The organism is Hydrogenophaga pseudoflava NBRC 102511, assembly GCF_001592285.1.
Classification (GTDB): domain Bacteria; phylum Pseudomonadota; class Gammaproteobacteria; order Burkholderiales; family Burkholderiaceae_C; genus Hydrogenophaga; species Hydrogenophaga pseudoflava.
This window is the reverse complement of sequence record NZ_BCWQ01000009.1, coordinates 55,297-110,909: the sequence shown is the minus strand read 5'-3', so window position 1 is coordinate 110,909 and position 55,613 is coordinate 55,297. Positions and strand designations below refer to the sequence as shown.

Below are 55,613 nucleotides of genomic sequence, written 5' to 3'. Positions count from 1 at the left end.
GCAGCAGGTTCTGCGCCAGCGAGAGCGTGGGCACCGCGCCACGGCCCAGGCGTTCTTCGGGCACGAAGTGCAGGCCCAGCGCCCGCCGACGGCCCGGCGGGAGGCGCGAGGCGTCCTGCCCCAGCACGCGGATGCTGCCGGCCGGTGCGCGCCTGTCTTCGCCCGAGAGCGCTTGGAGCAGCTCGCCCTGGCCGTTGCCCGACACGCCCGCGATGCCCACCACCTCACCGGCCCGCACCGTCAGCGCGATCTGGTGCAGGTGGGTGCCGAAGGGGTCGTCGCTGGCCAGCGTGAGGTTCTGCACCTGCAGCACGGCCGCACCCGCGTTGAGCGCACGCGCTTCCAGCTCCGGCGGTTCGGCGCCGATCATCAGGCGAGACAGGGACGCATTGCTCTCGTTCTGCGGGTTGCACACGCCCGTGACCTGGCCGCCGCGCAGCACCGTGCAGGCGGTGCAGAGTTCGCGGATCTCGTGCAGCTTGTGGCTGATGTAGAGGATGGAACAGCCCTCGGACGCCAGCTTCCTGAGCACCACGAACAGCTTTTCCACCGCCTGCGGCGTCAGCACCGAGGTGGGTTCGTCCAGGATCAGCAGCTGCGGGCTGGTCAGCAGGGCGCGGATGATCTCGACCCGCTGCATCTCGCCCACGCTCAGGGTATGCACCGGGCGCTTGGGGTCGATGTCCAGCCCGTATTCGGCGGCCGTGGCGTCGATGCTGGCAGTCACCTCGTTGAGCGTGAGCGACTTGTCCAGGCCGAGCCAGACGTTCTCGGCCACGGTGATGGTGTCGAACAGGCTGAAGTGCTGGAACACCATGCTGATGCCCAGCGCCCGCGCTTCCTGCGGGTTGCGGATGTGCACCGGCTTGCCGTTGAACATCACCGATCCCTCGTCGGGCTTGACCGAGCCGTAGATGATCTTCATCAGCGTGGATTTGCCGGCACCGTTTTCGCCCAGCACGGCGTGCACCTCGCCGGGGGCGACAGAAAGCGACACATTGCTGTTGGCCACCACGCCGGGGTAGCGCTTGGTGATGCCGGTCAGCTGCAGTCGGGGGGTCGTCAAGGCGATCTCCTTCTCGTTTGTGGGTGGGGTCAGGCCGCGGCGGCCTCGGGGTCGGCGCGCCGCAGCGAGGCCGCCACGGTCTTGATCTGCTCGCGCAGCCAGCGGCCCGCGCTGGAGGCGTGGGTGCGCTCGTGCCAGAGCTGGTAATACATCATTCGCGGGAACTCCACCGGGCACGGCAGCACCTGGACCGGCAGCGCGCCAACGTAGCGCTCGGCGTACTGGCGACCGGTGGTCAGCACCAGCAGGGTGCCCGCCACCATGGCCGGGATCAGGCCGAAGTGCGGGCAGCGTGCGGTGACGTTGCGCACCAGGCCCTGGCTGGCCAGGTGTTCGTCGATGAAGCCCCGGGCACCGGGGTGGGTGGGCGTGGGCGCGATGTGTTCGGCCGCCAGCCAGGCCTCGATGTCCCAGCCGCGGCGCACGGCCGGGTGGTGGTTGGCCACCAGGCAGACCACCTCGTCACCGAACAGCCGGCCCAGGTGCAGCTCCTGCGGCGGCTTGGGCCAGTTGCCGATGACCACGTCGTAGTGGCCCTGGGCCAGGTGGGCGCGGTAATCGGCGTCGGCCGACAGCGGGTGGATGTCGATGCCGCAGTTCGGCGCCGTGGTCTTGACCTGCGTCACCAGCTGCGGCAGGAACAGCGGGTCCAGGTAGTCGCTGGCGGCCAGGCTGAAGGTCTGGCGCGCGGTGGCCGGGTCGAAGGCGCGGGCGTCGGAGAACAGCATTTCCGCGCTGCGCAGGATCTCGGCCGCCGGTTCGATCATGCGCAGCCCCGCCACCGTGGGCACCATGCTGGCGCCCGAACGCACCAGAAGCGGATCACCCGCCAGTTCGCGCAGGCGCTTGAGCGAGGCGCTGACCGCCGGCTGGTACATGCCCAGCCGCAGGGCTGCCCGCGACACGCTGCGTTCCGTCAGGACGGTGTGCAGCACGCGGATCAGGTGCAGGTCAATCTTGTCGAACATGGAGACGTATTTCATACCCGGAGCTCATGCGCGCGGATGGAGGTTCCGGCATTCTCGCCATACGCCTGAGCATATGTTGTGCCACGCCCCCCGGCGCTATGCTGAGCCGCATGAATGCAAAAAAACCCGGGCAAACCCTGAGATTCCTGCGCCGCGGCGAAGCCGTGACGGTCCACGATGTGGCGCCCGACCGCACCCTGCTGGACCTGCTGCGCGAAGACCTGCACCTGAGCGCCACCAAAGAAGGCTGTGGCGAGGGCGACTGCGGCGCCTGCACCGTGGTGCTGGGCGAGGCGGTGGACGGCCGGCTGACCTACAAGGCCATCAACAGCTGCATCCGTCTGGCGCACTCGGTGGACGGCATGGCGGTGTACACGGCCGAGGACATCGCATCGCCGTCGGGCGAGCTGCACCCCGCCCAGGAAGCCATGGTGCGCTGCCACGGCAGCCAGTGCGGTTTCTGCACGCCGGGCTTCGTGATGAGCCTGTTCGGCCTGTACCAGAACACCGGCGGCGGCCAGGGCATCACCCGCGAGCAGGCGCAGGCCGACCTCTCGGGCAACCTCTGCCGCTGCACCGGCTACCGGCCCATCCTGGACGCGGCGCAGCAGATGGGCGCCCTGCCCCTGCCCGCCGGCTGCACGGTGGACGAGGCGGCCACAGTGGCCGCTCTGCGTGAACTGAAGAAAAAGAAGCCGGCGGCGGACACGCCCTACCTGCGCCCCACCTCGCTGTCCGACCTGCTGCAGGCCCGCGCCGCGCACCCACAGGCCCAGGTGGTGGCCGGCACCACCGACGTGGGGCTGTGGGTCACCAAGATGCACAAGCGCTTCCCGCAGATCCTGGACGTGACCGCCGCGCGCGAGCTGCAGCGTGTGGAAACCTACCCGCACCACATCGCCATCGGCGCGGCCGTCACCCTGACCGACGCCTTTGCCGCGCTGGTCAAGGAGCGCCCGCACCTGCAGACCTTCAGCCAGCGCTTCGCCGGCCTGCCGGTGCGCAACTCGGGCACCCTGGGCGGCAACGTGGCCAATGGCTCGCCCATCGGCGACTCCATGCCGCTGCTGATCGCGCTCGGTGCCAGCGTGGTGCTGATGCGCTGGAAGAAGACGAAAGCCGGCGGCGAGATCGCCCACCGCGAACTGCGCCTGGAAGACCTCTACACCGGCTACCGGACGAACGTGATGCGCCCGGATGAGCTGCTGTGCTGGATCAAGGTGCCCCGGCCGACCGGGCACGCTCTGGAAAAGGTCTACAAGATCAGCAAGCGCTTCGACGACGACATCTCGGCGGTGTGTCTGGCCATCCAGATGACGGTGAAAGCCGGTGTGGTGCAGCAGGTCTCCATCGGTGCCGGCGGCGTGGCCGCCACGCCCGCCCGCGCGCGCCAGACCGAAGCCGCCCTGCTCGGCCAGGCCTGGAACGAGGACACCGTGATGGCCGCCACCGCCGCCCTGCGCGCCGAGTTCCAGCCCATCAGCGACATGCGCGCCAGCGCCGCCTACCGCCAGACGGTGCTGGGCAACCTGCTGCGCCGCTTCTGGCTGGAAAGCCAGGGGCAGCAGGCCATCAACCTCGAAAGCCTCAAGACCCTGGAGGCCCTGTCATGAACGCACCGGATCTCAAGCTCGTGGTGGACAACACGCCCGCCACCACCGCAGCCGGCGTCTCGCGCTTTCACGAAAGCGCCCGCGCCCAGGTGGCCGGCGCCGCCACCTACATCGACGACATCCCCGAGGTGCGCGGCACCCTGCACGCCGCGCCGGTGTGCTCGCCGGTGGCGCACGGGGTGCTCCGAGGCATCGACGCCTCCGCCGCCCTGGCCGTGCCCGGCGTGCATGCCTTCATCGGTCCCGACGACATCCCGGGGGACCAGATGCTCGCCGCCTTCGCCCACGACGAACCCGTCTTCGCTCAGGGCACGGTGCAGTTCCTGGGTCAGGTCGGCGGCCTGATCGTGGCCGACGACGTGATGACCGCGCGCCGCGCGGCCCGCCTGGTGAAGTGGGACATCGAGGCGCTGGAGCCGGTGCTCACGCCGCAGCAGGCGCATGCCAAGCAAAGTTATGTGCTGCCGCCGGTGCACGTGACACGCGGCGATGCGGCGGCCGCGCTGCAGAAGGCGCCGCACACGCTGGCCGGCGCGTTCGAGGTCGGCGGTCAGGAACACTTCTACCTCGAAGGCCAGATCGCCTACGTGCTGCCGCTGGAGCAGCAGCAGTGGTGGGTCTGGAGCAGCACCCAGCACCCGGGCGAGGTGCAGCACTGGGTCTCGCACGCGCTGGGCCTGTCCAACCACGCGGTCACGGTGGAATGCCGGCGCATGGGCGGTGGTTTCGGCGGCAAGGAGACGCAGGCCGGGCATCTGGCGGTGTGGGCCGCCATCGCCGCGAACAAGCTGCGCCGGCCGGTCAAGCTGCGCCTGGACCGCGACGACGACTTCATGGTCACCGGCAAGCGCCACCCGTTCGCCTACAGCTACCGCGTCGGCTTCGACGACCGCGGCCGCCTCTGCGGGCTGGAGCTGGACATGCTGGCCAACTGCGGCTTCAGCGCCGACCTCTCGGGCCCGGTGGCCGACCGCGCCATCTTCCACGCCGACAACGCCTACTTCCTCGAAGACGTCGCCATCCACTCCTACCGCTGCAAGACCAACACCCAGAGCCACACCGCCTACCGCGGCTTCGGCGGCCCGCAGGGCGTGATCGTCATCGAACGCATCATGGGCGACATCGCGCGCCACTTGGGCATCGACGCGCTGGACGTGCGGCTGGCCAACCTCTACGGCATCACCGAGCGCAACGTCACGCACTACCAGATGACGGTGGAAGACAACATCCTCGAACCGCTCATGACGCAGCTGGCGCTCACCAGCGGCTACCGCGAGCGCGCCGAGCAGATCGCGCAGTGGAACGCGAGCAGCCCGGTCATCAAGCGCGGCATCTCGCTGACGCCGGTCAAGTTCGGCATCAGCTTCACCGCCACGCTGTTCAACCAGGCGGGTGCGCTGGTGCACGTCTACACCGACGGCAGCGTGCAGGTGAACCACGGCGGCACCGAGATGGGCCAGGGCCTGAACACCAAGGTCGCGGCCATCGTGGCCGACGAGCTGGGCGTGCCCTTCGAGCGCGTGCTCAGCACCGCCAGCGACACCAGCAAGGTGCCCAACGCCAGCGCCACCGCCGCCAGCAGCGGCACCGACCTGAACGGCCGTGCGGCCCAGTTCGCCGCGCGCCAGGTGCGCCAGAACCTCGCGGCCTTCGTGGCCGGGCTGGACGGCGTGGGCGCGGGCGCGGTGCGCTTCGAAAACGGGCAGGTCATCACCGAGAAGACCACGCGCAGCTGGGAATCGGTGGTGGGCGCGGCGTATGCCAACCGCATCCAGCTCTGGAGCGACGGCTTCTACCGCACGCCCAAGATCCACTACGACAAGGTCACCATGCTGGGCCGGCCCTTCTACTACTTCGCCTACGGCGCGGCGGTGACCGAGGTCGCCATCGACACGCTGACCGGAGAGAGCCGCGTGCTGGCCGTGGACATCCTGCACGACGTGGGCCGCAGCATCAACCCGGCCATCGACATCGGCCAGATCGAAGGGGGCTTCGTGCAGGGCATGGGCTGGCTGACCACCGAGCAGCTGGTGTGGAATGGCAAGGGCTACCTGCAGACCCACGCACCCAGCACCTACAAGATCCCGGCCACGGGCGACATCCCCGCGCACTTCAAGGTGGACCTCTGGCCCGAACCCAACCGCGAGGACAACGTGCACGGCAGCAAGGCCGTGGGCGAGCCGCCGTTCATGCTGGCGATCAGCGTGTTCGAGGCGCTGCGCGACGCCGTGGCCCAGGCCGGCGGGCGGCCGGAGGCCATGAACGCGCCGGCCACGGCCGAAGAGGTGCTGAACAGCCTGGCCTGATCACCGCGGCCGGGCCTGGTGCCCGGTTCGACACCTGGTCACTGCAGACGGTGTCGCCGCAGCGAGGTGGCCGGCAGTTCGCCGAAGCGCTGGCGGAACAGCCTTGCGAAGTGGCCGAAGTGGGCAAATCCCCAGTCTGCGGCGACCGACCGCACGGTGGCACCGGGCTGGGCCAGCAGCAGCTCGGCCCGCACACCCTGCAGGCGCTGTTCGCGCAGCGCCTCCATGGGCGTGCAGCCCCGGTATTCGCGGAACGCCTGGCTCAGCGACCGCACGCTGACGCCGGCCACCGCCGCCAGTTCACCCAGCGTGGGCGCATGCCGCGCGTGTTCTCGGATGTGCCGCTCCGCGGCCAGCACATGGCGCGGCGCCAGCCGGTACTCGTTCTGCACGACCGGCCGGTCCAGGTGCGCGCGCCACTGCGTGAGCAGGTGCACACCGATCATCTCCTCCAGATGCCGTCCCAGGGGACCGTCCTGCACCGCCTCGGGCATGTGGGTGACGCACTGGCAGACGTAGTTCAGCAGCCCGATCCACGGCGAGCCCGCCCCGCCCAGGCGGAAGCTGCGCCGCCACAGGCGGTCGTCGGCCGGGCCGCCAAACCAGCGCTCGTGCAGGCGGTCCAGGGCGTCGTGTTCGAAGGTCAGGTTCACCTGCAGGTGCCCGGGGTCGAAGTCCACCCAGTAGGGGGTGCGCGAGTTGTCGACCACGAAGGCATCGCCCACCCCCGTGTCGCTGAACGCGCGCGGCGCACTCCAGTGGCGCGCCGCGCCTCTCAGCGTGGTCAGCACCATGCCGGTGCCGGCCTCGGGCGAAAAGTCCTTGATGTTCACCGGGATGCCGTACTTGAAGCGGCTGAGTGTGAAGTGGCCGATCCGGGTCGCATCGAGCACCGAGTCCGGGCGCCGGGCCTTGCCCAGCGGGGTGACGGTGTAGGGCATGTAGACCTGGTCCGACCACCGGCGGATGTCGTCCCACTCGCTGGAGGCCACCAGGCGGTGGCGCGTGCTCGGGCGCCCGTGGGCGTCGTGGACCAGCACATCGCGGATGGCGTCCATGGGGGTGTCTCCTTTGCCGCGGCTTCGCCCCGGATCAGCGGTGATGGTAGACCGCGGTCTCGAACTCCACAAACCCGGGGTAGGAGGCCGTGTCCTGGAACGGCAGGATCTGCGTGCCCCAGTAACCGCCGATGCCGTTCTTCCGGTCGATCCAGTAGTAGCAGTTGGCCAGCCCCGCCCACATCGGTGACCCGGCGGGGCGGCCGCTGGGGGTGGCTTCGCGGTTGAGCATGAAGGTGTGGCCCCAGCCCTTGTCGGTGCCGGGGAAGAACTCGCCCGTGTTGCTGAGCGAGGGAATGGAGCTGGTCCAGCCACCCGCCGACAGGCCCATGGCGGCCAGGCCGTCCTGGCACATGGCGGCCACCGTCTCGGGCCGCAGCACGCGGCCGTGCGGCCCCGCCCCGTCGTTGAGCATCATGCGGATGAACTTCATGTACTCGCCCACCGTCCCGTACAGACCGTGCCCGCCACAGTCCATCACGGCCGGCTGGGGCAGGGCCAGATCGGGCAGCGGCGTGAGCCGGCCGTCCGCCGCACGGTCGTGGATGGTCGCGCGGCGCTGCGCCATCGATTCGTTCATGGTGAAGGCAATGTCCTGCATGCCCAGCGGCTCGAACACGCGCTCGCGCATCACCTCGCCCAGGCGCCGGCCGCGCAAGTTCTCGATCACCAGGCCCGCCCAGTCCATGTTCACGCCGTAGGTCCATGCCGCGCCGGGGTCGTGCAGCAGCACGGTGCGGATCGACGGCAGCGAGCTCGACACCACGGTGGGAATGCCCCGGGCCGTGCGGAACCGCAGGTCGTCGTGGCTGAAGAACTCGTAGCCAAGGCCCGAGGTGTGCAGCATCAGGTCGTTGAGGGTGATGCGCCGCCGGGGCGCGCGCGTCCGGGGCTGGCCGTCGGCGTCGAAACCGTCCAGCACCTGCAGTTCGTCGATCTCCGGCACGTAGTGACCCGCCGGGTCGTCCAGGCGCACCAGGCCCTCCTCCACCAGCTGCATCAGGCACACGCCGGCCAGCGCCTTGGTGGTGGAAAAGAGGGCGAGCACCGTGTCGGTGGTCATGGCCCCGTCCTTGCCCAGCTCGCGCACGCCCGCCGCGCCTTCGTAGAAGTTGCGCTCGCGGCCGGTGGCCATGGCCACCACCCCCGGGGAGCCACCGTGGCGGCCCACGTTCTGCTGCAGCACCGCGTCCAGCGCGGTGTTCATCCTGGTCGTCGTCATGTCTGTCTCCATCGCGCGGCTGTTCGGAACACCCGCACCGGGCCGCAGCTCACCGGATGGCAGGTGCGACCCAGTCTAGGAAGCGGGTGGGTGAAAGCCTGTCCGGGTCCGGCAGGGGGCTGTCCGGATCTGGCGAATTGATGCCGGTGATCTGCCTACGACCTGATTGATCCGCTTTGATTGACCCGTTTTGGGTCTAACTTTGATCTTGTCGGGTCGAATTCGACCACCTAGCATCCTTCCCCAAGTGCCACCCGGCGATGGTGGTGCGTCGAAGGAGACAAGCCAGTGATCTGGAAAGAACTGAAAAGCGGCGAACGCACCGTGCTGGACCACGTGTTCTGGTCCAGCGGGATCTCGCGCGACGCGCTCGCGACGGCGTCCTCGTTCTCCAAGACCCGCGCCAACGCCGCGGTGGCCGAGCTGCTCGAACAGGGCCTGCTGGAACACACCGGTGAACAGGTGGGCACCGGCGGACGGCGCGCCGAGACCCTGCGCCTGAGCCGCAGCCTGGGCGTGCTGATCGGTGTGGCCGTGGGCGCCACCGGGCTGGAGGTGGGCGTGCTCAGCCCCGACCTGACCGTGATGGCCCACCACAGCGAGCCGGCCGACGTGCGCGACGGCCCGGTGCCCATCCTCTCGCGCATCCGTGCGCTGATGCGCGAGCTGCTCACGCAGTGCGGCCTGCAGGCGCGCCAGGTCATCGCCATCGGCATCGGCCTGCCCGGCCCGGTGGACTTCGACAGCGGCCAGCTCGTGAACCCGCCGCTGATGCCGCAGTGGGACACCTATTCCATCCGGGACGACCTGGCCAGCGACTTCACCGCCCCCGTGTTCGTCGACAACGACGTCAACGTGATGGCGCTGGGCGAGCTCTGGCGCATGCAGCGCGGGCTGCAGAACTTCCTGGTGGTGAAGGTGGGCACCGGCATCGGCTGCGGCGTGGTCTGCCACGGCCAGGTCTACCGCGGCGCCAACGGCTCGGCCGGCGACGTGGGGCACATCTGCGTGGTGCCCGATGGCCCGCGCTGCCACTGCGGCAACCTGGGCTGCGTCGAGGCCATGGCCGCCGGCCCGGCCATCGCGCGCATGGCGGCCGAGGCCGCCGAGGCCGGCCAGAGCCCACTGCTCGCGCGCCTGATCGCCGAGCGCGGCGGCCTGCGCCTGCAGGACGTGGCCGAGGCCAGCCGCGGCGGCGACCTGGCCGCCAACCAGGTGATCCAGCGCTCGGGCGCCTATGTGGGGCAGATGCTCGCCTCGGTGGTGAACTTCTTCAATCCGTCGCACGTGTTCATCGGCGGCGGCATCACGCGCGTGGGGCCGCTGTTCCTGGCCGCCGTGCGCCAGAGCGTCTACCACCGCTCGCTGGCGCTCTCCACGCGCCACCTCGAGATCCAGTACACGCCGCTGGGCGAACGCGCCGGCCTGATCGGCGCGGGCGTGCTCGCCATGCAGGAAAGCCTGCGCCGGATGGAGGTGGCCTGATGACCACACCCGACACCGCCGGTGTGCGCGTCGAGCTGCGCGGCATCGTCAAGCGCTTCGGACCGGTGCAGGTGCTGCACGGCGTGGACCTGGCGTTCGAGCCCGGCCGCATCGTCGGCCTGCTGGGCGAGAACGGCGCGGGCAAGTCCACGCTCATGAAGATCCTCGCGGGCTACGAGGCGCCCAGCGAAGGCGGGATCGTGGTCAACGGCCGCGCCGTGGTGTTCGACGGACCTCGCGCGGCCGAGGCCGAAGGCATCGTGCTGATCCACCAGGAGTTCAACCTCGCCGAAGACCTCACGGTGGCGCAGAACATGTTCCTCGGCCACGAGATGCGCCGCGGCTGGTTCGTCGACGACGCGGCGATGCGGGGCATCGCGCGCGGCCTGCTCGACGACGTGGGCCTTGGCCAGGTGGACCCGGACACGCGCGTGCGCGACCTCATCGTGGCCGAGCGGCAGCTGGTCGAAATCGCCAAGGCGCTCTCGCGCAAGGCGCGCGTGCTCATCATGGACGAGCCCACCGCCACGCTGACGCCCGGCGAGACCGGTCGGCTGTTCGAGCTGGTGGCGCGGCTCCAGGCCGACGGTGTGACCATCGTCTTCATCTCGCACAAGCTCGACGAGGTGGAACGCATCACCGAGGAGGTCGTGGTGATGCGCGACGGCCGCCTGGTGGCCCGCCAGCCCACGGCCTCGCTCACGCGGGCACAGATGGCCAGCCTGATGGTGGGCCGCGAGCTGGAGGACCTCTACCCGCCCCGCCGGGCCGTGCCGGCCGACGCGCCGGTGCTGCTGTCGGTGCAGGACCTGAGCGTGCCCGGCTGGGCGCAGGACGTGAGCTTCGAGGTGCGGGCGGGCGAGGTGTTCGGCTTCGCCGGTCTGGTGGGCGCGGGCCGCACCGAGCTGTTCGAGGGCCTGCTGGGCCTGCGCGAGCGCCACGCGCGCGCGGTGTCCGTGGCTGGCAGTACGGTGCTGCCGCGCTCGCCGCGCGCCGCGGCCGAGGCCGGCCTGACCTACCTCAGCGAAGACCGCAAGGGGCGCGGGCTGCATGTGCACTTCGGGCTGCGCCAGAACCTCACGCTGATGGCGCTCGAACACCACGCGAAGCCCTGGCTGGACCCGGCCAGTGAGCGCCAGGCGCTGGAACAGGCGGTGCGCGAGTTCGGCATCCGCTGCGGTTCGCCCGACGTGACCGCGGGCTCGCTCTCGGGCGGCAACCAGCAGAAGCTCGCGCTGGCCAAGGTGCTGCACCCCGGGCCGCGCGTGGTGGTGCTCGACGAACCCACACGCGGCGTGGACATCGGCGCCAAGCGCGAGATCTACGCGCTCATCCGCCGTCTCGCCGACGAGGGCCGGGCCGTGGTGGTGATCTCGTCCGAACTCATGGAACTCATCGGCCTGTGCCACCGCGTCGCGGTGATGCGCGCGGGCCGCCTGCAGGCCACGCTGATGGCCGCCCAACTGAACGAACAGGAGCTGATCGCCCATGCCACCGGAACACACTGACGCCCCCTGGACGACCCCGTCCGCCACCGGGTCCGGCCGCGCGCTGCGCCTGCCTGCGTTCGGCCCGCTGCTGGGCCTGGCGCTGCTGTGCATCGCGGGCACCCTGCTCAACGGCGAGTTCGCCACGCTGGACAACGCCATGAACGTGCTCACCCGCACCGCCTTCATCGGCATCATCGCGGTGGGCATGTGCTTCGTGATCATCTCGGGCGGCATCGACCTCTCCGTGGGCTCCATGGCCGCGCTGATCGCGGGCGTGACCATCCTGCTCATGAACAAGATCGCACCGCTGGGCTGGTCGCCGGTGGCGGTGGTGATGCTGGGCATGGCCACCGCGGTGCTGCTGGGCGCGCTGTTCGGCCTGGCGCACGGCCTGCTCATCACGCGCGGTCGCATCGAGCCCTTCATCGTCACGCTGGGCACGCTGGGCATCTTCCGCGCCTACCTCACCTACTTCGCAGAAGGCGGCGCGCTGGCGCTGGACGACACACTCGCCGACACCTACGGCCCGGTCTACTACGGCAGCCTGCTGGGCGTGCCGATCCCGGTGTGGGTGTTCGCGCTGGTGGCCATCGGCGGCGCGCTGCTGCTCAACCGCACGGCCTACGGCCGCTACGTGCAGGCCATCGGTTCCAACGAACAGGTAGCGCGCTACGCCGCGGTGGACGTGGACCGCACCAAGGTGCTGACCTACACCCTGCTGGGCGTGTGCGTGGGCATCGCCACCCTGCTCTACGTGCCGCGCCTGGGTTCGGCCTCGCCCACCACCGGCCTGCTGTGGGAGCTCGAAGCCATCGCCGCCGTCATCGTGGGCGGCACCGCGCTGCGCGGCGGCGCCGGCAGCATCGGCGGCACCGTGGTGGGCGCCATCCTGCTCTCAGTCATCAGCAACATCCTCAACCTCACCAGCATCATCAGCGTGTACCTCAACGCGGCGGTGCAGGGTTTCGTGATCATCGCCGTCGCATTCATGCAGCGGCGGCGTCCGTGAAGGCACGCCAAGCCTTCGCTTTTCTGTCAGCACCACCCTCAAGGAGACAAGCATGAAGAACCGCATCCGCCTGCACGCACTGGCCGCCGTGGCCGCCGTCGGCCTGGCCAGCCCGCTGCTGGCACAGGCCCAGAACAAGGTGAACCTGGGCGTGGCCATCCCGGCCGCCACCCACAGCTTCGCCGCCGGCCTGGTGTACTGGGCCAACGAGGCCAAGAAGGAGCTTGAAAAGGACCCGAACATCAAGGTCACGATCAAGACCGCCAGCGGCGCGCCCGAGCAGGCCAACCAGCTGCAGGACCTGGTCACCGCGACCAAGATCGATTCCCTGGTGGTCCTGCCCTTCGAATCGGCCGCGCTCACGCGCCCGGTGCAGCAGGTGAAGTCCAAGGGGGTGTACGTCACCGTGGTCGACCGCGGCCTGACCGACACCAGCGCACAGGACGCCTATGTGTCCGGCGACAACACCGCCTTCGGCAAGGTGCCGGCCGAGTACCTGGCCAAGACCCTCAACGGCAAGGGCAACATCGTCGCGCTGCGCGGCATTCCGACCACCATCGACAACGAGCGCATGGACGCGTTCACCGGGGTGATGAAGAACCACCCGGGCATCAAGATCCTGGACGCCAAGCACGGCAACTGGAACCGCGACGACGCCTTCAAGGTGATGCAGGACTTCCTGACCCGCTTCAAGGCGATCGACGCCGTGTGGGCGGCCGACGACGACATGGCCTTCGGCGTGCTGCGCGCGATCGAGCAGGCCAAGCGCACCGACATCAAGATCGTCTTCGGCGGCGCCGGCGCCAAAGCCATGGTCAAGACGCTCATGGACGGCAGCAACCCGCTGATCCAGGCCAACGTGTCGTACTCGCCCAAGTTCCTCTACGAGGCGATCAAGATGACCGCGCTGGCGCGCCAGAAGGGCGAGAAGCTGCCGGCCACGACCATCGTTCCTTCGGTGTTGATCACCAAGCAGAACGCCAAGGACTTCTACTTCCCCGACAGCCCGTTCTGAGGCCGCGCCCGCCAGGAGGACCCCACATGAAAACCATCCAGGGACCCGGGATCTTCCTGGCCCAGTTCATCGGCCCGGCCGCGCCCTTCAACACGCTGGAGGGCCTGGCCGGATGGGCCGCCTCGCTGGGCTACCAGGGGCTGCAGATCCCGACCAGCGACCCGGCCATCTTCGATCTGGAGCGCGCCGCGGACAGCGACGCGTATTGCGACGAGGTAACGGGCCTGCTCGCCGCGCACGGCCTGCAGATCACCGAACTCTCCACCCACCTGCAGGGCCAGCTGCTCTGCGTGCACCCGGCCTACGACCTGCAGTTCGACGCCTTCGCCGCGCCGCAGGTGCGCGGCAACCCGGCCGCCCGCACCGCGTGGGCGCACGAGCAGCTGCTGCTCGCCGCCAAGGCCTCGAAGCGGCTCGGCCTGAAGGCCCATGCCTCGTTCTCGGGCGCACTCGCCTGGCCCTACCTCTACCCCTGGCCGCAGCGCCCGCCCGGCCTGGTCGAGGCGGCGTTCGCCGAGCTCGCCAGGCGCTGGCGCCCGGTGCTCGACGCCTTCGACGACGCGGGCGTGGACGTCTGCTACGAACTGCACCCCGGCGAGGACCTGCACGACGGCGTGACCTTCGAGCGCTTCCTCGACGCCGTAGGCCAGCACCCACGCGCCAACATCCTCTACGACCCCAGCCACTTCGTGCTGCAGCAGCTCGACTACCTGGCCTTCATCGACCACTACCACGAGCGCATCCGCGCCTTCCACGTGAAGGACGCAGAGTTCCGGCCGAACGGCCGGCAGGGCGTGTACGGCGGCTTCAGCGACTGGGCGGACCGCGCCGGCCGCTTCCGCTCGCTGGGCGACGGGCAGATCGACTTCAAGGCCATCTTCTCGAAGATGGCGCAGCACGACTATGCGGGCTGGGCGGTGCTGGAATGGGAGTGCTGCCTCAAGCACCCGGAAGACGGCGCGCGCGAAGGTGCGGCCTTCATCCGCGACCACATCATCCGCGTGGCCGACCGGGCCTTCGACGATTTCGCCGCGAGCGCCGGAGACCCCGGCACGCTCGCGACCTTGCTGGGCCTGCAACCATGAACGACCACGACACCGGCGACCGCTCCCGGCGCCGCATCCGCCTGGGCATGGTGGGGGGCGGCGAAGGCAGCTTCATCGGCGCTGCGCACCGCATCGCCGCGCGGCTGGACGACCAGTTCGAATTGGTGGCCGGCGCCCTGTCGTCCACCGCGGAGCGCGCGCACGCCAGCGCGGCGGCGCTGCACATCCCGCGCGAACGCAGCTACGCCAACTACGCCGAGATGGCACGCGCCGAGGCGCAGCGCCCCGACGGCATCGACGCCGTGGCCATCGTCACCCCCAACCACCTGCACGTCCCGGTCGCGCTGGCCTTCGCCGAGCAGGGCATCCACGTCATCTGCGACAAGCCCCTGGCCACCTCGCTCGCGCAAGCCCGGACGCTGGCCGAGACCGCGCGCGCGCGCGGCCTGCTGTTCCTGCTGACGCACACCTACGCCGGCTACCCCATGGTGCGGCAGGCGCGCGACCTGGTGGCCGCGGGCGAACTCGGCGAGCTGCGCATCGTGCAGGTCGAATACGCCCAGGACTGGCTGGGCGAGCCGGCGGAACAGCAGGGCAACAAACAGGCCGAGTGGCGCGCCGACCCGCTGCGGGCCGGCCCCGCCGGTGCGCTGGGCGACATCGGCACCCACGCCTACCACCTGGCGTGCTATGTCAGCGGCCTGCGCGTGCAGGAGCTGTCGGCCGAACTCACCCGCTTCGTTCCGGGCCGCGTGCTGGACGACCACGTGCAGGCCATGCTGCGTTTCGACGGCGGCGCGCGGGGCATGCTGTGGGCCAGCCAGGTGGCCAGCGGCGCCAGCAACGCGCTGCGCCTGCGGGTGTACGGCACCCGCGCCTCGCTGCATTTCGATCAGGAACAGCCCGAGCAGCTCTGGCTGGCGCCCCGCGGTGAACCCGCCCGGCTGCTGCGCCGGGGCCTGCCACCACAGACGCAGACCCAGCCAGGAGACCAGCGCGTGCCCGCCGGACACCCGGAAGGTTATCTCGAGGCCTTCGCCCAGCTGTACCGCGACTTCGCGCAGGCCTGGCGCGGCCACGGCAGCGCAGATTTTCCGGGGCTGGCGGACGGGCTGGAGGGCATGGCCTTCATCGAGGCGGTGCTGCGCAGCCACCAGCAGAACGCGGGCTGGGTCCGGATGGAGTGACCGGGCGCCCAGCGCCCGCGCCGGTTCAGCCCGCGCCGGGGCCGCCCTTGCCCAGTCCGTGCTTGCGGATCTTGTCCACCAGCGTGGTCTTGGGCAGCCGCAGGGCCTTGGCGGTCTGGCCCACGTTGCCGCTGTGGCGCTCCAGCGCATCGGCGATCAGGCTGCGTTCGAACTGGTCGACCGTCTCGGCCAGGCCGGGCTCGCCGTCGGCCCCCGGCTCGCCCGACGGCGCCGCGTGCGGCGAGACCCACTGCGGCCCCACGCCCAGCACCAGCGCGTCGGCCACGTTGCGCAGTTCGCGCACATTGCCCGGCCAGTCGCGCGCCATCAGCTGGCGCAGCTGCGCCGCGGGCAGGCGCGGTTCGGGCCGGCCGTAGCGGCTGGCCGCCAGCAGCATGAAGTGCTCCAGCAGCATGGGGATGTCCTCGCGCCGCTCGCGCAGCGCCGGCAGCTCGATGTTGACCACGTTCAGCCGGTACACCAGGTCGGCGCGGAAGCTGCCCTGCTGCGCGCGCGCCAGCAGGTCGTCCTTGGTGGCGGCGACCACGCGCACGTCCACCGGGATGCTCTGGTTCGAACCCAGGCGCTCGATGCAGCGCTCCTGCAGCACGCGCAGCAGCTTGACCTGTACGCCCAGCGGCATGCTCTCCAGCTCGTCCAGGAACAGGGTGCCGCCGTTGGCGTGTTCGATGCGGCCGATGCGGCGCTTCTGCGCGCCGGTGAAGGCGCCCGGCTCGTGGCCGAACAGTTCGCTGTCGAGCAGGCTGTCGGGCAGGCCGCCGCAGTTGAGCGCGACATACGGTGCATCGCGGCGGCGCGAGTGGTCGTGCAGGGCGCGCGCCACCACCTCCTTGCCGGTGCCGGTCTCGCCGCGGATCAGCACGTCCACCGGCGAATCGGCAATCTCGGTGATCAGCTGGCGCACGCGGGCGATGGCGGGCGCGTGGCCGACCAGCTTGCCTTCCAGTCCCTCGCTGAGCGTGAGCGCGCGGCGCAGGTTCGCCACCTCCAGCGTCAGGCGGCGCTTGTCCAGCGCGCGCTGCACCACCTCGACCAGCTGCTCGGGCGAAAACGGTTTGGGAATGAAGTCGTAGGCGCCGCTGCGCATGGCCTGCACCGCCAGGTTCACGTCGCCGTGGCCGGTGATCATGATGACCGGCAGGTCGGGGTCGAGGTCGTGTGCCTCGGCGATCAGCGAGAGGCCGTCGGCGCCGGGCAGGCGCATGTCGGTCACGACCACGCCGGCCATGCCGGGGCTCAGGTGCGGCAGCACGGCCTCGACCGAGTCGAAGGCGCGCACGGCGATGTCGGCCAGCTGCAGGGCCTGCACGCAGCCCAGCTGCAGGTCCGTGTCGTCCTCGACCAGGAACACGGTGAGGTTGCGGTTCATCGGGATGGGGTGTCTTTCGCGGTGTCGGGGGCGGGGCCCACGGGAACGGTGAGCACGAAGCAGGCGCCGCCATCGGCATGGTTGTGGGCCTGCAGGTCGCCCCCGAATTCTGCGGCAAGGTCGCGGCAGATCGCCAGGCCCAGGCCCAGGCCCGCGCCGCTGGGTTTGGTGGTGTAGAAGGGTTCGAACAGGCGCCGCTGGTCGGTCTCGCTCAGGCCCTTGCCACTGTCGCGCACCGTCAGCGCCACCATCGGCACACCGGCCACCTCGCAGCGCTCGGCGCTCAGCGTGAGCACGCGCGGGTCGGCGTCGCGCATGGCGTCCAGCGCGTTGCCGACCAGGTTCACCAGCACCTGCTCCAGCCGGTTGGCGTCGCACCAGGCGGTCCACTGGCCCGGTGCGCAGCGGTTGTCCACCCGCACCTGGTCGTGGCGCACGCGCAGCTGGTAGAGAAACAGCGCCTGCTCGACCACCCGGCCCACGTCGGTGGCCCCGGGCGAGGCGCTGGACTTGCGCGAGAAGCTCTTGAGCGGGTCGATGATGCGCGCCATCTGCTCCACCAGCCGCGCCACGATGGACAGGTTCTCCTGCGCGGCGGCGTGGTTGCCGCGGCGCATGAACTCGGCCGCGTTGCCCGCCAGCGTGCGGATGCCGCCCAGCGGCTGGGTCAGCTCGTGCGTGATGCTGGCGGCCAGCTGGCCCAGCACCGCCATCTTGCCGGCGTGCACCAGCTCGTCCTGCGCCGACCGCAGGGTCTGCTCGGTCTGCTGGCGCTCGGCCACTTCGCGGCGCAGCTGCTCGTTGGTGTCGGTGAGCTCCTGGGTGCGCAGGCCGACCTGGCGCTCCAGGTCGGCGTTGACCTGCTCCAGCAGCCGCTTGGCCGCGAGCTTCTGCCGTTCGATGCGGCGGCGCTGGCTCCAGTAGAGCACCAGCAGGATCAGGAAGGCCGCGGTCATCGCGCCGCCCACGCCGTCGGCCAGGGCCTGGTCGCGCACCTCCGAGAGGCTGGTGAAGATCAGCACGCGCCAGTCCATGCCGTCGAGCGAGCGGCCCAGCACCAGGTGCCCGGCCCGGTTGCTGCCGGCGTCCAGCGCTTCGCGGTGGCGCACCTCGTCGCCCGAGACAAATCCCTGCACCTCCTGCGTGTCCTCGTCGACCGAGAGCCGCACGTCGATGGGAAATTGCGGCAGCCGCAGCGAACCGTAGGTCTGCGTCAGCTGCAGGTCGACGCGCCGCTCGGCCGGCAGCGGCGCCATCGAGGTGTAGCGCCAGGCGGGCTGGGACGAAAGGATCACCACCTGGTTGGCGTCGGCCACCAGGGCGGGCGCCGCCAGCATGGGCCAGGTCTGCTCCAGCGCGTCCAGGCCGATCTTGATGGCGGCCACGCCCAGCACGCGCGGGCCGTCGTAGATCGGGTGCGAGGCGAAGTAGCCCGCCTGGCCACCGCTGCCGATGGCGAAGTGGCGGGTGGAGCGGCCGGCCAGCGCCTCCAGGTAGTAGGGCCGGTAGGACACGTCCTCGCCCAGCAGGCTGTCGTCGCGCTCGGCCACGTTGCTCGATGCCAGCACGACGCCGCGCACATCGAGCACATAGACCGCGACGCTGCCCAGGTGGGCGTTCAGCCGGGCCAGGTAGTCGTTGGCGGCGCGCTCGCGGGCCGGATCGGGGGCGCGCAGCACCGCCAGCACCGCGGGGTTGAGCTGGATGGTGGCGGGCACCGGCTCCAGGCGCCGCACCCGCGCCTCGACCACGGTGGCGAACAGGTCCAGCCGGCTGTTGGTGGCGGCCTTGAGGCTGTGCTCACCCTGGGCGTAACTGTGCTGGTAGACGCCGGCACCGGTGAGCGACACCAGGGCCACGCCGACCAGCAAGAGCAGCAGCCGCCGCGCCAGCCAGCCCACCCGCTCGGAGGCCGGACGCACAGCCGCGCCTGCGCCAGCGGGCGCGTTCGCGGGCGGGGATGGCGCGGCCTGGGCGGGGTTCAATGCTGGAGGATCTTGGAGAGGAAGTCCTTGGCGCGGGGCGAACGGGCATCGGGGTTGCCGAAGAACTCGTCGCGGCGGCAGTCTTCGACGATTTTGCCCGCGTCCATGAAGATCACGCGGTGACTGACCTTCTTGGCAAAGCCCATTTCGTGCGTCACGCACATCATGGTCATGCCCTCATTGGCCAGCTGCACCATCACGTCCAGCACCTCACCCACCATCTCGGGGTCGAGCGCCGAGGTGGGTTCGTCGAACAGCATGACGATGGGGTCCATGCTCAGCGCACGCGCGATCGCCACGCGCTGCTGCTGGCCACCGGAGAGCTGGCCCGGGAACTTGTCCTTGTGCGCCATCAGGCCCACGCGGTCGAGCATCTTCAGCCCGCGCGTCTTGGCCTCGTCGGCGTTGCGACCCAGCACCTTGATCTGCGCGATCGTCAGGTTTTCGGTCACCGACAGGTGCGGAAACAGCTCGAAGTGCTGGAACACCATGCCCACGCGGCTGCGCAGCTTGGGCAGGTTGGTCCTGGGGTCGGCTAGGCTGATGCCGTCGACCACGATGTCGCCCTTCTGGAAGGGCTCCAGCGCGTTGACGGTCTTGATCAGCGTGGACTTGCCCGAGCCCGAGGGACCGCAGACCACCACCACCTCCCCCTTCTGGATGGAGGTGGTGCAGTCGGTCAGCACCTGGAAGCTGCCGTACCACTTGGAAACGTTCTTGATGTCGATCATGGTTCTTCTCCAGCCGCTCAGCGAATGATGGCGATCTTCTTCTGCAGGCGACGCACCAGCATCGACAGCGAGAAACAAATGACGAAATAGACGACGGCGGCGACCAGGTAGGTCTCGACCGGGCGGTTGAAGTTTTTGCCCGCCACCTCGAAGCCCTTGAGCAGGTCGTAGGCGCCGATGGCGTAGACCAGACTGGTGTCCTGGAACAGGATGATGGTCTGCGTCATCAGCACCGGCAGCATGTTGCGGAAGGCCTGCGGCAGCACGATCAGCTGCATGGTCTGCCCATAGGTCATGCCCACGGCGTAGCCGGCGTTGACCTGGCCCTTGGGCACGCTCTGGATGCCCGCGCGCATGATCTCCGAGTAGTAGGCCGCCTCGAACACCGTGAAGGTGATGATGGCCGAGAGCTCGGCGCCCATGGGCTGGCCGATCATCAGCGGGATCAGCAGGAAGAACCACAGGATCACCATCACCAGCGGGATGGAGCGCAGGGTGTTGACGTAGAACGCGGCCGGCATCACCAGCCACTTCTTGCCCGACAGGCGCATCAGCGCGAGCACCGTACCCAGCGCGATGCCACCGATCATGGCCACCAGGGTCAGCTGCACCGAGAAGATCAGGCCCTTGAGCACGAAGCCCGTGAGCACGTCCCAGTTCAGGAAGGAGAAGTCGAGGTTCATGTCAGTGGCCTCCGATCATGCCGGGCACCTGCACCCGGTGTTCGATGAACAGGGCGATGCGGTTGATGACAAAGGCGGAGATGAAGTACAGGCCGGTGACGGCGAGGTAGACCTCGATGCCGCGCGAGGTTTCTTCCTGCGCCTGCATGGCGAACATGGTCAGCTCGGCAATCGACACCGCGAAGGCCACCGACGAGTTCTTGATGATGTTCATGCTCTCGCTGGTCAGCGGCGGAATGACGATGCGGAACGCCATCGGCAGCAGCACGTAGCGGTAGGTCTGGGTCAGCGTCAGGCCCATGGCGAGGCCCGCGTAGCGCTGGCCCTTGGACAGGCTCTGGATGCCGGCGCGCACCTGCTCGGCGATGCGCGCCGAGGTGAAGAAGCCCAGCGCGAACACCACCAGGATGAAGCTGGGAAAGTTCTTGAGCGCGGGCACCAGCGCCGGCAGCACGTGGTACCAGAGGAAGACCTGCACCAGCAGCGGGATGTTGCGGAACAGCTCGGTCCAGGCGTTGCCGATGGCCACCAGCGCCTTGCTGGGCGTGGTGCGGAAGATGCCCATGACCGAACCGACCACGAGCGCGACCACCAGCGCCAACAGGGCGACGGAGAGCGTCCAGCCCCAGGCCGAGAGCAGCCAGTCCAGGTAGGTGATGTCGCCACCCTCGCCGAAGCAGCGCGGACGGACCTCACCGTCGATGGTGTCCTTGCAGAACACCTGCCAATCCCATGTAGCCATGGTGAATCCCCAGGTTCAACAGAAGAAAAAACAAACCCGACGCCGGAGAGTGACCGACCCGGCGCCGGGCCGCCCCAAGCCGGGTCAGCCCCCTCGGGGGGCAGCGACCCGCGCAGCGGCGGAGCGTGGGGGCCTTACTTCTTGACGGAATAGTCTTCCATCGGCTTGTCGTTGGGCGCAGCCCAGGCCGCCTTGGTGGCTTCCGACAGCGGCAGGCCGATCTTGGCGTTGGCCGGCGGGATCGGCTGCATGAACCACTTGTCGTACAGCTTGGCCAGCGAGCCGTCCTTGATCTGGTTCTTGATGGAGTCGTCCACGGCCTTCTTGAAGGCGGCGTCGTCCTTGCGCAGCATGCAGGCGATGGGCTCGACCGACAGCACCTCGCCGACGATCTTGTAGTCGGCCGGGTTCTTGGACTTGGCGATGTTGGCGGCCAGAATGGAGCCGTCCATCACGAAGGCGTCGGCGCGGCCGGATTCGAGCAGCAGGAAGCTGTCGGCGTGGTCCTTGCCGAACACCTCTTCGAAGTTCACGTTGGTCGCACGCTCGTGCTTGCGCAGGGTCTGGACCGAGGTGGTGCCGGTGGTGGTGGCGACCTTCTTGCCGCTGAGCTGGGCGATGGAGTTGATGCCCGAGTTGGCCTTGACGGCGATGCGCACTTCTTCCACGTAGGTGGTCACGGCGAAGGACACGTCCTTCTGGCGGGCCGCGTTGTTGGTGGTGGAGCCGCACTCCAGGTCGACGGTGCCGTTCTGCACCAGGGGGATGCGGTTCTGCGAGGTCACCGGCTGGTACTTCACTTCCAGCTTGGCCAGGCCCAGCTGCTTCTGCAGGTCGGCGATCACGCGCTCGGCCATCTCGGTGTGGAAGCCCACGAACTTGCCGTTGCCGATGGTGTAGGACAGGCCGGAGGACTCGCGCACCCCCAGGGTGATGCTGCCGCTGTCCTTGATCTTCTTGAGCGTGTCGGTGGTCTGGGCCATTGCGGTCGAGGCGGCGAGCACGGCGGCCACGGCCAACAGGGTCTTCTTCATGGTTACTCCTTCGAGTGGGTTGGGGAAACGGGAATCACCGCTGGAGGTCAGCCCGGCACTTGGTCGGTGGGGTACTTCCAGAAGTCCTTGAGCAGGTAGTTCATGGGCAGGTTGAGGCTGCGGTTGGCCGGCGGGATGGGCTTCTGGAACCAGCGCTCGTAGACCACATGGGCCTCGCGTGTCTGGATCAGGCGCTTCATCTCGTCGTCGACCAGCTTCTTGAACTCGGCGTCGCTGCGCGAGAACATGATGGCCAGCGGCTCGATGGTCAGGAACTTGCCCACCACCTTGAACTTGCCGGGATCGGGCCGCCCGGCCACCAGGCCGTAGAGCAGCACGTCGTCCATCGCGAAGCCGTCGGCCTCGGCGGCGGCCACCATGTCGACCGCGCGCGCATGGTCCGGCGCTTCCACCACGCGGATGCCGAGCTGGTACTCGTTGTTGGCCTGCGTCACTGCCTTGAGCGGCGTGGTGCCCTTGGTCGAGACCACGGTGCGGCCCTTGAAGTCGCGGATCACGTCCACCGGGCTGTCGGCCCGCACGAGGTAGCGCGCCCCGGCGATGTAGTGCGGCACGGTGAAAGCCACCTTCTGCCGGCGCTCGGCGTTGTTGGTGGTCGAGCCGCATTCCAGGTCGGCCTTGCCCTCTTCGATCATGGCGATGCGGTTGGCCGGCGTCACCATCACGAAGCGGGGTTTCAGATCGGGCGCGGCCATCTGGCGGCGCAGCGCGTCCACCAGCTTCAGGCACAGGTCCACCGCGTAACCCACCGGCTTGCCGTCCGGGTCGACAAAGGAGAACGGCACCGACGATTCGCGGTGGGCGATCACCACAGTGCCGCTGGACTTGATGCGGTCCAGCACCGGGCCGGCCATCGACGGCTGGACCAGCGCGGCGGCCAGCAGGGCGAGCGCACAACGGGCGAGGGACCGGGTATGGGGCATGGCGGTGTTGTTGGTGGACGGGTGGAGGAATGGGCGGCTCAGCCCAGCGGCCGGTCGTTGGGCGACCGGTACAGCTCCAGCAGCGCCTCGGGCGCGGGCCAGTTGAGGTTGAGCCCCTTGGGCGGGATCGGCGACTGGAACCAGCGGCGGTAGATCTTCAACGCCTCACCCGACTGCATCAGCTCGGTCAGGCTGCGGTCCACCAGCGCCTTGAAGCGCGGGTCGTCCTTGCGCAGCATGCAGGCGTAGACCTCGGCCGCCATCGGCTGGCCGACCACGCGCCAGTCGCCAGGCCGATCGGCCTTGGCGCGCAGGCCGTAGAGCATGGCCTCGTCCATCAGGAAGGCCGCGGCGCGGCCCTCCTGCACGCTGTTGAAACCGTCGCCGTGGTCCTTGACCTTGAGGATGTCGAAACGGGTGCCGGTGGCCTCGGCGTGCAGCAGCAGGGAGCGCTCGCTGGTGGTGCCGGCGGTCACCGCGACGCGGCGGCCCTTGAGGTCGGCCAGCTCCTCGATGCCCGAGCCGTGGCGCGTGAGCAGGCGCGAGCTGGTCACGAAGATGGACACCGAGAACGCCACCTGGCGCGCGCGCTCGCGGTTGTGGGTGGTGGAGCCGCACTCCAGATCGACCGAGCCGTTCTGCACCAGCGGAATCCGGTTCTGCGACGTGACCGGCACCAGCTTGACCGCCAGCGCGGGCAGCTTGAGCTCGCGGCGGATGCGCTCGACCGCCGCCAGCATCAGGTCGTGCGAGTAGCCCACCACCTGGCGTTTGCTGTCGTAGTAGGAGAAGGGCACCGAGGACTCGCGGTGGCCCAGGCTGATGGTGGCCGTGCGCGAAATCTTCTCCAGCGTCGGCAGGCCTGAGGGCTCGGCCCGCGCGGTCAGGGCCAGTGGCAGGAGCAGCAGAAGGGGGAGGTGGCGAAGGGGTTTCATGGGCGCAGTGTGCCGCCCATGGCGCAAGGGACGTGCCAGTCGGTGTAAACCCTCGGTTCCGCCCCTCCAGACCGGGTTTGTGGCCCTGAAACCGGTCTTCAGGGCCGGGGCGCGAACGGAAATCCGACCGCCGCCAGCGGACGGCAGACGGATTTCCGACCCCCGGCCTTCAGACGCAGGTCCTTCAGGCCCAGTGCGCCTTGAAGTCCTGCGCGTACTGCTCGAAGCGGATCGGCGCGCGCCCGGTGATGCGCTGCACGCCGTCGGTGGTGCGCTCGGCAAATCCGGCCTTGAAGGCGCCCAGGATCACCAGCAGGAACTCGGCGTAGTCGGCCGGCAGGCCCGCGCCCAGCAGGCCCTGGCGCATCGCGTCTTCCGGGATGTCGGTGTAGCCGATGGTCCGGCCCGCCGCTTTGGACAGGATGGCCGCCACCTGGTTGTGGTCCAGCGCTTCGCTGCCGGTGAGGTCGTGCGCGGCGTTGACGAACTCGTCCGACGACAGCAGCTTCGCGGCCACGGCGGCGATGTCGCGCGTGTCGATGAAGCTGCCCTTGGCGGCGCCCACCGGCAGGAAAATCTGGCCCTGGGTCTGGATGCCGTGCAGCCAGAAGGTGTGGAAGTTCTGCATGAACCAGTTGGGGCGGATCACGTTCCAGGCCAGGCCCGAACGCTCCAGGTGCAGCTCGGCACGGCGCAGCGGAATGCTGTCGTCGGCATTCGCACCCATCGCAGACAGCAGCAGCACCTTGCGCACGCCGGCGGCCTTGGCCGCGTCGATGGCGGGGATCAGCAGCTCGTGCTGGTTGGCGTAGCCGGGCGGCGCCATCAGGAACAGCTGGTCGACGCCGGCCAGCGCGGCCGCCAGGCCTTCGCCGGTGGCGAGGTTGACCTGCACCTCGCCGGGTTGGGAGGGCACGCGGCTGGTGGCGCGGCGCACGGTCTGGCCCTGGGCCGACAGCAGGTCAACGAGGGTGGTACCGATCTGGCCGCTGGCGCCGGTCACGAGGGTGGTGGTCATCAAAAATCTCCTGTGTGTGTTGCGAAGGCCTCCAGTGTGTTTCCGATGAACCTGAACTGGAATGCATGAAATTCCAACATTCATGTCTGATCGTCCATAAAATAAGGCTCCATGGACATACTCTCAGACATCCTCCATGTCGCCGGGTTGCGGCGGCGCCTGCTCGACCTGCACGGGCTCACGCCCGAGGCGGCGCTGCGTTTTCCCTGCGAACGCAGCTTCGGCCTGCACGCGGTCACGCGCGGCCGCGCCTTCGTGCACGCACCCAATCTCGACGGGCCGCTGGAGCTGCAGGCCGGTGACCTGGTGCTGATGGCGCGCGGCTGCGTGCACCTGCTCTCGCTGGACCGCGAGCCGCCCGCCCGCAGCACCACGGTGCCGATCGCGCGCTTCGTGGGCAGCGACCTGGCCGAGAGCGACCATGACCGCTTGCACGACAGCCCGCCCGCCCGCGACCCGGCCGCGCCCACCCAGGTCATCAGCGCCGCCTACCAGCTCTGGCACGACCCGCTGCACCCCTTCCTGCGCAGCCTGCCGCCCTGGTTTGTGGTGCGCGGCCACAGCCTGCCCCAGCTGTCGGCGGTGCCGCTGACGCTGGGCCTGCTGGACCGCGAGCTGGGCGACCAGGCGCTGGGCGCGACCTCGGCCACCCACGGACTGCTGGACGCGCTGTTCGCCTTCGCGCTGCGCGAGATCGCCGCCCGCGAGAACCCCGGCGTGCCGGGCTGGCACCACGCCATCGCCGACCGGCCGATCCGCCAGGTGCTCACCCTGATGCACGGCAACCTGGGCCACGGCTGGACGCTGGACGAGCTGGGCCAGCAGGTGGGCCTGTCGCGCTCGGCGCTGGCCGAGCGCTTTCGCAGCGCCATGGGCGACACGCCGCTGAACCACCTGCGCACGCTGCGCATGCAGAAGGCCATGCAGCTGCTGGCCGAGACACGGCAGACGCTGGAGCAGGTGGCGCAGGCCGTGGGCTACCAGGACGCGTTCGGCTTTTCCAAGGTGTTCAAGCGCACCACTGGCCAGTCGCCGCGCCAGTTCCGGGAGCGGGACACGGCCGACCGGCAGACCGAGTGGCGCATCCAGGAGGCCTCCTGAACACTCGGCGGCGGAGCGTGGGGGCTACAACCCGTAGGGGTACAGTGTCGGCCTTTGCGCCCAGGCGCTGTTCCGCCCCCACGCCCTCCACACCATGACCCTGCCCCGCTGCCCGAAATGCCAGTCCGAGTTCACCTACGAGGATGGTGCGCTCTACATCTGCCCCGAATGTGCCCATGAGTGGAACAAGGCCGGCGGTGACGAACCCGCAGAAGAAGCCAGGGTCTGGAAGGACGCGTTCGGCAATCTGCTGGCCGACGGCGACAGCGTGACCCTGGTCAAGGACCTCAAGCTCAAGGGTTCGTCGGCCGTCATCAAGGTCGGCACCAAGGTCAAGAACATCCGCCTGGTCGAGGGCGACCACGACATCGACTGCAAGATCGAGGGCTTCGGCGCGATGCAGCTCAAGTCCGAGTTCGTCAAGAAGAGCTGAGTCGCTGTTCGTGGGCAAGATCGTCGTCTACTGCCAGCCTGGTGCGAAGCAGACGCAGTGCGTCGGCCTGCACGACGGCAAACCCAAGATCCAGCTCAAGGCGCCGCCGGTCGATGGCGCGGCCAACAAGGCGCTGATCGGCTTTCTCGCCGAGGTGTTCGGCGTGCCCAAGTCGGCCATCAGCATCGAGCTCGGCGCGTCGGGCCGCACCAAGCGGGTCGAGGTGGCCGGCGTGGACGACGCCGAACTCAACCGCCGGCTGCTCGCGGCGGCATGAACGCGGTGCTGCCCGGCCGGCCGGGCAGCGATAGCTGCGCTTCGGTGGGCGCGGTCTGCGCCAGCAGCTGGCCTTTGCGCCACACCTTCAGACGCGTCGCGCGCAGGCGGATCGCCTCCACCGGGTCGCGCGCCTGCAGCAGCACGAAGCTCGCGTCCCGGCCCTTCTCGATGCCATAACCCGCCAGCCCCATCACCTGCGCCGCGTTCACCGTCACCGCGTCGAAGCACTGGCGCATGGCGGCCTGGCTGGTCATCTGCGCCACGTGCAGGCCCATGTGCGCCACCTCCAGCATGTCGCCGCTGCCCAGCGAATACCAGGGGTCCATCACGCAGTCGTGGCCGAAGGCCACCGTCACCCCGGCGGCGATCAGCTCGGGCACGCGGGTCATGCCGCGGCGCTTCGGGTACGTGTCGTGGCGCCCCTGCAGGGTGATGTTGATGAGCGGGTTGGCCACCGCGCTCACACCGACCTCGGCGATCAGCGGGATCAGCTTGCTCACGTAATAGTTGTCCATGCTGTGCATGGAGGTGAGGTGCGAGCCATTGACCCGGCCCTGCAGGCCCAGGCGCTGCGTCTCGCACGCCAGCGTCTCGATGTGGCGCGAGAGCGGGTCGTCGCTCTCGTCGCAGTGCATGTCCACCGGCAGGCAGCGCTCCGCAGCGAGTTCGCACAGCAGCTTCACGCTTTGCGCCCCCTGTTCAGAAGTGCGCTCGAAGTGCGGGATGCCGCCGACCACGTCCACGCCCAGATTCAGGGCGCGCGTCAGGTTGTCCAGCCCGCCCTTGGTGCGCAGCACACCGTCCTGCGGGAAGGCGACCAGCTGCAGGTCCAGGTAGGGCGCGACGCGCGTCTTCACTTCGAGCATCGCCCGCACCGGCAACAGGCTGGGGTCGCTGGTGTCCACATGGCTGCGGATGGCCAGCAGGCCTTTGGCCACCGCCCAGTCGCAGTAAGCCAGCGCGCGCTCGACCAGCGCCTCTTCGGTCAGCAGCGGCTTGAGCTCGCCCCAGAGCGCGATGCCTTCGAGCAGGGTGCCGCTCTGGTTCACGCGCGGCAGGCCATGGCTCAGCGTCGCGTCCATGTGGAAATGCGGGTCGCAGAACGGCGGGCTCAGCAGCTGGCCGGCGGCGTCCACGGTCTCGTGCGCGGGCGCCTGCAGGCCTTCGGTCACCGCCGCGATGCGGCCGTCCTGCACCGCGACCGACATGTCGGTGCGTCCGTCGGGCAGGGTGGCGTGGGTGATCAGCAGGTCGAGCATGGCAATGTCCGTCCGGCCGTTGGCGGCCTGGCGTTCATGGCGTCACGAGCACGGCCCGAAGCCGCTCGGCATACCCGCGCAGCACCTCGGCGCCCGGCTCCTTGCGCGGCCAGCTCAGGGCGATGCCATCGCCGCCATGGCGCGGCACCACGTGCAGGTGGAAATGGAACACGGTCTGGTCGCCTTCGCGGCCATTGGCCTGCAGCAGGGTGAGGCCCGGCGGATCGAACACCGCCTGAACGGCCCGCGCCACGCGCTGCGCCGTCTGCATCACGGCGGCCGCTTCTTCGGCGGTGATGTCCAGCAGCGTCGCGGCGTGGCGACGGGTCGCCACCAGCACATGGCCGGGATTGACCTGGCCCAGGTCCATGAAGGCGATGGTCAGCGCGTCTTCGTACACCTTGGCCGAAGGAATGTCGCCACTGACCAGCCGGCAAAAAATGCACTGGCCGGGCGGCGAGGTGTCGATGAACATGGGCATGTACAGGCTCCTCAAGGGTCGCAGTCATGGTAGCAGCCGGACCCTCGGCGCCGTGCTCACTGCGTGCCGAAGATGCGGTCGCCCGCGTCGCCCAGGCCCGGCAGGATGTAGCCGTGATCGTTGAGCTGGCGGTCGATGGCCGCGGTGTAGATGGGCACGTCCGGGTGGGCTTTCTCCATCGCGGCCAGGCCTTCCGGGCAGGTCAGCAGGCAGACGAACTTGATGGACTTCGGGTTGCATTCCTTGAGGCGGTCGATGGCGGCGATGGCGGAGTGGCCGGTGGCCAGCATCGGGTCCACCACGATGGCGTCGCGCTCGTGCATCTCGGGCGGCATCTTGAAGTAATACTCCACCGCGGTCAGGGTCTTGGGGTCGCGGTACAGGCCGATGTGGCCCACGCGCGCACCCGGCACCACGCTGAGCATGCCGTCCAGGATGCCGTTGCCCGCGCGCAGGATGGACACGAAGACCAGCTTCTTGCCGTCGATGACCTGACCCGTCATGGTCTCCAGCGGCGTTTCCACCACCAGGTCCTGCATGGGCATGTCGCGCGTGACCTCGTAGGTCATGAGCATGGACAGCTCGTTGAGCAGGCGACGGAAGCTGTTGGTGCTGGCGGTCTTGCTGCGCATGAGCGTGAGCTTGTGCTGCACCAGCGGGTGGTTCACGACGTGGACGTTGCTCATGGTGGAGGCCTTTGTTGTGGTGATGGAAAGAAAGGGTCAGAAAACCGTGCCGTCGCTGACGATGTTCAGCGGCGGCAGCCCACCGCGCTGGCGCTGCGCGAGCAGGCGGCCGGCGGCCCAGGTGCCGCCTTCGAGCACGCAGGCCAGGGGCATCTGCTGCTCGCTCAGATCCAGCTCGGCGCGCACCAGCGGCGCCAGTTCGTCCAGCAGCGCCACGGTGAGCGCGCGCCATTCGACGATGAAGGTATCGCCCGCCTGCCAGTCGCGCGTGGCCCAGTCGGGCGGCAGCGGGCGCAGCACGCCAGCGTCGATCAGCAGGCCGCCGTTGCGGTATTCGGGCAGCCCCGTCAGGGCATCCAGACCGGTCACGCGAACGCCCGCCCATTCAAAGGGTTCGAGCAGCGAGTAGGTCAGCCACTGAGACAGTTTGTGGAAGGGCATCCAGCCCGCGGTCAGCCCTTCGCCCACCACGGCCGGGTGGCGCCAGCAGTCGCCCAGCGGTTCGCCATCGATGGTGTTCTGCGCTGGCCAGATGCCGGACAGCGTGTCCAGCAGCAGCACCAGGATGTCGTGCGCCGCCACCGCGCCACCGCCCTGCGCGGTCAGTGCATCGAACAGGCCACCGGGCCGGCCCTGGGCACCGAACACCGCCGGCTGCGCGGCCAGCGCCTCGCCCAGCCGGCGCAACAGCGCGGCGCGCCCCTCCAGTCCCACCAGCGGGTTGCCACCGCCCACCTGGAAGGCGGTGGCCAGCCGGTCGGCCGTCACGGCGCTCAGACCGGCCGCGTCCACCCGCAGCGGCCGCTGCGGGTCGCTGGAGAACAGGCCGGCCAGGAAGGCATGGAAGCTCGCCACGCCCAGGCCTTCGGAGCGCGCGAAGCGCTGGCCGCTGGCGGCTTCCCGGTACGACCAGTCGGCGCCCGCGCCCGCGTCCAGCAGCACGCTCACCACCACCAGATCGATCTGCGCACGCGCCCGCGTGGCCGCGTCCACGTCGCCCAGCGCGGCGTCCAGCAGGGCACGCCGGTCCACGCCACCGGCCTCGAAATGGCGCCAGCGGCTGTGGTACGGGATGCGGCCGTCGGGGTAGCGCTCGCGCGTGAGTTGGGCCACGGTGCGCGCAGCGCCGGCCAGCGCAGTGCCGCTCACCACAAAGTACTCGGAGGCGCCTTCACGCGCGCGGGCCAGCAGCTGGCGCGCGCGGGTGCGGACGGCCGTCGTCGACCGCAGCAGGCGGGCGGCGCTCATGCCCCCAGTCCCCGGCCCTTGGCCTTCTTCAGCTCCTCGGCGTCGGGCACCACACCCGGCGTGAAGTAGCCGGCCGCCATCTTGGCGTCCATCTCCACGCGCGCGTCGGCGGGGATCAGCTCGTCCGGGATGTTGACGCGCTCGCCCACCTCGATGCCCGAGCCGGTGATGGCGTCGTACTTCATGTTGCTCATCGACACCAGCCGGTGGATCTTGGTGATGCCCAGCCAGTGCAGCACGTCGGGCATGAGCTCCTGGAAGCGCATGTCCTGCACGCCGGCCACGCACTCGGTGCGCGCGAAGTACTGGTCGGCCGTGTCGCCGCCCACCTGGCGCTTGCGCGCGTTGTACACGAGGAACTTGGTCACCTCGCCCAGCGCCCGGCCCTCCTTGCGCGAATAGGCCACCAGGCCCACGCCGCCGCGCTGCGCGCCCTGGATGCATTCTTCGATGGCGTGCGTCAGGTAAGGCCGGCAGGTGCAGATGTCGGAGCCGAACACATCCGATCCATTGCACTCGTCGTGCACGCGCGCGGTCAGCGTGACGGCGGGATTGGCCAGGTCGCGTGGGTGGCCGAAGATGTAGAGCGTCTGCCCGCCAATCGGCGGCAGGAAGACTTCGAGGTCGGAGCGCGTGACCAGCTCCGGGTACATGCCGCCGGTTTCTTCGAACAGCACGCGGCGCAAATCCGCCTCGCTGCAGCCGAAGCGCTTCGCCACGCCCGGCAGGTACCACACCGGCTCGACCGCCACCTTGGTCACCACTGCCGCACCGCCCGCGGTCAGCAGCTGGCCATCCGGCTTCAGACGCCCCTTCTGCACGGCGTCGATCACTTCGGGCAGCAGCACATGGGCCTTGGTCACGGCAATGGTCGGGCGGATGTCGTAGCCCGCGGCCAGCTCCTGCGCGTACACGTCGGCCACCTCGGCGCCCCAGGGGTCCAGGCTGACGATCTTGGTCGGATCGGCCCACTGCGGGTAGGGGCCGATCACGTCGGTGGGCGCGGTGTTGGTCAGGTCGGCCTTGTGCTCGCGCTTGAGCGCGCCGGCCGCCACCGCCAGCGCACGGTAGACGCTGTAGCTGCCGCTGTGCGTGCCGATGACGTTGCGGTGCGCGCGGTTGGTGGTGGTGCCCACCACCGGGCCGCGCTCGCGCGCCGTGGCCGCGCCCCAGACGATCGGCAGGGCACCGAAACCGCCCGAGTGCGAGGTGAGCCGGATGTGGCGCGGGTGCGGCGTCTGGGCCGAGGCCGGGGCCTCGCCGGAAGGCTGGGAAGCGTCTGCGGACATGGACAGGTCCTGTGGTGAAAGCCCGTGGCGGGCGAACCGGCGGCAGCGGCGGGTGGCCGCTGCCGACACCCGTTTCCGTTGTAGCAAGGCCGATGCCAGCCGTCCACCCGGCGGCCCTCCGTACAATCCCGGCCCTCCCCCTCTTTCTGGCCACTTTCATGCACTACGCCGTCTCCCACCACAAGCTCAAGCTCATCCTCAGCGGCGCCGGCCTCAAGTCCGGCGACGCGGCCGGCATCGACCAGCTCTTTGGCGGCAAGGACGGCTACTACTGGTTCGGCACCCTGCGCGACATGTGCCCCGAGGGCAAGACCCTGACCTGGGACAACCAGTACGCGCTGGTCGCGGCCATCCAGGCGCACGAAGACGCCAGCGCGGCCGAGGACGAGATGCCGCCCGAGAAGCCGACGCCGGCCCACATCGCGGCCATCTGCAAACTGCTCGCGATCTGACCATGAGCACGCCGACCGCACCGCTCCAGGTCGCCGTGCTCGGTGCCGGTGCCGTCGGCTGCTTCTACGGCGGCATGCTCGCGCGCGCCGGCCACCGCGTCACGCTCATCGGCCGGCCGCAGCACGTGCAGGTGTTCGAGGCGCAAGGCCTGCGCATGCAGACCCTGGCCTTCGACGAGACGGTGAAGCTGCACGCCAGCACCGAGGCATCGGCGGTGGCCGGCGCCGACCTGGTGCTGTTCGCGGTCAAGTCGCCCGACACGGAAACGGCGGGCGCGCAGATGCGCGAGCACCTGAAGCCCGGTGCCCTGGTGCTGTGCCTGCAGAACGGCGTGGACAACGCCGAACGCCTGCGCGCCGTGCTGACGGGCGTGCAGGTGGCCGCCGCCGTGGTCTATGTGGCCACCGAGATGGCCGGCCCCGGCCACCTGCGCCACCACGGGCGCGGCGAACTGGTCATCGAACCGTCACCGGCCAGCGAACGGGTGGCACAGGCGCTGGCCGCCGCAGGCGTGCCCACCGAGATCAGCGACAACGTGCGCGGCGCGCTCTGGGCCAAGCTCATCCTCAACTGCGCCTACAACGCCCTCTCGGCCGTGGGGCGCATCGCCTATGGCGAACTGGTGCAGCAGCCCGGGGTGAAGGACACCATGCGCGACGTGGTGGCCGAGTGCCGCGCGGTGGCCGCAGCCGACGGCGTGACCTTGCCCGGCGACGTGGACGCCGCCGTGCGCCGCATCGCCGGGACCATGCCCAGCCAGTATTCGTCCACCGCGCAGGACCTGATGCGCGGCAAGCCCAGCGAGATCGACCACCTCAACGGCCACGTCGTGCGCCGCGGCGAGGCCCTGGGCGTGCCCACCCCCGCCAACCGCGTGCTGTGGGCGGTGGTGAAACTGGTGGAAGCCGCCACGCTCCGCTGACGACAGCCATCGCGCACCGTCAATTCTGACAAGGGCATCCGGGGAGCGCCGGGCAGGATCTTGTACAACGGCCCCTCCCGGGTTACAAGCCCTTCTCCGATCACCGCGGCGGAGCCTCCGCCCTCACCGCATCAACGTGTCTTCTGGTCTGCGCAACAGTCTTCGGCTGCAGCTGGTGCTGCTCATCGGTGGCCTGGCCGTGGCCGGCGCGGTGGGCTATGTGCTGCTCACCACGCACCTGGTGCGGCAGCAGATCGAAGCCGACCAGTTCCGGCTGCAGCGCATCCTGGTCACCCGCATGGCCTCGCAGCTCGACCAGGACATGCACGCGCGCACCACCGAGCTGCGCTTCATTGCCAGCCTTGAGCGCCTGCGCGACCCGCAACGGGCCGCGCAGGACAAGCAGGCCCTGCTCCTGACCAAGAAAGCCATCTATCCCTTCTACGCCTGGATCGGCATCACCGACACGCAGGGCCGCATTCTGGCCAGCACAGAACCGCGCATCAACGGCGCGGATGTGTCGCAGCGCTCGTGGTTCATCGGCGGCCGGCAGCGCCTGCACCAGGAAGACATCCACGACGCCGTGCTGCTGGGCAAGCTGCTGCCCCCGCCCGAGCTGGACGAGCTGCCGCTGCGGCTGATGGACATTTCGCTGCCCCTGCTCGACCGCCAGGGACACTTCATCGGCGTGCTCGCCACCCACCTCAGCCTGGACTGGGCCTACCAGGTGCGCCACCAGCTGCTGGACCAGCTGGACGTGCCAGGGCTGGAGATGCTGCTGGTCAACCGGGACGGCGAAGTCATCGTGGGCAGCCCCACGCTGCCCGCCCGCGACGCGACCAACCTGTCGTCGCTCACGGTGTTCACCGGTTCGAAGGCGGGCCGTGTGGGCACCGCGATCGAAACCTGGCCCGACGGCCGGCGCTACCTCACGGCCGCCGCGCCGGCCCTGGGCACGCACCCCTACCCCGGCCTGGGCTGGACGGTGCTGGTGCGGCTGGACGAAGCGACCGCCTTCGCCGACGCCCGGCGCATGGGCTGGCGCGCGCTGGCCGTGGGCCTGGTGTCGGCGCTGATGTTCTCCTGGATCACCTGGTGGGCCATGGGCCGCAAGCTGCGCCCCATGGAGCGCCTGAGCCAGGCCGTGGCCGACCTCGACGTGAACCGCCCGCTGGTGAGCCTGCCGGAGGTGGCGGGCAGCGGTGAGGTCGCCGTGTTTGCCCGCTCCATGGCCCGCCTGGTGAACGCACTGGGCGAAAGCCGCGAGCGCTTCCAGATGCTGTTCGACCATGCGCCGGTGGCGATGGCCTTTGTGGCTGCGGACGGCCAGGTGCTGCTGCTCAATGCCCGCTTCACACAGCTGCTCGGCTACGACATCCGCCACGTGCCCCATGTTGACCAGTGGTTCGTGCAGGCCTTCCCGGAGGGGCCGGCCCGGGAAGCGGCCCGCGAACGCTGGCGGAACGCGTTGCCACACGTTGGCAAGACGCCCATGGCGCTGCCCACCGCCGAATACGAGCTGCGCTGCTATGACGGCAGCACCTGCATCGCCGAATCCGGCGGCATTGCCCTGCCCGACGGCATGCTCGTGTCGTTCCAGGACCTGACCGAACGCCGCAGGGCCGAGGCCGGCCTGCGCCTGTGGGCCGAGGCCTTTGAGCACAGCGAGGTCGGACTGCTGATCTCCGATGTGCGAACCGAAACCCTCATCGCCGCCAACCCCACCTTCGCGCAGCAGCGGGGCTACACCGCCCGGGAGCTGACCGGCCTGCCGGTCGCCAGCCTGTACCCCGAGCGCGCCCTGCCCGGCCTGAGGGCCGCTCTGGAGCAGGCGTATGTGAACGACCACATGGTCTTCGAAACCGAGCACATCACACGCGACGGCCGCATCTTCCCGGTGCTGATCGACCTCACGGTGCTGCGCGACGCCGACGGCCGCCCCGTGCGCCGCGTGTCTTACGTGCAGGACCTGACCGAGCGTGAGCGTGCGGCACAGGAGATCCGCCGCCTCAACGCCGAGCTGGAGCAGCGCGTCATCGAACGCACCGCCGAGCTCAGCGCGGCCAACCGGGAGCTCAACGCCTTCGCCGCCGCCGTCACCCACGACCTGCGCGCGCCCCTGCGAACGATCAACGGCTTCGTGCAGATCCTGATGGACGAATTTGCGGGCCTGCTGGGGGACGAGGGGCGCCAGCACCTGCTGCGCATCCAGGATGGCACGCGCCGCATGGGCGAACTCATCGAGGGCCTGCTGGCCCTCTCGCACCACACCAACAAGCCGCTGGACCGCACCCGCGTCGACCTGTCGACCATCGCCACGCGGCGCCTGGCCGAGCTGGCCGCGGCCGAACCGGCGCGCCAGGTGGTGGTGGAGGTGGAACCCGGCCTCGTGGCCGACTGCGACGCGGCCCTGGCCGAGGCCCTGCTGGTCAACCTGCTGGACAACGCCTGGAAGTACAGCGCCCGGACACCCCAGGCGCACATCCGCTTCTGCAGGGACACGGTCGATGGCCTGAGCGGCTTCTGTGTGTGCGACAACGGCGCTGGCTTCGACATGGCCAAGGCCGGCCACCTGTTCGAACCCTTCCAGCGCCTGCACCACCCCAGCGAATTCCAGGGCACCGGGGTGGGCCTGGCCACGGTGCGCCGCATCGTGGACCGGCACGGCGGCCGCATCACGGTGCAGGCGGCGCCCGGCCAGGGCGCGCGCTTCTGCTTCACGCTGCGCGCCGAGGCCTGACCACACGGTCAGCCCCGGCTCCCGTCCTCAGGGCTTCTGCGTGCCCACCACCTCGATCTCCACGCGGCGGTTCTGGGCGCGGCCCTCGCGGGTCTGGTTGGACGCCACCGGCTGCGACTCGCCGCGGCCTTCGGTCTTGATCTGCTCGCTCGGCACGCCCTTGCTCACCAGGTAGGCCTTGACCGCGCCGACGCGGCGCACCGACAGCGACTGGTTGTAGGCCTCGGTGCCGGTGGCGTCGGTGTGGCCCACGGCGATGATGGTTTCGACGTTCACCTTCGAGAGCTCGGCCACCAGGCCGTCGAGCGCGGCCTTGCCGGCCGGCTTGAGCACCGCCTTGTCAAAATCGAACAGGGTCTCGGCCTGCAAGGTCATCGCCTGCACCGGGGCTGGCGCAGGCGCGGGGGCTGGTGCGGGAGCTGGCACAGGCACCGGTGCCGGGACAGGCGCCTGCGCCACGGGGGCGGGCGGAGGCGGCGGCTTGATGGCGCCGTCGCAGTCGGGGTGGGCGGTGGCCGGCGTCCAGTTGCTGTTGCGCCAGCACAGCTCGTTCGTGCCGTTGCGCCAGGCGAGCGAGCCGTCGCCATTGGTCCAGTTGTCGACCGTCTGGGCACCGGCGGCAGAGGCCAGGCTGACCGTGGCGGCCAGCAGCAGCGTGCGGGGGAGGTTGCGCTTGTTCATGGGTGGTTCCTTTTCTCGAAGCTCCAGGGGAGCGTGGTTGGAAGGACTCTGGCGGGTCGGTCCTCTTCCCTGCCGAGTGAACCCATTCTGGTTTTCGGCTCCCTCCGGCCGCATCGGAAGGCGCCGCATGCGCGTGTAGGACAACACGCCATGGCCGCCCCCACGGCCCCCCGCACATTCACCACCTTTGCTCAGGGCAGCGTCGTCGCCAGGTGCGTGTACAGCGGAATGCCCAGCAGCAGGTTGAGCGGGAAGGTAAGCCCCAGCGACAGGCCGAAGTACAGCGACGGGTTGGCCTCCGGTATCGCGTAACGCACCACCGCCGGCACCGCGATGTAGGACGCGCTGGCCGCCAGTGTCATCAGCAGCGCGGTGTCGCCCGCGGGCAGGCCGGCGGTGCGCGCCAGGGCCCAGGCCAGCGAGGCGTGCAGCAGCGGCGCCAGCACGCCATAGGCCAGCAGCACCGGCGAGCGCCCGCGCAGGCCCGGCAGGTTGCGCGCGGCCATCAGGCCCATGTCGAGCAGGAAGAAGGCCAGCATGCCCTTGAACAGATCGCCCGAGAACGGTTGCATGGCCTCGCGCCCGGCCTCGCCTGTCAGGATGCCCACGACCATGGCACCGATCAGCAGCAGCTGCGAACCGTCGGTGAAGGATTCGTGCAGCAGCTTGCGCCAGTCGGTGGACACGCCGCCCCCGGGAGGCCCGCCCAGCACCGCCGCACCGCCGCCCAGCACGACTCCGGCCGGCGCCGTCTGCTGCTGGCGCAGGCGGTTGGCCATCAGCACCGCGAGCACGATGGCGGGCGACTCCATCAGCGCCATGGCCGCGGCCATGTGCCCGCCGTAGGGCAGGCCGAGCTTGTCGAGGTGGCCGGTGGCGGTGATGAAGGTCACCGCGCTGACCGAGCCGTAGGTGGCGGCCAGCGCCGCCGCGTCAAAGCCCGAGACCCAGCGCCGCAGCAGCGTGTAGCCGATCAGCGGCACCACCACCGCCAGCACCACGGCGATGCCCAGCCCCGCCACCACCTGCGCATTCAGGCCCGAGGCCGCAAGCGCGAACCCACCCTTGAGGCCGAGCGCCATGAGCAGGTACATCGAGAGAAATCGGGAAATGGCCGGCGGGATTTCCAGGTTCGAGCGGACCAGGCCGGCCAGCACGCCGACCACAAAAAACAGGATGGCCGGATCGACCAGGTTGTGCAGGTTCATGAGACGTTCCTTGGTTGGGCGCGGATTGTGGCGACCGGAATGCATTCAGTAAAATCGATTTTTGTGCGACACAACATAGATAAAAATCTATGAACATCACCTTCCGCCAGATGCGCCTGTTCCTGGCGCTGGCCGACACCGGCAGCGTCAGCGCCGCCGCACGCGCCCTGCACGTGACGCAGCCGACCGCGTCCATGCAGTTGCGCGAAGTCACCGAGTCCATCGGCCTGCCGCTGTACGAGGTGATCGGCCGCAAGGTCTTTCTCACCGAGGCCGGCCGCGAGCTGGCGCAGACTGCGCGAGCCATCGCCGGCGAATGGGAACGTTTCGGCCAGCAGGTCAGCGCCATGAAGGGCCTGACCCGCGGGCGCCTGAGCGTGGCCGTGGTCAGCACCGCCAAGTACTTCGTGCCGCGCCTGCTTGGTGGCTTCTGCGAACAGCACCCGAGCATCGACATCGCGCTGGAGGTGCTCAACCGCGACGGTGTGGTGCAGCGCCTGCGCGAGAACCGCGACGACCTCTACGTCATGTCCCAGCCACCGGCCGACATCGACCTGCAGGACCAGGTGTTCCTGGACAACCCGCTGCACCTGATCGCGCCCGCCAGCCACCCGCTCGCGCAGCGCCAGCGCGTGGCGCTGCCGTCGCTGGCGGGTGAACGTTTCATCCTGCGCGAACGCGGCTCGGGCACCCGGCTGGCGACCGAGCGGCACTTCGCCGCGGCCGGCTTCGCACCCGTGCTCACGCTGGAGCTGGGCAGCAACGAGGCGCTGAAGGAAGCCGTGGCCGGCCACCTGGGCGTGGGCATCGTCTCGCGCCACGCGCTCAAGGCCGAGGAGATCGGCCGCGACCTGGTGCTGCTGCCGGTCAGTGGGTTTCCGATCCGCTCACAGTGGCACTTGGTGCACCCGCGCGCCAAGCAGCTGTCGCCCATCGCGCAGGTGTTCCGTGAGCACCTGCTGGGGAGCGCGGCGCAGTGGGCGGTCGGCCTGGAGAAGACTCAGGCCGGCAGGAAACGCTGACGCAGGACACGGTGCAACACCTTGCCGGTGGCGGTTCGAGGCATCTCGGTTTCATCCACGAAAACGATGCGCGACGGGCACTTGAAGCCCGCCAGCTTCTCGCGGCACCAGTCGCGCAGCACCGCCTCGGTCGCCTCCGCCCCCTGGTGCAGCACCACCACCGCCAGCGGCGTCTCGCCCCACTTGTCGTGTGGTACGCCCACCACCGCCACGTCGCGCACCGCGGGGTGCTGGCCGATCACGGCCTCCACCTCCGACGGGTACACGTTCTCGCCGCCGCTGATGATCATGTTGCTCTTGCGGTCCACCAGCCAGATGTAGCCCTGCTCGTCGCGCCGCGCCATGTCGCCCACCGAACACCAGTGGCCGTCCATCGCCTCGGCGGTCTTCTCGGGGTTGCGCCAGTAGCCGTCGAACACATAGGCGGTGCGCGAGAACAGCTCGCCCACCTCGCCGTCCGGCACCTCGTTGCGCTCGTGGTCGAGCAGCCGGATAGCCCCGCTGCCCGCCCATTCGCGCCCCACCGAACCGAGCTTGCTCAGTTGCTCGTCGGGCCGCAGCAGCGTGACCCAGCCGGCCTCGGTCGAGCCGTACAGCTCGTAGAGCTTGCCGTTGGGAAACAGCTTCATGATCCCGCGCTTGGTCTCGGGCCGCGCCGGGGCCGAGGAGATCATCAGCTTGCCCACGGCGCTCAGGTCGCAGCCCTTCTTCACCGCGTCGGGCAGCGCCATCATCATGATGTAGTGCGTGGGCACCAGCGAGGTGAAGGTCACGCGGTCCTGTGCCAGGGTTTTCAGCACCGCTTCGGCGTCGAAGCTGGGCCGGTCGTCGATCACGATGGTCGCGCCCAGGTGCACGAAGGTGGTGCCGAAGTACAGCGAGTTGGCGTGGCACAGCGGCATGACCAGCAGGGCCGTGTCGTCGCGGGTGAAGCCCATCTCCAGCGCCGTGGCCAGCGCGATCAGCGTGCTGCCGGCGTGGGCGCGGATCGCGCCCTTGGGCCGGCCGGTGGTGCCCGAGGTGTACATGAGTGCGCACATGTCCTCCGGCGCCACCACGGGGAATGCCACGTCGGTGCGCGCGCCGGACAGCAGCGCCTCGTAAGCCGCCCAGCCCGCCGGGGCCGCGTCGCCCAGCACCACGTAGCGGTCGGCTGGCACCGACAGATCGGCCCGGATGCCGTCCAGCGTGGCGCAGAAGTTGGGGCCCGCGATCACCGCACCCACCTCAGCGTGGTCCAGGATGTAGGCCATCTCCGGCCCGGTCAGGCGGAAGTTCAGCGGCACCACCACCAGCCCGGCGCGCGCCATGCCGGCGTACATCTCCATCCACTCCAGCCGGTTGTGCGCGATCACGCCCACCCGGTCGCCCGGGGCCAGGCCCAGCCCCAGCAGGCCGGCCGCCAGCCGCGAGGCGCGCGCGTCCCATTCGGCATAGGTCAGGCGGCGCGACGAGTCGCGCACCGCGAGCTTGTGCGGGGTGAGCCGGGCGTGCGTGGCCACGGCGTCGGCGATGGTGAGCAAAGGGCCCATGGGCTGTCTCCTGGGTGATGGCGTGGGTGCGACCCGGTCGGATCGGGACTTGATTTGTTTGAACTCTGAATTCAGAATTCAATTTCGTCAATCCCCCCGGAGACCAACATGGCCCCACCCCCGATCGGCGAGCAGTTCGCCGCCGCCGTCGTCGCACGGTTCCTCAAGGCGCGTGGCGTGCGCCGCGTCTACGCCCTCTGCGGCGGGCACATCATGCCGATCTGGATGCGGCTGGACGCCGAGGGCATCCGCATCGTGGACGTGCGCGACGAACGCGCCGCCGTCTACATGGCGCACGCCGAGGCGCAGCTGACCGGCACCCTAGGCGTGGCCCTGGTCACGGCCGGGCCGGGCGTCACCAACGCCATGACCGGCATCGCCAACGCCCACGTCGCCAAGGCCCCGGTGCTGGTGCTCTCGGGCCTGCCGCCCGCGCCGCAGGAAAACCGCGGCGCGCTGCAGGACATCGTGCACACCGAACTGGTGCGCAGCCTCACCCGCTACGCGCGCACCGTGCGCCACCCCGACCTGGTGCCGCAGGAACTGGCCGAAGCCGCGGCCCGTGCGCTGGGCGAAGCGGGTGAGCCCGGCCCGGTCTACCTCGACTTCCCCATCGACACCCTGCGCGCCGACGTCGCCGTGCCGATGCAACTGCCCGAAGTGTTCGCGCCCCCCGCCGCCCTGCCCGCGCCGCCCCACCCGCAGGCGGTGCAGGCGGCGGTGGACCTGCTGTGGTCGGCCAGGCGCCCGCTGTTCATCAGCGGCCGCGGGGCGCGCGGTGCCGGCCCCGCCCTGTGTGCCCTGCTCGACCGGCTGGGTGCGGCCTACCTCGACACCGGCGAGAGCAAGGGCCTGGTGCCCGACGACCACCCCAGCGTGGTCGCGGCCATGCGCGGCTCGGTCATGGGCCAGGCGGACCTGGTGGTCACCGTCGGCCGCCGGCTCGACTTCCAGCTCGCCTTCGGGTCCCCTGCGGTCTTCGGCGACGCCCAGTTCCTGCGCATTGCCGACACCGCCGCCGAGCTGCGCGACAACCGGCGCGGCGCAGTCGAGGTGCTGGCCGACTGCGGGCTGGCGCTGCAGGCCATCGTGGACGCCGCGCCCGCCACCGCACCCGCCAGCGACGGTGCCTGGCTGGCCGGCCTGCGCGAGCAGCACCGCCAGCGCTCGACCAAGCTGGAGCAGTCCATGAAGGAGGCGCCCAGCGGCCGCGACGGCCGCCTGCACCCCAACCGCGTGCTGGCCGCGCTGCGCGAGGCGCTGCCGGCCGATGCCATCGTGGTGGCCGACGGCGGCGACTTCCTCTCGTTCGCGCGCGTCGGCCTGCCCGCCAGCACCTATCTGGACCCGGGCTCGCTGGGCTGCATCGGCGTCGGCACACCCTTCGGCATCGCAGCCAGCCTGGCCTGCCCGGGCCGCACCGTGGTGGTGGCCACCGGCGACGGCGCCTTCGGCTTCAACGCCATGGAGATCGACACCGCCGTGCGGCAGAAGGCGCCGGTGCTCATCGTCGTGGCCAACAACGGGTCCTGGGCCATCGAGGTGCGCGACCAGCAGGAGACGCACGGCAAGGTGGTCGGCACCCACCTGCAGTTCGCCGACCACGCCACCATGGCGCGCGCCTTCCACATGCACGGGGAACGGGTGGAGAAGGCCGAGGACCTGGACGGCGCGATCGCCCGCGCCCTGGCCGAGTTGCGCGCCGGCCGCCCGGCCTTGCTGGACGTCGTGGTCACGCCCGAAGCGGCGTCGTCGGACGCCAAGAGTGGCCTGGCCTGGGTGCCCGACCTGCAGGCGCTGGGCGCCTGGGACGAGGCCGAACGGCGCTGGCGCGCAGGGGCCGGATAGCCAGGCGTCCGGCGACCACTACCATTGGGCCCATGAAGCCGCTGCAGTCCGCGCCCAGCCTGGTCGAACAGGTCCACCGTTCGATCCTCTCCAGCATTGCCTCGGGCCAGCTGCGCCATGGCGAGCGCGTCATCCAGGAGCAGCTGGCGCACCAGCTCGGCATTTCGCGCCAGCCGGTGCAGCAGGCGCTGACCCTGCTGCGCAAGGAGGGTGTGCTGATCGACGCACCCGGCCGCGGCCTGCAGGTGGCGCCGCTGGACCTGGACCACGTGCGGCACATGTACGAGGTGCGCGCCGTCATCGAAGGCCTGGCCTTCCGGAACGCCGCCGAGCGCAACGCCAGGGCAGCGGCCGAGCGGGGCCCGGCACTGATCCGGGCCGGCCGCCAGGCGGTGGCCAGCGGGTCCTACACCGAGATGATCGCGGCCGACATGGCCTTCCACGACGTCATCTACTCGCTCTCGGGCAACCCCCTCGTGGCGCCCTCCATGCAGACCCACTGGACCCAGACCCAGCGCGTGATGGGCGAGGTGCTGATGCGCGACGACAAGCCGCGCGACATCTGGGACCAGCACGAAGCCCTGCTGGCCGCGGTGGCGACCGGTGACGGCGACACCGCCGAACGTCTGGCGCGCCGGCACATTCTGGACGCCGCCGATTTCATGATCGACCGGCTGCAGCAGGAAGCGGGCTGAAGCCGCAGAGCCTCAGCCTCCGCTCGCGCCCATCCGCCCCACTGCGTCCAGCCAGCGCTGCACCCGGCCCGGCTTGGGGTGGCTGGCCGGCGCGAACAGCGTGAAGCGCGCGGGCCGCAAACCGACGAAGTGCAGGATCTGCCCGCGCAGCTGCCAGACCAGCGCGTTGCGGTAGAGCAGGCGCAGGAACAGCGACGGCGTGTCGGACGTCACCACCACCCGCGCGCTGCGCCCCGTCAGCAGCGGCCGGGGCATGCCGGTCCAGCTCGGGTTGCGCGTGTCGAAGGCCTGGCCCGGCAGCAGCGAGCGGTCGAACAGGCCCTTGAGTCGGGCCGGCAGGCCGCCCCACCACATCGGCGTGAACAGCACGAAGTGGCCGCACCACGCCAGGTCGTCCTGGAACTTCTGCAGCGATGGCTCCAGCGGCTTGGTGGTCCCGTAGCCCGCCAGACCGAAGTCGGCGTCGAAGTCCAGGTCGTGCAGGTGGACGACCCGCAGCTCGTGCCCGGCCTCGCGCGCCGCGTCGGCGTAGCGCTGCGCGAGCGAGCGGCAGAGGGAGGCCGGCGCCGGATGGCCGTCGAGAACCAGGATGCGGGTCATGGGTGATCTCCTTTGAAAATGACCATGGTCAAATTCAAGCACAACTATTGACCGTGGTCAATTTAAATTTGACTGTGGTCAACACCTGCGGCACAGTGCCGCCATGCGCAAAGCCGTCCAGCAGAGAACCCTTGAAACGCGGGCCCGCCTCACCGAGGTTGCCCAGGCCCTGGTGACCGAAAAAGGCTTCGAGGCCTTGCGGATCGACGAGGTCGTGCAGCGCGCCGGGGTGGCCAAGGGCACCTTCTTCGCCCACTTCAACGACAAGGACGAACTGATGGACCTGCTCATCGGCGAGCGCATCAACGCCCAGCTCGACCGCATGGCAGCCGCCGCCCCGCCCCGCAACGCCGAACAGCTGGCCCGGCGCCTGATGCCGCTGCTGGAGCTGATGGCGTCGGAGCGTTATGTGTTCGACGTGATCCTGCGCCGCTCGGGCGCCGCGGCGATGGAAGAGATCGGCCCCATCGCCACCACCTTCGAGCGCATGGGCCAGGTCTGGGGCCCCTGGCTGGCGACCGGCGATTTCCGCCGGGACGTGCCGGTCGAGCTGCTGGTCGAGGGGCTGCAAGCCCTGGTGGTGCAGACCCTGGCGCTGCACTTCTGCGCCCTGCACCAGCACAAGCCCATGAAGGACCGGCTGCTGCCCTACCTGCGGGCCTGGCTCGGCCCCTTCAGCGCAGGACCGGCGCCGATGCCGCTCTGAGTGGTTCATCCTGTTTTATCTGTTTCAGATAATTATCCGAATCCACTAATATCCGGCAATGAGCACCGACAGCCTCTTCCACCGCGACCTCTACGCCGGCCAGATGGCCGAGCAGCTGCTCAACCCCGGCCCGCTGGACGAAAGCACCCGCTCGGGCGTGTTCCTCTCGGGCATCCGCCGGGTGGGCAAGACCACCTTCCTGCGCCAGGACCTGATCCCCGCGCTGGAGTCCCGCGGCGCGCTGGTGATCTACGTGGACCTCTGGGCCGACCCGGCCAAGAGTCCGTCGGCCCTGGTGCACGAGGCGGTGCGCCAGACCCTGCTGCAGCTGCAGACACCGGGCTCGGCCCTGCTCAAGCGGCTGCGGGGCCTGCGCCTGGGCGCGGCCGGGCTGAGCCTGGACATCGAGCTGGACCGCCTCGGCGAGCCTGGCGGCAGCACGCTGGCCCAGGCCTTCGAGGCCCTGGTCGCGAAGACCAAAACCAATGTCGTGCTGATCATCGACGAGGTGCAGCAGACCCTGGGCACCGAGGAGGGCCAGGCCCTGCTGCACGCGCTCAAGGCCGCGCGCGACGCCGTCAACGCCAAGCCCGGCACGCCGGGCCGCTTCCTGTTCATCGGCACCGGCTCGCACAAGTCGCTGCTGGCCGAGATGACGACCCGGCGCGCGCAGCCCTTCGCGGGGGCGCTCTCGGCGTCCTACCAGGTGCTCGGCAGGGACTTCGTGCAGTGGCAGCTGGACCGCCTCGCGTCGGCGCCCGGCCTCACCCTGCCCAGCCTGGACGCCGCCTGGGAAGGCTTCCAGACCCTGGGCCACCGGCCGGAGGAGCTGCTCAAGGCCCTGCGCCAGCTGCAGCAGGTGGGCGGCACCGACCCCGACACCGCCTGGCACATCGTCTGCGCCACCCTGGCCGGCGCCGCGGCCGACGCCGACCTCAAGGCCTTCGATGACCTGGGCGAACTCGGCAAGGCGGTGTTCGAGCGCATCGCCGCGGGTGGCGAACAGGGCATCTCGGGCCTGTTCGGTGCCGAGTCGCTGACCTTCTACGGCGAGCGCATCGGCAGCGCGGTGGACGCCTCCCAGGTGCAGAAGGTCGTCGACAAGATGGTCGGCGCCCAGCTCATCATCCGGCCCAGCCACGGCGTCTACACCATCGCCGACCCCTTCGTGCGCAAGGTCTGGCGGGAGAAGCAGGCGCTGCTGGCGCCGCCCCCCGGCCCGCGCTGAACCGGGGGTGCCGGGGCTTCAGAGGTGGATGCCGCCCGAGGCCTCGATGCGCTGGCCATTGACCCAGCCCAGCCCGTCCGACAGCAGCGCCGCCATCACCGGGCCGATGTCGTCCGGCCGGCCCACGCGACCCAGCGCGGTCTGCCCGGCGATCAGGGCATTGAGCTGCGCGTTGTCGCGCACCGCACCGCCACCGAAGTCGGTCTCGATCGCCCCCGGTGCCACCGTGTTGACCGTGATGCGGCGCGGCCCCAGCTCCAGCGCCAGGTAGCGCGTCAGCACCTCGACGCCGCCCTTCATGACCGCGTAGGCGGCATAGCCCGGCAGCGAGAAGCGCGCCAGCCCGGAGGACACGTTGAGGATGCGGCCCCCGTCGGCGATCAGCGGCAGCAGCGCTTGCGTGAGGAAGAAGCTGCCCTTGAGGTGCACGCGCAGCATCTTGTCGAACTGCGCCTCGGTTGTTTCGGCGAACGATGCGTGCACCCCGCTGCCGGCGTTGTTGAGCAGGGCGTCGAAGGTCTCGCGCTGCCAGTGGGTCCGCAGGGCGGTGCGCAACGCGTCGGCGAAGGCGGCAAAACCGTTGCTGTCGCCCAGGTCCAGCGGCAGCGCCACCGCGGTCGCCCCGCGCACCTGCAGCTCGGAAACCAAGGTCTGCGCGTCGGCCGCGCCCTGGCGGTAGGTGACGATCAGGTCGAAACCACGGGTGGCCAGCTGCAGGGCGGCGTTGCGGCCGAGGCCGCGGCTGCCCCCGGTGACGAGGGCGATGGGTCGGGTGGTCATGTCGGTGTCCTTTCAAGGCTGGGGTGGTACAGGGCCCGCAGTCTATTGATCGACATGGATTGAATAAACCAGATCAATCTGTCTAGACTGTGCAGAAATCCAGACCAATCGAACCGATCCATGCACCTCACCGAATCGCTGCGCATCTTTGCCCGCGTGGCCGAACTGGCCAGCTTCAGCGCCGCCGCCGAGCAGCTGGGCCTGCCACGCACCAGCGTGTCGGCCGCCGTGCGCGAGGCCGAGGCCGAACTGGGAACGCGCCTGCTGCACCGGACCACGCGGCGCGTGCAGCTCACGCAGGACGGTCAGGTGGTCTATGAACGGGCGCTGGACCTGCTGGCCGACGTCGACGAGCTGCGTGGCCTGTTCCAGGCCGAGCCCGCCGCGCTGCGCGGGCGCCTGCGCGTGGACATGCCGCAGACCCTGGCGCGCGAACTGGTCATTCCCGCGCTGCCGCGCTTCATGGCCGAGCACCCGGCGCTGGAGATCGAGCTCTCGTCGGTGGACCGCCGCGTGGACCTGGTGCGCGAGGGCTTCGACTGCGTGCTGCGCGTCGGCCACCTGGCCGACTCCAGCCTGATCGCCCGGCCGCTGGGCGCCTACCGCATGGTCAACCTGGCCAGCCCCGCCTACCTCCAGGCCCACGGCAGGCCCCGCAAGCTGGCCGACCTGGGCCGGCACCGCCTGGTGCACTACGTGCCCACACTGGGCAACAAGGCCGACGGCTTTGAACATGTGGACGCCGACGGCACGGTGCACACCCTGGCCATGGACGGCGCGCTCACCGTCAACACCACCGCCGCCTACGAAGCCGCCGCCCTGGCCGGCCTGGGCATCGTCCAGGTGCCGGAGGCCGGGATGCGCCCCCACCTGCAGGCCGGGCGGCTGGTGGAGGTGCTGCCGAAGTGGCGCGCCGCGCCCCTGCCAGTCTCCATCGTCTACGCCCACCGGCGCCACCTGCCACAGCGCGTGCAGGTGTTCATGCACTGGCTGGCGGCGCTCATCACCCCCCGCCTGCAGGGCTGACCGACGCGGTAGCGACAGCCGGCGCTGGCGCCCGCGTCATCGGGCAGATATATTTCGCATGCGAAACAAATAACCCACCGCATGCCACCCGCCAGACCGCCCCGCCTCATCTTCCTGCTCAACACCGCGCAGCGCCGCCTGCAGCAGCTCGTGGCCGCCGAACAGCTGCGGCTGGCGCATGACAACGCCGACGCACCTTCGCCCGCGCAGGGCGGTCTGCTGTTCGTGCTGCAGGACAGCGACGGCCGCACCATGGGCGAGATCGCGCAGGCGCTGGACCTCGCGCCTTCGGCCACCACCGGCCTGGTGCAGCGCACCGAGGCGCTGGGCTGGGTGCAGCGCGCCACCTGCCCTGAGGACGCGCGCACCCAGCGCGTGTGGCTGCTGCCCGCCGGGCGGAATCAGCTGCCGCTGCTGCGCTCGGCCATCCAGCGCATCAACCGCCGGCTGACCACCGGCTTCAGCCCCGACGAGCTGGCCACCGTGGCCCGCTGGCTGCAACACGTGCAACAGACCGCCCAGGAGCCCGACGCGCCATGAACACCCCACACCCGACCACCGACGAGGCCGTGCCCATCACCTGCGCCGACGGCCAGCGCCTGCACGGCCACTTCATCGCCCGCAGCGGCGGTGCGCCGGACGGCCTGCCGGTGCTCATCTCGCCCGCCACCGGCGTGCGGCAGCACTTCTACCTGCGCTTCGCACGCTGGCTGGCCACGCAGGGCCACGACGTGCTGGTGTTCGACTACCGGGGCATCGGCCTGTCGCTGCACGGGCGCCTGAAAGACTGCCGCGCCACCCTGGCCGACTGGGGCCAGCAGGACCAGGTGGCGGCGCTGGACTGGCTGCTGGCGCGCACCGGCGCCGCGCAGGCCGTGATCGTCGGCCACAGCGCGGGCGGGCAGATGCTCGGCCTGCTGCCCAACCACCACCGCGTCGCGCGGCTGGTCGGCATCTCGGCCTCCACCGGCTGGTTCAAGGCCATGCGTCCCGGCTTCCGGCTGAAGGCCAACTTCGGCATGCGGCTGGTGCTGCCCCTGGGCACCCGCCTCACCGGCTACGGCACCACCGCGCTGCTGGGCCTGGGCGAGAACCTGCCGGCCGGCGTGGCGCTGCAGTGGTCGCGCTGGTGCGCGCGCGGCGGCTACGCCACCAACGCCGTGCGCCACCGGCCCGAGCAGGACTTCCACGCCCAGGTGCGCACGCCCGTGACCGTGCTGCACGCCGAGGACGACGACATCGCCAACGCCGCCACCGTGGCCGACCTCCTGCGCACCCTGCCCGCCGCGCCGCGCCAGGCCCACTGCCTGCGGCCGCGCGACCACGGCCTGCGCCAGCTCGGCCACCTCGACTGGTTCCGGCAGTCGCACCAGAGCGTGTGGCCGCTGATGGCGCAGGCGGTGCGCGGTGAGACACTGGCGGTCGCTGGCGCCCCGTCGGGTGCCGCCGCCAGGGCCCACCCATGACCGTCCCCCCGCAGACCGACGCCACCGACGAGCTGCCGCGCTGCCGCTGGTGCAAAGGCGCCCCCGAGTTCCCGGCCTACCACGACGCCGAATGGGGCTTTCCCGTGGCGGACGACCGGCGGCTGTTCGAGAAGGTCTGCCTCGAAGCCTTCCAGTCGGGCCTGTCCTGGCGCACCATCCTCAGCAAGCGCGAACACTTCCGCCGCGCCTTCCTCGGCTTCGACTTCGACCGCATCGCCGCCTTTGGTCCGGCGGATGTGGAGCGCCTGCTGCAGGACGAAGGCATCGTGCGCCACCGCGGCAAGATCGAAGCCGTCATCCGCAACGCGGCCGGCGCGCAGGCGCTGGTGAAGGAGTTCGGTTCGCTCGGCGCCTACTTCTGGCGCTTCGAGCCCGACCCGGTCACGCTTGCCGCGCCACAGACCGCGTCCACCCACGCGGCCTCGGTCGCCATGGCCAAAGACCTCAAGAAGCGCGGCTGGGTGTTCGTCGGCCCCACCACCGCCTACGCCTTCATGCAGGCCATGGGCCTGGTCAACGACCACGAGCTGGGCTGCCATGCGCGTGCCAAGGTGGCCGCGGCCCGCAAGAAGTTCAAACCGCCGATGGCGCGGCCCGCCTGAGGCCGCTCAGCGCCTCTCAGCGCGACAGCGCCATCCGCAGGCCCAGGCCCACGAACACCACGCCGCTCACCCGGTCCAGCCACAGGCCCGCGCGCGGACGGCGCTGCAGCCACTGGCCGATGCCGCCGGCGAACCAGCCCAGTGCACCGAACAGCACCGCCGCCTGCAGCGTGAACACCACGCCCAGCATGGCCATCTGCAGCGGCACGTTGCCATTGGCCGGCACCACGAACTGCGGCAGGAAGGACAGAAAGAACAGCACCACCTTGGGGTTGATGGCGTTTGCCAGCATGCCCTTGAAGAACTGCCGCGCCGCGGAGTCGGCGGCGGCGGGCGCGCCGCTCTCGGCCGGCAGGCCCAGCCCGCCCCGGCTGCGCAGGGCGTTGATGCCCAGCCACACCAGGTAGGCTCCGCCCAGCCAGCGCAGCGCGGTGAAGGCCACCGGCGATGCCGCCAGCACCGCCGACACGCCCAGCGCGGCCAGCACCGTGTGGCTCAGGCAGCCAGTGGCGCAGCCCAGGCCGAAGGCCATGCCCAGGCGCCGGCCTCTGGAGGCGCCGACGCTGAGCACCATCAGGTTGTCCGGTCCCGGCGTGGCGGTGAGCAGGATGGCGGTGAGCAGGAAAGGCAGGACTTGGGCAAGCGTGGGCATGGCGTTCGGGTCGGTTGCGCGTTCGGGCAAAGCCTCAGATTGTCGGTTCAGTCGCGGTGGTGACGCCCCTCGCAGGCAGGCGCTGGCGGTGAATGGGCACCCCCGACCCGCTGCGCTACGCTCGGGCATGCCCTCACCGACCACCCACCCCGCCGATCCGGACAACCTGGCCGGTGCCAGCCAGGGCCTCTCCTCGGCCACGGCCGCACAGCGTCTGGCCGAAGACGGCCCCAATGCCCTGCCCGGCGGCCAGCGCCGCAGCCTGCTGTCCATCGCGCGGGACACGGCAAAGGAGCCCATGTTCCTGCTGCTGCTGGCGGCGGGCACGCTCTACCTGGTCTTTGGCGACCTGCAGGAAGGGCTGACCCTGTTCGGCTTCGTGCTCGTCACCCTGGGCCTGACGCTGTACCAGGAGGGCAAGACCGAACGCGCCATCGAGGCCCTGCGCGACCTGACCAGCCCGCGCGCGCTGGTGGTGCGCAACGGCGTGGCGCAGCGCATCGCCGGGAGCGAGGTGGTGCGCGGCGACCTGCTGCAGCTGAGCGAAGGCGACCGCGTGCCGGCCGACGCCTTGCTGCTGTCGGCCGATGGCGTGCAGGCCGACGAGTCGCTGCTGACGGGCGAGCCGGTGCCCGTGGCCAAACGGGCCGCCCTGCCCCACGAAAGCGCTGCGCCCGCGGGCGACGGTGGCACCCAGGGCCACCGCCCTGGCGGCGACGACCTGCCCACGGTCTACGCCGGCACGCTGATCGTGCGCGGGCAGGCGCTGGCCCAGGTCACGGCCACGGGCGCGCGCAGCGAGATCGGGCGCATCGGCCTGGCGCTGGGCACGCTGGACAACGAACGATCCCCGCTGCAGCGGCAGACCACCGCGCTGGTGCGCCGGCTGGCCCTGCTGGCGCTGCTGCTCAGCCTGACCCTGGTGCTGGTGCACGGCATGCTGCGCGGCGACTGGCTGCAGGCCGCGCTGGCCGGCATCGCGCTGGCCATGGCGATGCTGCCCGAGGAATACCCGGTGGTGATGACCGTGTTCCCCGCGCTGGGCGCGCGCCGCCTGTCGCGCGAAGGCGTGCTCACGCGGCGCATCAACGCCATCGAAACCCTGGGCGCCACCACGGTGCTGTGCAGCGACAAGACCGGCACGCTGACCGCCAACCGCATGACGGTCACCCACCTGGCCGCGGGCGGTGCCGCGCTGCGGGACCGGCTGGCGCTGGACACGCTGGGCAGCGCACCCCTGCCAGAAGCCTTCCACACGCTGGTGGAGTACTCGATCCTGGCGAGCGTGGTGGAGCCGTTCGATCCGATGGAGAAGGCCTTCCACCAGCTGGGCGCGCGCTTCCTCGCCGACACCGAACACCTGCACCACGACTGGCGGCTGGTGCAGACCTATGCGCTGAGCCCGGCGCTGCGCGCCATGTCGCATGTGTGGATGGCGTCGGACGGCGGCGCGCAGACGGTGGCCGCCAAGGGCGCCCCCGAAGCGGTGATGGACCTGTGCCACCTCGACGCGGCGAAGCGGGCGCACATCGCCGCGGTGGTGGACGGCCTGGCCGCTCAGGGCCTGCGAGTGCTGGCGGTGGCCAGCGGCCGGTTCGAGGGCGAGGACTGGCCCGCGAACGAACACGACTTCGACTTCACGTTCGTCGGCCTGCTGGGTCTGGCCGACCCGGTGCGCCCGCAGGTGCCGGCGGCGATTGCCGAGTGCCGTGCGGCAGGCATCCGTGTGGTCATGATCACCGGCGACTACCCCACCACCGCGCTGACCATCGCGCAGCAGGCCGGCCTGGCCACATCGCTCACCGCGGACGACGTGCTCTCGGGCGACGAGATGGCCTCGCTCAGCGATGCCGCGCTGCAGGCGCGCATGGCGCACGTCAGCGTGTGCGCGCGCATCGCGCCGGAACAGAAGCTGCGCATCGTGCAGGCGCTCAAGGCGCGCGGCGACATCGTGGCCATGACGGGCGACGGCGTGAACGACGCGCCCGCCCTGCGCGCCGCGCACGTGGGTGTGGCCATGGGCCTGCGCGGCACCGACGTGGCGCGCGAGGCGGCTTCGCTGGTGCTGGTGGACGACGACTTCGCGGCCATCGTGCGCGCGGTGCGGCTGGGGCGGCGCATCTTCGACAACCTGCGCAAGGCCATGTCCTACATCCTGGCGGTGCACGTGCCGATCGCCGGCATGGCGCTGCTGCCGGTGCTGCTGGGCTGGCCGGCGCTGCTGTTCCCCATGCACATCGCGCTGCTCGAACTCATCATCGACCCGGCCTGCTCGGTCGCGTTTGAAAACGAACCGGCCGAGAGCGACCTGATGCAGCGACCGCCGCGCGACGCCAGCGCGCCGCTGTTCGGAGGAGCCACCTTGTGGCTGGCGCTGCTGCAGGGCCTGGGTGTGCTGGCAGCGGTGCTGGGGGCCTTTGCCTGGGCGGCGCCGCGCCTGCCCGAGGAAGAGGCCCGTGCATTTGCCTTCGCGACGCTGGTGGTGGGCAACCTGGCGCTGATCCTCTCCAACCGCTCGGCCACCGAACCGTTCTGGGTCACGCTGCGCACGCCCAACCGTGCGCTCTGGGTCGTGGTGGGGCTGGCCCTGTCGCTGCTGCTGGCCGCCCTGTATGTGCCCTGGGCCGTGGCGGTGCTGCGCTTCGCGCCGCTGCCCTGGCACGAACTCGCCGCGGCCGGTGGGCTCGGCCTGCTGAGCGTGTTCTGGTTCGAGGCCATCAAGCGGGTCCGGCGCGGGCGGCGGGCGCAGCGCTGACCGTCGCAGGGACATTTGGCGCCCCGCAAAGAAGCACGCTACACTGCGCGCCTGCTCCGGGGTGCACGGGCCTGCCAAGGCCCGGCGCTGAGATGGTGTGACACACCGAACCCGTGAACTTGATCCGGCTAGTACCGGCGAAAGAAGAGCGTTGCCTTGAAGGACCCGTGGACGGGGTACATCCGTCCACACCCATGGTCCCTCCGGGCGGTCCTCCGGAGCTGTTCGTTTTCGCAACAGCTTTTTCAATCAGGAGACCGCCCGATGAACGCCCCCGACAAGCTCCAGCAGCTGCTCACGCTCACGCGCGAGCCGTTCCCCCAGTCCCGCAAGGTCTATGCGCCTGGCGTACAGCCCGGCGTGCAGGTGCCCATGCGCGAGATCGCGCTGACCAACGGCGAGACCGTCACGGTCTACGACACCTCCGGCCCCTACACCGACCCGGCCGCGGACATCAACATCCGCCGAGGCCTGGCGCCGGTGCGCAGCGAGTGGGTGGCCGCGCGCGGCGACACCGAGGCCTATGAGGGCCGCGCCCGCGTGGCACTGGACGACGGCGGCAAACACGGCGAGGTGGCGGACGCGCGCATCGAAGCCCTGCGTGCCGAGGCCGCTGGCCTGCAGCGCCAGCCGCTGCGTGCCAAGGCCGGCGCCAACGTGACGCAGATGCACTACGCGCGAAAAGGCATCGTCACGCCCGAGATGGAGTACATCGCCATCCGCGAGAACGGCAAGCGCGAGTGGATGAAGGAATACCTCGGCGACGCCGAGCGCGAGGCGCGCCTGCGCGGCAACGGCATGGGCGCGCGCATCCCCGACGTGATCACGCCCGAGTTCGTGCGCGACGAGGTGGCCCGTGGCCGCGCGGTGATCCCGGCCAACATCAACCACCCCGAGTTGGAGCCGATGATCATCGGCCGCAACTTCCTGGTGAAGATCAACGCCAACATCGGCAACTCGGCCGTCACCTCGTCCATCGAGGAAGAAGTCGAAAAACTCGTGTGGTCCATCCGCTGGGGCGGCGACACGGTGATGGACCTGTCCACCGGCAAGAACATCCACACCACGCGCGACTGGATCGTGCGCAACTCGCCCGTGCCCATCGGCACGGTGCCCATCTATCAGGCGCTAGAGAAAGTGGGAGGCGTGGCCGAGGACCTCTCCTGGGAAATCTTCCGCGACACGCTGATCGAGCAGGCCGAGCAAGGGGTGGACTACTTCACCATCCACGCCGGCGTGCGCCTGCCCTTCATCCACCTCACGACGAAGCGCCGCACCGGCATCGTCTCGCGCGGCGGCTCCATCCTGGCCAAGTGGTGCATCACGCACCACAAGGAAAACTTCCTGTACACGCACTTCGACGAGATCTGCGAAATCATGAAGGCGTATGACGTGACCTTCTCGCTGGGCGACGGCCTGCGCCCCGGCTCGGGCGCGGACGCCAACGACGAGGCGCAGTTCGCCGAGTTGCGCACGCTGGGCGAGCTCACGCAGATCGCCTGGAAGCACGACGTGCAGACCATGATCGAAGGCCCCGGCCACGTGCCCATGCACATGATCCAGGCCAACATGGACGAGCAGCTCAAGCACTGCCACGAGGCGCCGTTCTACACGCTGGGCCCGCTCACCATCGACATCGCACCGGGCTACGACCACATTGCCTCGGCCATCGGCGCCGCCATGATCGGCTGGATGGGCACGGCCATGCTCTGCTACGTGACGCCCAAGGAACACCTGGGCCTGCCGGACCGAGACGACGTGAAGCAGGGGATCATTGCCTACAAGATCGCGGCCCACGCCGCCGACGTGGCCAAGGGCCACCCGGGTCAGCGCGCGCGCGACGACGCGATGAGCAAGGCGCGCTTCGAGTTCCGCTGGCGCGATCAGTTCGCGCTCGGCCTGGACCCGCAGACGGCCGAGGCGTACCACGACGAAACGCTGCCCAAGGACTCCTCGAAGGAAGCGCACTTCTGCAGCATGTGCGGGCCGAAGTTCTGCAGCATGAAGATCACGCAGGACGTGCGCGACTACGCCGCGGCGAAAGGCCTGAGCGAGGAACAGGCCCTGGCCGACGGCATGGCGCGCAAGAGCGAAGAGTTCAAGGCCGTGGGTGGCGAGTTCTACGTGCCGGTGGATTCGCTGACGAAAAAGGGCTGAGACATGGCGCGCATCGGTATCGCGGGCGCCGGCCTGCTGGGCCGGCTGCTCGCCTGGCAGCTGTCGCCTGATCACGAGGTGACGGTGTTCGACCCGGCCAACGGACCAGAGGCCCGCAGCGACGGCCTGGGACCGGCGGCCTTCACCGCAGCCGGCATGCTCAGCCCGCTGGCCGAGCTGGACAACAGCGGCCCCGCCATCGCGGCGCTGGGCTGGCGCTCCATGGCGCTGTGGCGCGAGATCACCGACGCCCTGGCCCGCGCAGGATCGCCGCGTGTGGGCGCCCTGCCCGCCGCCTGCGGCAGCTGCACGGGCTGCTCGACCAACCCCGGCACCGGTGAGGAAGCGGCGCTGCAGCTGCGCACCCTGGGCAGCCTGCTGGTGGCGCACGGCAGCGACCTGGGCGCGGCGCAGCGCGTGCTGGCGCGCCTGGCGCAGGCACCCGACCTGGCCGGTGTGGTGCAGACCCCGCAGCGGCTGGACCTCGGCGCCCTGGCCGCGCTGGAACCCGCCATCGACCCGCGCCTGCACGCCTGGCTGCTGCCGGGCGAGGGCCAGATCCTGCCGCTGCAGGTGCTGCCCGCGCTGTGCGCCGCCGCACGCGGCGTGCGCTGGCGCTGGCGGCACACCGTGGCGTCGGTGGGTGCGGGCCGCATCGCGCTGGACGACGGCGGCGAAGAGCGCTTCGACCTCGCCATCGACGTGCGCGGCACGGGTGCCCGGCCCGAGCTGCCGGTGCGCGGCGTGCGCGGCGAGGTGGTCTGGCTGCAGGCGCCCGGCGTGCCGCTGCACCGGCCGGTGCGATTGCTGCACCCG

General features: G+C 70.1%; 50 protein-coding genes and 1 riboswitch (2 of these 51 only partly in view). Of the genes, 26 read left to right on the top strand and 24 right to left on the bottom strand.

Annotation, left to right across the window (positions count from 1 at the left end; genetic code table 11):
- On the bottom strand, window positions 1-1,066 hold the 5' portion of the coding sequence (locus HPS01S_RS12565) for an ABC transporter ATP-binding protein (RefSeq protein ID WP_066156373.1). 482 nt of this gene lie to the left of the window's left edge; only the first 1,066 of its 1,548 coding nucleotides appear in the window; the start codon lies at window positions 1,064-1,066; the stop codon falls past the left edge of the window.
- Window positions 1,067-1,095: 29 nt separating this feature from the next.
- On the bottom strand, window positions 1,096-2,049 hold the full coding sequence (locus tag HPS01S_RS12560) for a LysR family transcriptional regulator (RefSeq protein ID WP_066156369.1): 954 nt from the start codon (window positions 2,047-2,049) through the stop codon (window positions 1,096-1,098).
- A 95-nt stretch (window positions 2,050-2,144) separates the two neighbouring features.
- Here HPS01S_RS12560 and xdhA point away from each other — a divergent pair, with 95 nt between their 5' ends.
- A complete protein-coding gene (gene xdhA / locus HPS01S_RS12555) occupies window positions 2,145-3,647 on the top strand; it encodes a xanthine dehydrogenase small subunit (protein ID WP_157576296.1) in 1,503 nt (500 codons plus the stop codon).
- Window positions 3,644-5,953, top strand: coding sequence for a xanthine dehydrogenase molybdopterin binding subunit (gene xdhB / locus HPS01S_RS12550; protein WP_066156364.1), 2,310 nt, complete (start codon window positions 3,644-3,646; stop codon window positions 5,951-5,953). The genes xdhA and xdhB overlap by 4 nt, the downstream gene beginning before the upstream one ends.
- Before the next feature lie 38 nt (window positions 5,954-5,991).
- Here the strand turns inward: xdhB and HPS01S_RS12545 are convergent, their stop codons facing one another.
- Window positions 5,992-7,011 carry an AraC family transcriptional regulator gene (locus tag HPS01S_RS12545; protein WP_066156360.1) on the bottom strand — a complete coding sequence of 340 codons (1,020 nt, stop codon included), beginning with the start codon at window positions 7,009-7,011 and terminating at the stop codon, window positions 5,992-5,994.
- Between the two features lie 34 nt (window positions 7,012-7,045).
- Window positions 7,046-8,233 (bottom strand): serine hydrolase domain-containing protein, encoded by a 1,188-nt coding sequence (locus HPS01S_RS12540; RefSeq protein ID WP_066156358.1) that lies wholly within the window; start codon window positions 8,231-8,233, stop codon window positions 7,046-7,048.
- 288 nt (window positions 8,234-8,521) lie between these two features.
- On the opposite strand from HPS01S_RS12540, the gene HPS01S_RS12535 reads away from it, so the two are divergent.
- The 6 genes from HPS01S_RS12535 to HPS01S_RS12510 are packed head-to-tail and all read left to right on the top strand — an operon-like array spanning window position 8,522 to window position 15,465.
- On the top strand, window positions 8,522-9,718 hold the full coding sequence (locus tag HPS01S_RS12535) for an ROK family protein (RefSeq protein WP_174545247.1): 1,197 nt from the start codon (window positions 8,522-8,524) through the stop codon (window positions 9,716-9,718).
- On the top strand, window positions 9,718-11,226 hold the full coding sequence (locus tag HPS01S_RS12530) for a sugar ABC transporter ATP-binding protein (RefSeq protein WP_066156356.1): 1,509 nt from the start codon (window positions 9,718-9,720) through the stop codon (window positions 11,224-11,226). The genes HPS01S_RS12535 and HPS01S_RS12530 overlap by 1 nt, the downstream gene beginning before the upstream one ends.
- The gene (locus tag HPS01S_RS12525; protein WP_143434144.1) at window positions 11,207-12,217 is read left to right on the top strand and encodes an ABC transporter permease; all 1,011 of its coding nucleotides are present in this window, start codon (window positions 11,207-11,209) and stop codon (window positions 12,215-12,217) included. Before HPS01S_RS12530 ends, HPS01S_RS12525 begins: the two co-directional genes overlap by 20 nt.
- A 52-nt stretch (window positions 12,218-12,269) precedes the next feature.
- The gene (locus tag HPS01S_RS12520) at window positions 12,270-13,232 is read left to right on the top strand and encodes a substrate-binding domain-containing protein (RefSeq protein WP_066156353.1); all 963 of its coding nucleotides are present in this window, start codon (window positions 12,270-12,272) and stop codon (window positions 13,230-13,232) included.
- A gap of 26 nt (window positions 13,233-13,258) precedes the next feature.
- The gene (locus HPS01S_RS12515; protein WP_066156350.1) at window positions 13,259-14,317 is read left to right on the top strand and encodes a sugar phosphate isomerase/epimerase family protein; all 1,059 of its coding nucleotides are present in this window, start codon (window positions 13,259-13,261) and stop codon (window positions 14,315-14,317) included.
- Window positions 14,314-15,465: a Gfo/Idh/MocA family protein gene (locus tag HPS01S_RS12510; RefSeq protein WP_084397346.1), complete on the top strand. Its 1,152-nt coding sequence runs from the start codon at window positions 14,314-14,316 to the stop codon at window positions 15,463-15,465. The genes HPS01S_RS12515 and HPS01S_RS12510 overlap by 4 nt, the downstream gene beginning before the upstream one ends.
- Before the next feature lie 25 nt (window positions 15,466-15,490).
- Here the strand turns inward: HPS01S_RS12510 and HPS01S_RS12505 are convergent, their stop codons facing one another.
- The 9 genes from HPS01S_RS12505 to HPS01S_RS12465 all read right to left on the bottom strand — a co-directional run bounded on the left by HPS01S_RS12505 (window position 15,491) and on the right by HPS01S_RS12465 (window position 24,927).
- On the bottom strand, window positions 15,491-16,855 hold the full coding sequence (locus HPS01S_RS12505; protein ID WP_066156347.1) for a sigma-54-dependent transcriptional regulator: 1,365 nt from the start codon (window positions 16,853-16,855) through the stop codon (window positions 15,491-15,493).
- Window positions 16,852-18,777 (bottom strand): sensor histidine kinase, encoded by a 1,926-nt coding sequence (locus tag HPS01S_RS12500; RefSeq protein ID WP_066156345.1) that lies wholly within the window; start codon window positions 18,775-18,777, stop codon window positions 16,852-16,854. The genes HPS01S_RS12505 and HPS01S_RS12500 overlap by 4 nt, the downstream gene beginning before the upstream one ends.
- Before the next feature lie 59 nt (window positions 18,778-18,836).
- Window positions 18,837-19,571, bottom strand: a complete 735-nt coding sequence (locus HPS01S_RS12495; protein WP_066156343.1) for an amino acid ABC transporter ATP-binding protein — start codon at window positions 19,569-19,571, stop codon at window positions 18,837-18,839.
- 17 nt (window positions 19,572-19,588) lie between these two features.
- Window positions 19,589-20,254: an amino acid ABC transporter permease gene (locus tag HPS01S_RS12490; RefSeq protein ID WP_066156342.1), complete on the bottom strand. Its 666-nt coding sequence runs from the start codon at window positions 20,252-20,254 to the stop codon at window positions 19,589-19,591.
- Window position 20,255: 1 nt separating this feature from the next.
- Window positions 20,256-20,996, bottom strand: a complete 741-nt coding sequence (locus tag HPS01S_RS12485; protein WP_066156341.1) for an amino acid ABC transporter permease — start codon at window positions 20,994-20,996, stop codon at window positions 20,256-20,258.
- Window positions 20,997-21,130: 134 nt separating this feature from the next.
- Window positions 21,131-22,030: an amino acid ABC transporter substrate-binding protein gene (locus HPS01S_RS12480; RefSeq protein WP_066156339.1), complete on the bottom strand. Its 900-nt coding sequence runs from the start codon at window positions 22,028-22,030 to the stop codon at window positions 21,131-21,133.
- Between the two features lie 47 nt (window positions 22,031-22,077).
- Window positions 22,078-22,974, bottom strand: a complete 897-nt coding sequence (locus HPS01S_RS12475) for an amino acid ABC transporter substrate-binding protein (protein WP_066156336.1) — start codon at window positions 22,972-22,974, stop codon at window positions 22,078-22,080.
- A 38-nt stretch (window positions 22,975-23,012) separates the two neighbouring features.
- Complete coding sequence (locus HPS01S_RS12470; protein ID WP_066156333.1) at window positions 23,013-23,909, bottom strand: transporter substrate-binding domain-containing protein; 897 nt, start codon at window positions 23,907-23,909, stop codon at window positions 23,013-23,015.
- A gap of 184 nt (window positions 23,910-24,093) precedes the next feature.
- A complete protein-coding gene (locus tag HPS01S_RS12465) occupies window positions 24,094-24,927 on the bottom strand; it encodes an SDR family oxidoreductase (RefSeq protein WP_066156331.1) in 834 nt (277 codons plus the stop codon).
- A 111-nt stretch (window positions 24,928-25,038) separates the two neighbouring features.
- Between HPS01S_RS12465 and HPS01S_RS12460 the strand changes: the two genes are divergently transcribed.
- From HPS01S_RS12460 to HPS01S_RS12450, 3 genes are all read left to right on the top strand, one after another.
- Complete coding sequence (locus HPS01S_RS12460) at window positions 25,039-26,028, top strand: helix-turn-helix transcriptional regulator (protein WP_084397343.1); 990 nt, start codon at window positions 25,039-25,041, stop codon at window positions 26,026-26,028.
- A 94-nt stretch (window positions 26,029-26,122) separates the two neighbouring features.
- Window positions 26,123-26,461, top strand: a complete 339-nt coding sequence (locus tag HPS01S_RS12455) for a zinc ribbon domain-containing protein YjdM (RefSeq protein ID WP_066156324.1) — start codon at window positions 26,123-26,125, stop codon at window positions 26,459-26,461.
- A gap of 10 nt (window positions 26,462-26,471) precedes the next feature.
- Entirely contained in the window at window positions 26,472-26,738 is a 267-nt protein-coding gene (locus tag HPS01S_RS12450) for a DUF167 domain-containing protein (protein ID WP_066156320.1), read from the top strand.
- Here HPS01S_RS12450 and HPS01S_RS12445 read toward each other — a convergent pair.
- From HPS01S_RS12445 to HPS01S_RS12425, 5 genes are read right to left on the bottom strand one after another with little or no spacing between them, the layout of a single operon-like run.
- Window positions 26,710-27,999: an amidohydrolase family protein gene (locus tag HPS01S_RS12445; RefSeq protein WP_066156318.1), complete on the bottom strand. Its 1,290-nt coding sequence runs from the start codon at window positions 27,997-27,999 to the stop codon at window positions 26,710-26,712. The genes HPS01S_RS12450 and HPS01S_RS12445 overlap by 29 nt on opposite strands.
- A gap of 34 nt (window positions 28,000-28,033) precedes the next feature.
- Window positions 28,034-28,480: an HIT family protein gene (locus HPS01S_RS12440; RefSeq protein ID WP_066156315.1), complete on the bottom strand. Its 447-nt coding sequence runs from the start codon at window positions 28,478-28,480 to the stop codon at window positions 28,034-28,036.
- A gap of 56 nt (window positions 28,481-28,536) precedes the next feature.
- On the bottom strand, window positions 28,537-29,166 hold the full coding sequence (gene upp, locus HPS01S_RS12435; protein ID WP_066156312.1) for a uracil phosphoribosyltransferase: 630 nt from the start codon (window positions 29,164-29,166) through the stop codon (window positions 28,537-28,539).
- A gap of 36 nt (window positions 29,167-29,202) precedes the next feature.
- Window positions 29,203-30,414, bottom strand: coding sequence for a URC4/urg3 family protein (locus tag HPS01S_RS12430; RefSeq protein ID WP_066156309.1), 1,212 nt, complete (start codon window positions 30,412-30,414; stop codon window positions 29,203-29,205).
- The gene (locus HPS01S_RS12425) at window positions 30,411-31,703 is read right to left on the bottom strand and encodes a GTP cyclohydrolase II (protein ID WP_066156307.1); all 1,293 of its coding nucleotides are present in this window, start codon (window positions 31,701-31,703) and stop codon (window positions 30,411-30,413) included. The genes HPS01S_RS12430 and HPS01S_RS12425 overlap by 4 nt, the downstream gene beginning before the upstream one ends.
- Window positions 31,704-31,861: 158 nt before the next feature.
- On the opposite strand from HPS01S_RS12425, the gene HPS01S_RS12420 reads away from it, so the two are divergent.
- The 3 genes from HPS01S_RS12420 (at window position 31,862) to HPS01S_RS12410 (ending at window position 35,818) form a co-directional block, all read left to right on the top strand.
- Entirely contained in the window at window positions 31,862-32,155 is a 294-nt protein-coding gene (locus tag HPS01S_RS12420) for a hypothetical protein (RefSeq protein WP_066156304.1), read from the top strand.
- 2 nt (window positions 32,156-32,157) lie between these two features.
- On the top strand, window positions 32,158-33,078 hold the full coding sequence (locus HPS01S_RS12415) for a ketopantoate reductase family protein (RefSeq protein WP_066156303.1): 921 nt from the start codon (window positions 32,158-32,160) through the stop codon (window positions 33,076-33,078).
- 136 nt (window positions 33,079-33,214) lie between these two features.
- The gene (locus HPS01S_RS12410; protein WP_066156301.1) at window positions 33,215-35,818 is read left to right on the top strand and encodes a sensor histidine kinase; all 2,604 of its coding nucleotides are present in this window, start codon (window positions 33,215-33,217) and stop codon (window positions 35,816-35,818) included.
- Window positions 35,819-35,845: 27 nt separating this feature from the next.
- Here HPS01S_RS12410 and ompA read toward each other — a convergent pair whose 3' ends face one another.
- Entirely contained in the window at window positions 35,846-36,499 is a 654-nt protein-coding gene (gene ompA / locus HPS01S_RS12405; RefSeq protein WP_066156300.1) for an outer membrane protein OmpA, read from the bottom strand.
- A gap of 191 nt (window positions 36,500-36,690) precedes the next feature.
- A complete protein-coding gene (locus HPS01S_RS12400; protein ID WP_066156634.1) occupies window positions 36,691-37,701 on the bottom strand; it encodes a sodium-dependent bicarbonate transport family permease in 1,011 nt (336 codons plus the stop codon).
- A 95-nt stretch (window positions 37,702-37,796) separates the two neighbouring features.
- Here HPS01S_RS12400 and HPS01S_RS12395 point away from each other — a divergent pair, with 95 nt between their 5' ends.
- The gene (locus HPS01S_RS12395) at window positions 37,797-38,729 is read left to right on the top strand and encodes a LysR family transcriptional regulator (protein ID WP_066156297.1); all 933 of its coding nucleotides are present in this window, start codon (window positions 37,797-37,799) and stop codon (window positions 38,727-38,729) included.
- Here HPS01S_RS12395 and HPS01S_RS12390 read toward each other — a convergent pair.
- Window positions 38,708-40,261 carry a class I adenylate-forming enzyme family protein gene (locus HPS01S_RS12390; protein WP_066156295.1) on the bottom strand — a complete coding sequence of 518 codons (1,554 nt, stop codon included), beginning with the start codon at window positions 40,259-40,261 and terminating at the stop codon, window positions 38,708-38,710. The two genes, HPS01S_RS12395 and HPS01S_RS12390, sit on opposite strands and share 22 nt — an antisense overlap.
- A 108-nt stretch (window positions 40,262-40,369) precedes the next feature.
- On the opposite strand from HPS01S_RS12390, the gene HPS01S_RS12385 reads away from it, so the two are divergent.
- On the top strand, window positions 40,370-42,109 hold the full coding sequence (locus HPS01S_RS12385) for a 2-hydroxyacyl-CoA lyase (protein WP_066156290.1): 1,740 nt from the start codon (window positions 40,370-40,372) through the stop codon (window positions 42,107-42,109).
- Between the two features lie 32 nt (window positions 42,110-42,141).
- Window positions 42,142-42,804: a GntR family transcriptional regulator gene (locus tag HPS01S_RS12380; RefSeq protein ID WP_066156286.1), complete on the top strand. Its 663-nt coding sequence runs from the start codon at window positions 42,142-42,144 to the stop codon at window positions 42,802-42,804.
- A 12-nt stretch (window positions 42,805-42,816) separates the two neighbouring features.
- On the opposite strand, the gene HPS01S_RS12375 is transcribed toward HPS01S_RS12380, so the two are convergent.
- Window positions 42,817-43,404 carry an NAD(P)H-dependent oxidoreductase gene (locus tag HPS01S_RS12375; protein ID WP_066156284.1) on the bottom strand — a complete coding sequence of 196 codons (588 nt, stop codon included), beginning with the start codon at window positions 43,402-43,404 and terminating at the stop codon, window positions 42,817-42,819.
- A 103-nt stretch (window positions 43,405-43,507) separates the two neighbouring features.
- Here HPS01S_RS12375 and HPS01S_RS12370 point away from each other — a divergent pair, with 103 nt between their 5' ends.
- On the top strand, window positions 43,508-44,110 hold the full coding sequence (locus HPS01S_RS12370) for a TetR/AcrR family transcriptional regulator (protein WP_066156280.1): 603 nt from the start codon (window positions 43,508-43,510) through the stop codon (window positions 44,108-44,110).
- Window positions 44,111-44,168: 58 nt separating this feature from the next.
- Entirely contained in the window at window positions 44,169-45,338 is a 1,170-nt protein-coding gene (locus HPS01S_RS12365) for an AAA family ATPase (protein WP_066156276.1), read from the top strand.
- An 18-nt stretch (window positions 45,339-45,356) separates the two neighbouring features.
- On the opposite strand, the gene HPS01S_RS12360 is transcribed toward HPS01S_RS12365, so the two are convergent.
- The gene (locus tag HPS01S_RS12360; RefSeq protein ID WP_066156274.1) at window positions 45,357-46,118 is read right to left on the bottom strand and encodes an SDR family NAD(P)-dependent oxidoreductase; all 762 of its coding nucleotides are present in this window, start codon (window positions 46,116-46,118) and stop codon (window positions 45,357-45,359) included.
- Window positions 46,119-46,238: 120 nt separating this feature from the next.
- Between HPS01S_RS12360 and HPS01S_RS12355 the strand changes: the two genes are divergently transcribed.
- The 4 genes from HPS01S_RS12355 (at window position 46,239) to HPS01S_RS12340 (ending at window position 49,233) form a co-directional block, all read left to right on the top strand.
- The gene (locus HPS01S_RS12355) at window positions 46,239-47,144 is read left to right on the top strand and encodes a LysR family transcriptional regulator (protein ID WP_066156271.1); all 906 of its coding nucleotides are present in this window, start codon (window positions 46,239-46,241) and stop codon (window positions 47,142-47,144) included.
- Window positions 47,145-47,225: 81 nt separating this feature from the next.
- On the top strand, window positions 47,226-47,684 hold the full coding sequence (locus HPS01S_RS12350; protein WP_066156268.1) for a MarR family winged helix-turn-helix transcriptional regulator: 459 nt from the start codon (window positions 47,226-47,228) through the stop codon (window positions 47,682-47,684).
- The gene (locus HPS01S_RS12345; protein ID WP_066156263.1) at window positions 47,681-48,610 is read left to right on the top strand and encodes an alpha/beta hydrolase family protein; all 930 of its coding nucleotides are present in this window, start codon (window positions 47,681-47,683) and stop codon (window positions 48,608-48,610) included. Before HPS01S_RS12350 ends, HPS01S_RS12345 begins: the two co-directional genes overlap by 4 nt.
- Window positions 48,607-49,233 carry a DNA-3-methyladenine glycosylase I gene (locus tag HPS01S_RS12340; RefSeq protein ID WP_066156260.1) on the top strand — a complete coding sequence of 209 codons (627 nt, stop codon included), beginning with the start codon at window positions 48,607-48,609 and terminating at the stop codon, window positions 49,231-49,233. The genes HPS01S_RS12345 and HPS01S_RS12340 overlap by 4 nt, the downstream gene beginning before the upstream one ends.
- 16 nt (window positions 49,234-49,249) lie before the next feature.
- On the opposite strand, the gene HPS01S_RS12335 is transcribed toward HPS01S_RS12340, so the two are convergent.
- On the bottom strand, window positions 49,250-49,885 hold the full coding sequence (locus HPS01S_RS12335; protein ID WP_066156258.1) for a LysE family translocator: 636 nt from the start codon (window positions 49,883-49,885) through the stop codon (window positions 49,250-49,252).
- Window positions 49,886-50,012: 127 nt separating this feature from the next.
- On the opposite strand from HPS01S_RS12335, the gene HPS01S_RS12330 reads away from it, so the two are divergent.
- From HPS01S_RS12330 to HPS01S_RS12320, 3 genes are all read left to right on the top strand, one after another.
- Window positions 50,013-52,640, top strand: a complete 2,628-nt coding sequence (locus HPS01S_RS12330; RefSeq protein WP_066156255.1) for a cation-translocating P-type ATPase — start codon at window positions 50,013-50,015, stop codon at window positions 52,638-52,640.
- Window positions 52,641-52,687: 47 nt separating this feature from the next.
- Window positions 52,688-52,803, top strand: a riboswitch (TPP riboswitch).
- A gap of 101 nt (window positions 52,804-52,904) precedes the next feature.
- The gene (gene thiC / locus HPS01S_RS12325; protein ID WP_066156253.1) at window positions 52,905-54,797 is read left to right on the top strand and encodes a phosphomethylpyrimidine synthase ThiC; all 1,893 of its coding nucleotides are present in this window, start codon (window positions 52,905-52,907) and stop codon (window positions 54,795-54,797) included.
- A gap of 3 nt (window positions 54,798-54,800) precedes the next feature.
- Window positions 54,801-55,613, top strand: partial view of an FAD-dependent oxidoreductase gene (locus HPS01S_RS12320; RefSeq protein WP_066156250.1) — the 5' portion only. It continues 330 nt past the right edge of the window; 813 of the gene's 1,143 nt are visible here — the first part of the coding sequence; the start codon lies at window positions 54,801-54,803; its stop codon lies off the right edge, out of view.

Coding starts and splice junctions, on each gene's coding strand:
- HPS01S_RS12520 (WP_066156353.1), top strand. CDS start 12,270: ATGAAGAACCGCATCCGCCTGCACGCACTGGCCGCCGTGGCCGCCGTC.
- HPS01S_RS12395 (WP_066156297.1), top strand. CDS start 37,797: ATGAACATCACCTTCCGCCAGATGCGCCTGTTCCTGGCGCTGGCCGAC.
- HPS01S_RS12525 (WP_143434144.1), top strand. CDS start 11,207: ATGCCACCGGAACACACTGACGCCCCCTGGACGACCCCGTCCGCCACC.
- HPS01S_RS12425 (WP_066156307.1), bottom strand. CDS start 31,703: ATGTCCGCAGACGCTTCCCAGCCTTCCGGCGAGGCCCCGGCCTCGGCC.
- HPS01S_RS12530 (WP_066156356.1), top strand. CDS start 9,718: ATGACCACACCCGACACCGCCGGTGTGCGCGTCGAGCTGCGCGGCATC.
- HPS01S_RS12490 (WP_066156342.1), bottom strand. CDS start 20,254: ATGAACCTCGACTTCTCCTTCCTGAACTGGGACGTGCTCACGGGCTTC.
- HPS01S_RS12360 (WP_066156274.1), bottom strand. CDS start 46,118: ATGACCACCCGACCCATCGCCCTCGTCACCGGGGGCAGCCGCGGCCTC.
- HPS01S_RS12340 (WP_066156260.1), top strand. CDS start 48,607: ATGACCGTCCCCCCGCAGACCGACGCCACCGACGAGCTGCCGCGCTGC.
- HPS01S_RS12390 (WP_066156295.1), bottom strand. CDS start 40,261: ATGGGCCCTTTGCTCACCATCGCCGACGCCGTGGCCACGCACGCCCGG.
- HPS01S_RS12440 (WP_066156315.1), bottom strand. CDS start 28,480: ATGCCCATGTTCATCGACACCTCGCCGCCCGGCCAGTGCATTTTTTGC.
- HPS01S_RS12375 (WP_066156284.1), bottom strand. CDS start 43,404: ATGACCCGCATCCTGGTTCTCGACGGCCATCCGGCGCCGGCCTCCCTC.
- HPS01S_RS12505 (WP_066156347.1), bottom strand. CDS start 16,855: ATGAACCGCAACCTCACCGTGTTCCTGGTCGAGGACGACACGGACCTG.
- thiC (WP_066156253.1), top strand. CDS start 52,905: ATGAACGCCCCCGACAAGCTCCAGCAGCTGCTCACGCTCACGCGCGAG.
- HPS01S_RS12430 (WP_066156309.1), bottom strand. CDS start 30,414: ATGAGCGCCGCCCGCCTGCTGCGGTCGACGACGGCCGTCCGCACCCGC.
- HPS01S_RS12515 (WP_066156350.1), top strand. CDS start 13,259: ATGAAAACCATCCAGGGACCCGGGATCTTCCTGGCCCAGTTCATCGGC.
- HPS01S_RS12330 (WP_066156255.1), top strand. CDS start 50,013: ATGCCCTCACCGACCACCCACCCCGCCGATCCGGACAACCTGGCCGGT.
- HPS01S_RS12545 (WP_066156360.1), bottom strand. CDS start 7,011: ATGGACGCCATCCGCGATGTGCTGGTCCACGACGCCCACGGGCGCCCG.
- HPS01S_RS12510 (WP_084397346.1), top strand. CDS start 14,314: ATGAACGACCACGACACCGGCGACCGCTCCCGGCGCCGCATCCGCCTG.
- HPS01S_RS12355 (WP_066156271.1), top strand. CDS start 46,239: ATGCACCTCACCGAATCGCTGCGCATCTTTGCCCGCGTGGCCGAACTG.
- HPS01S_RS12455 (WP_066156324.1), top strand. CDS start 26,123: ATGACCCTGCCCCGCTGCCCGAAATGCCAGTCCGAGTTCACCTACGAG.
- HPS01S_RS12415 (WP_066156303.1), top strand. CDS start 32,158: ATGAGCACGCCGACCGCACCGCTCCAGGTCGCCGTGCTCGGTGCCGGT.
- HPS01S_RS12370 (WP_066156280.1), top strand. CDS start 43,508: ATGCGCAAAGCCGTCCAGCAGAGAACCCTTGAAACGCGGGCCCGCCTC.
- HPS01S_RS12350 (WP_066156268.1), top strand. CDS start 47,226: ATGCCACCCGCCAGACCGCCCCGCCTCATCTTCCTGCTCAACACCGCG.
- HPS01S_RS12345 (WP_066156263.1), top strand. CDS start 47,681: ATGAACACCCCACACCCGACCACCGACGAGGCCGTGCCCATCACCTGC.
- HPS01S_RS12485 (WP_066156341.1), bottom strand. CDS start 20,996: ATGGCTACATGGGATTGGCAGGTGTTCTGCAAGGACACCATCGACGGT.
- HPS01S_RS12420 (WP_066156304.1), top strand. CDS start 31,862: ATGCACTACGCCGTCTCCCACCACAAGCTCAAGCTCATCCTCAGCGGC.
- HPS01S_RS12335 (WP_066156258.1), bottom strand. CDS start 49,885: ATGCCCACGCTTGCCCAAGTCCTGCCTTTCCTGCTCACCGCCATCCTG.
- upp (WP_066156312.1), bottom strand. CDS start 29,166: ATGAGCAACGTCCACGTCGTGAACCACCCGCTGGTGCAGCACAAGCTC.
- HPS01S_RS12465 (WP_066156331.1), bottom strand. CDS start 24,927: ATGACCACCACCCTCGTGACCGGCGCCAGCGGCCAGATCGGTACCACC.
- HPS01S_RS12475 (WP_066156336.1), bottom strand. CDS start 22,974: ATGCCCCATACCCGGTCCCTCGCCCGTTGTGCGCTCGCCCTGCTGGCC.
- xdhB (WP_066156364.1), top strand. CDS start 3,644: ATGAACGCACCGGATCTCAAGCTCGTGGTGGACAACACGCCCGCCACC.
- HPS01S_RS12365 (WP_066156276.1), top strand. CDS start 44,169: ATGAGCACCGACAGCCTCTTCCACCGCGACCTCTACGCCGGCCAGATG.
- HPS01S_RS12495 (WP_066156343.1), bottom strand. CDS start 19,571: ATGATCGACATCAAGAACGTTTCCAAGTGGTACGGCAGCTTCCAGGTG.
- HPS01S_RS12480 (WP_066156339.1), bottom strand. CDS start 22,030: ATGAAGAAGACCCTGTTGGCCGTGGCCGCCGTGCTCGCCGCCTCGACC.
- HPS01S_RS12560 (WP_066156369.1), bottom strand. CDS start 2,049: ATGAAATACGTCTCCATGTTCGACAAGATTGACCTGCACCTGATCCGC.
- xdhA (WP_157576296.1), top strand. CDS start 2,145: ATGAATGCAAAAAAACCCGGGCAAACCCTGAGATTCCTGCGCCGCGGC.
- HPS01S_RS12460 (WP_084397343.1), top strand. CDS start 25,039: ATGGACATACTCTCAGACATCCTCCATGTCGCCGGGTTGCGGCGGCGC.
- HPS01S_RS12470 (WP_066156333.1), bottom strand. CDS start 23,909: ATGAAACCCCTTCGCCACCTCCCCCTTCTGCTGCTCCTGCCACTGGCC.
- HPS01S_RS12380 (WP_066156286.1), top strand. CDS start 42,142: ATGAAGCCGCTGCAGTCCGCGCCCAGCCTGGTCGAACAGGTCCACCGT.
- ompA (WP_066156300.1), bottom strand. CDS start 36,499: ATGAACAAGCGCAACCTCCCCCGCACGCTGCTGCTGGCCGCCACGGTC.
- HPS01S_RS12445 (WP_066156318.1), bottom strand. CDS start 27,999: ATGCTCGACCTGCTGATCACCCACGCCACCCTGCCCGACGGACGCACC.
- HPS01S_RS12385 (WP_066156290.1), top strand. CDS start 40,370: ATGGCCCCACCCCCGATCGGCGAGCAGTTCGCCGCCGCCGTCGTCGCA.
- HPS01S_RS12540 (WP_066156358.1), bottom strand. CDS start 8,233: ATGACGACGACCAGGATGAACACCGCGCTGGACGCGGTGCTGCAGCAG.